At 27.9% G+C, this 57,671-nt stretch carries 50 protein-coding genes, 1 tRNA gene and 1 rRNA gene (1 of these 52 running past the window's edge); 8 read left to right on the top strand and 44 right to left on the bottom strand.

All coding sequences use genetic code 11. From position 1 onward, the window contains the following. The 4 genes from BN2920_RS03725 to BN2920_RS03710 all read right to left on the bottom strand — a co-directional run. Positions 1–42 carry the 5' portion of a sugar ABC transporter ATP-binding protein gene (locus tag BN2920_RS03725; protein WP_058293692.1) on the bottom strand. Its footprint begins 1,476 nt before the window's first position, so the window shows 42 of its 1,518 coding nt (coding positions 1–42); it begins with the start codon at positions 40–42; its stop codon lies off the left edge, out of view. Between the two features lie 82 nt (positions 43–124). Further along, positions 125–1,135 carry an ABC transporter substrate-binding protein gene (locus BN2920_RS03720; RefSeq protein ID WP_058293691.1) on the bottom strand — a complete coding sequence of 337 codons (1,011 nt, stop codon included), beginning with the start codon at positions 1,133–1,135 and terminating at the stop codon, positions 125–127. A gap of 142 nt (positions 1,136–1,277) precedes the next feature. Then, entirely contained in the window at positions 1,278–2,207 is a 930-nt protein-coding gene (locus BN2920_RS03715) for a substrate-binding domain-containing protein (RefSeq protein WP_058294302.1), read from the bottom strand. Between the two features lie 6 nt (positions 2,208–2,213). Beyond that, a complete protein-coding gene (locus tag BN2920_RS03710) occupies positions 2,214–3,413 on the bottom strand; it encodes a response regulator transcription factor (protein ID WP_058293690.1) in 1,200 nt (399 codons plus the stop codon). A 566-nt stretch (positions 3,414–3,979) separates the two neighbouring features. Here BN2920_RS03710 and rpmE point away from each other — a divergent pair. Further along, positions 3,980–4,183, top strand: a complete 204-nt coding sequence (gene rpmE / locus BN2920_RS03705; RefSeq protein WP_058293689.1) for a 50S ribosomal protein L31 — start codon at positions 3,980–3,982, stop codon at positions 4,181–4,183. Positions 4,184–4,241: 58 nt separating this feature from the next. On the opposite strand, the gene BN2920_RS03700 is transcribed toward rpmE, so the two are convergent. The 10 genes from BN2920_RS03700 to BN2920_RS03660 form a co-directional block, all read right to left on the bottom strand. After that, on the bottom strand, positions 4,242–7,013 hold the full coding sequence (locus tag BN2920_RS03700) for a VWA domain-containing protein (protein ID WP_058293688.1): 2,772 nt from the start codon (positions 7,011–7,013) through the stop codon (positions 4,242–4,244). A gap of 9 nt (positions 7,014–7,022) precedes the next feature. Next, a complete protein-coding gene (locus BN2920_RS03695; RefSeq protein ID WP_058293687.1) occupies positions 7,023–8,795 on the bottom strand; it encodes a BatA domain-containing protein in 1,773 nt (590 codons plus the stop codon). Between the two features lie 23 nt (positions 8,796–8,818). Further along, positions 8,819–9,703: a DUF58 domain-containing protein gene (locus tag BN2920_RS03690; protein WP_058293686.1), complete on the bottom strand. Its 885-nt coding sequence runs from the start codon at positions 9,701–9,703 to the stop codon at positions 8,819–8,821. A gap of 72 nt (positions 9,704–9,775) precedes the next feature. Next, a complete protein-coding gene (locus tag BN2920_RS03685) occupies positions 9,776–10,027 on the bottom strand; it encodes a DUF3781 domain-containing protein (protein ID WP_058293685.1) in 252 nt (83 codons plus the stop codon). 42 nt (positions 10,028–10,069) lie between these two features. Beyond that, complete coding sequence (locus BN2920_RS21620) at positions 10,070–10,213, bottom strand: hypothetical protein (RefSeq protein WP_172437912.1); 144 nt, start codon at positions 10,211–10,213, stop codon at positions 10,070–10,072. A gap of 215 nt (positions 10,214–10,428) precedes the next feature. Then, a complete protein-coding gene (locus tag BN2920_RS03680; protein WP_058293684.1) occupies positions 10,429–11,409 on the bottom strand; it encodes an AAA family ATPase in 981 nt (326 codons plus the stop codon). An 18-nt stretch (positions 11,410–11,427) separates the two neighbouring features. After that, positions 11,428–13,020, bottom strand: coding sequence for a hypothetical protein (locus BN2920_RS03675; protein WP_058293683.1), 1,593 nt, complete (start codon positions 13,018–13,020; stop codon positions 11,428–11,430). An 11-nt stretch (positions 13,021–13,031) separates the two neighbouring features. Next, positions 13,032–13,901: an ABC transporter permease gene (locus BN2920_RS03670; RefSeq protein WP_058293682.1), complete on the bottom strand. Its 870-nt coding sequence runs from the start codon at positions 13,899–13,901 to the stop codon at positions 13,032–13,034. Further along, on the bottom strand, positions 13,901–14,839 hold the full coding sequence (locus BN2920_RS03665) for an ABC transporter ATP-binding protein (RefSeq protein WP_058293681.1): 939 nt from the start codon (positions 14,837–14,839) through the stop codon (positions 13,901–13,903). The genes BN2920_RS03670 and BN2920_RS03665 overlap by 1 nt, the downstream gene beginning before the upstream one ends. Beyond that, a complete protein-coding gene (locus tag BN2920_RS03660) occupies positions 14,839–17,193 on the bottom strand; it encodes a hypothetical protein (protein ID WP_058293680.1) in 2,355 nt (784 codons plus the stop codon). Before BN2920_RS03660 ends, BN2920_RS03665 begins: the two co-directional genes overlap by 1 nt. A 281-nt stretch (positions 17,194–17,474) precedes the next feature. Here BN2920_RS03660 and BN2920_RS03655 point away from each other — a divergent pair, with 281 nt between their 5' ends. After that, on the top strand, positions 17,475–18,578 hold the full coding sequence (locus BN2920_RS03655; RefSeq protein ID WP_058293679.1) for an MGDG synthase family glycosyltransferase: 1,104 nt from the start codon (positions 17,475–17,477) through the stop codon (positions 18,576–18,578). Positions 18,579–18,674: 96 nt separating this feature from the next. Here the strand turns inward: BN2920_RS03655 and rho are convergent, their stop codons facing one another. From rho to BN2920_RS03640, 3 genes are all read right to left on the bottom strand, one after another. Beyond that, positions 18,675–20,129 (bottom strand): transcription termination factor Rho, encoded by a 1,455-nt coding sequence (rho, locus tag BN2920_RS03650; protein WP_058293678.1) that lies wholly within the window; start codon positions 20,127–20,129, stop codon positions 18,675–18,677. Between the two features lie 290 nt (positions 20,130–20,419). Continuing rightward, complete coding sequence (locus BN2920_RS03645) at positions 20,420–22,033, bottom strand: CTP synthase (RefSeq protein WP_058293677.1); 1,614 nt, start codon at positions 22,031–22,033, stop codon at positions 20,420–20,422. A gap of 158 nt (positions 22,034–22,191) precedes the next feature. After that, on the bottom strand, positions 22,192–22,494 hold the full coding sequence (locus BN2920_RS03640) for a hypothetical protein (protein ID WP_058293676.1): 303 nt from the start codon (positions 22,492–22,494) through the stop codon (positions 22,192–22,194). Positions 22,495–22,867: 373 nt separating this feature from the next. Here BN2920_RS03640 and BN2920_RS03635 point away from each other — a divergent pair, with 373 nt between their 5' ends. After that, positions 22,868–24,085, top strand: a complete 1,218-nt coding sequence (locus tag BN2920_RS03635) for an IS701 family transposase (protein WP_058293675.1) — start codon at positions 22,868–22,870, stop codon at positions 24,083–24,085. Between the two features lie 100 nt (positions 24,086–24,185). On the opposite strand, the gene BN2920_RS03630 is transcribed toward BN2920_RS03635, so the two are convergent. The 10 genes from BN2920_RS03630 to BN2920_RS03585 form a co-directional block, all read right to left on the bottom strand. Beyond that, positions 24,186–24,608: a YwiB family protein gene (locus tag BN2920_RS03630; RefSeq protein ID WP_058293674.1), complete on the bottom strand. Its 423-nt coding sequence runs from the start codon at positions 24,606–24,608 to the stop codon at positions 24,186–24,188. A gap of 49 nt (positions 24,609–24,657) precedes the next feature. Further along, a complete protein-coding gene (locus BN2920_RS03625) occupies positions 24,658–25,647 on the bottom strand; it encodes a DUF814 domain-containing protein (RefSeq protein ID WP_058293673.1) in 990 nt (329 codons plus the stop codon). A 286-nt stretch (positions 25,648–25,933) separates the two neighbouring features. After that, positions 25,934–26,650: a stage II sporulation protein R gene (gene spoIIR / locus BN2920_RS03620; protein WP_058293672.1), complete on the bottom strand. Its 717-nt coding sequence runs from the start codon at positions 26,648–26,650 to the stop codon at positions 25,934–25,936. 60 nt (positions 26,651–26,710) lie between these two features. Continuing rightward, on the bottom strand, positions 26,711–27,553 hold the full coding sequence (gene ispE / locus BN2920_RS03615) for a 4-(cytidine 5'-diphospho)-2-C-methyl-D-erythritol kinase (protein ID WP_058293671.1): 843 nt from the start codon (positions 27,551–27,553) through the stop codon (positions 26,711–26,713). Between the two features lie 83 nt (positions 27,554–27,636). Beyond that, the gene (gene cphA / locus BN2920_RS03610) at positions 27,637–30,264 is read right to left on the bottom strand and encodes a cyanophycin synthetase (RefSeq protein WP_058293670.1); all 2,628 of its coding nucleotides are present in this window, start codon (positions 30,262–30,264) and stop codon (positions 27,637–27,639) included. After that, a complete protein-coding gene (locus BN2920_RS03605) occupies positions 30,236–31,081 on the bottom strand; it encodes a cyanophycinase (RefSeq protein WP_058293669.1) in 846 nt (281 codons plus the stop codon). The genes cphA and BN2920_RS03605 overlap by 29 nt, the downstream gene beginning before the upstream one ends. 172 nt (positions 31,082–31,253) lie before the next feature. After that, the gene (locus BN2920_RS03600) at positions 31,254–32,816 is read right to left on the bottom strand and encodes a DUF3794 and LysM peptidoglycan-binding domain-containing protein (RefSeq protein ID WP_058293668.1); all 1,563 of its coding nucleotides are present in this window, start codon (positions 32,814–32,816) and stop codon (positions 31,254–31,256) included. Between the two features lie 355 nt (positions 32,817–33,171). Then, complete coding sequence (locus BN2920_RS03595) at positions 33,172–33,414, bottom strand: Veg family protein (RefSeq protein WP_058293667.1); 243 nt, start codon at positions 33,412–33,414, stop codon at positions 33,172–33,174. Positions 33,415–33,743: 329 nt separating this feature from the next. Beyond that, positions 33,744–34,616, bottom strand: a complete 873-nt coding sequence (gene yabG, locus BN2920_RS03590) for a sporulation peptidase YabG (protein WP_058293666.1) — start codon at positions 34,614–34,616, stop codon at positions 33,744–33,746. Between the two features lie 164 nt (positions 34,617–34,780). Then, positions 34,781–35,779 carry a CotS family spore coat protein gene (locus BN2920_RS03585; RefSeq protein WP_058293665.1) on the bottom strand — a complete coding sequence of 333 codons (999 nt, stop codon included), beginning with the start codon at positions 35,777–35,779 and terminating at the stop codon, positions 34,781–34,783. Positions 35,780–35,888: 109 nt separating this feature from the next. Here BN2920_RS03585 and BN2920_RS03580 point away from each other — a divergent pair, with 109 nt between their 5' ends. Continuing rightward, positions 35,889–37,025 (top strand): glycosyltransferase family 4 protein, encoded by a 1,137-nt coding sequence (locus BN2920_RS03580; protein WP_058293664.1) that lies wholly within the window; start codon positions 35,889–35,891, stop codon positions 37,023–37,025. 747 nt (positions 37,026–37,772) lie between these two features. On the opposite strand, the gene BN2920_RS03575 is transcribed toward BN2920_RS03580, so the two are convergent. Genes BN2920_RS03575 through BN2920_RS03565 form a run of 3 tightly spaced genes read right to left on the bottom strand, consistent with a single transcriptional unit; the run spans position 37,773 to position 40,622 of the window. Continuing rightward, complete coding sequence (locus BN2920_RS03575; RefSeq protein ID WP_058293663.1) at positions 37,773–38,828, bottom strand: CotS family spore coat protein; 1,056 nt, start codon at positions 38,826–38,828, stop codon at positions 37,773–37,775. A 26-nt stretch (positions 38,829–38,854) separates the two neighbouring features. Beyond that, entirely contained in the window at positions 38,855–39,592 is a 738-nt protein-coding gene (locus tag BN2920_RS03570) for a spore coat protein (protein WP_172437858.1), read from the bottom strand. Between the two features lie 13 nt (positions 39,593–39,605). Next, complete coding sequence (locus tag BN2920_RS03565) at positions 39,606–40,622, bottom strand: CotS family spore coat protein (RefSeq protein ID WP_058293661.1); 1,017 nt, start codon at positions 40,620–40,622, stop codon at positions 39,606–39,608. Between the two features lie 124 nt (positions 40,623–40,746). Between BN2920_RS03565 and BN2920_RS03560 the strand changes: the two genes are divergently transcribed. Next, entirely contained in the window at positions 40,747–41,877 is a 1,131-nt protein-coding gene (locus BN2920_RS03560) for a glycosyltransferase family 4 protein (RefSeq protein WP_058293660.1), read from the top strand. 19 nt (positions 41,878–41,896) lie between these two features. On the opposite strand, the gene BN2920_RS03555 is transcribed toward BN2920_RS03560, so the two are convergent. From BN2920_RS03555 to tsaD, 7 genes are all read right to left on the bottom strand, one after another. Beyond that, the gene (locus BN2920_RS03555; protein WP_058293659.1) at positions 41,897–43,021 is read right to left on the bottom strand and encodes an ABC transporter substrate-binding protein; all 1,125 of its coding nucleotides are present in this window, start codon (positions 43,019–43,021) and stop codon (positions 41,897–41,899) included. Positions 43,022–43,035: 14 nt separating this feature from the next. Continuing rightward, positions 43,036–44,112 carry an ethanolamine utilization protein EutH gene (eutH, locus tag BN2920_RS03550; protein WP_058293658.1) on the bottom strand — a complete coding sequence of 359 codons (1,077 nt, stop codon included), beginning with the start codon at positions 44,110–44,112 and terminating at the stop codon, positions 43,036–43,038. A gap of 128 nt (positions 44,113–44,240) precedes the next feature. Then, the gene (locus BN2920_RS03545; RefSeq protein ID WP_058293657.1) at positions 44,241–44,627 is read right to left on the bottom strand and encodes a carboxypeptidase-like regulatory domain-containing protein; all 387 of its coding nucleotides are present in this window, start codon (positions 44,625–44,627) and stop codon (positions 44,241–44,243) included. A 183-nt stretch (positions 44,628–44,810) separates the two neighbouring features. Then, entirely contained in the window at positions 44,811–45,116 is a 306-nt protein-coding gene (locus tag BN2920_RS03540) for a PTS sugar transporter subunit IIA (protein WP_058293656.1), read from the bottom strand. A gap of 103 nt (positions 45,117–45,219) precedes the next feature. After that, positions 45,220–46,443 (bottom strand): S1C family serine protease, encoded by a 1,224-nt coding sequence (locus BN2920_RS03535; RefSeq protein ID WP_058293655.1) that lies wholly within the window; start codon positions 46,441–46,443, stop codon positions 45,220–45,222. Between the two features lie 197 nt (positions 46,444–46,640). Then, a complete protein-coding gene (locus tag BN2920_RS03530; RefSeq protein WP_058293654.1) occupies positions 46,641–47,654 on the bottom strand; it encodes an alpha/beta hydrolase in 1,014 nt (337 codons plus the stop codon). Positions 47,655–47,663: 9 nt separating this feature from the next. After that, complete coding sequence (tsaD, locus tag BN2920_RS03525) at positions 47,664–48,683, bottom strand: tRNA (adenosine(37)-N6)-threonylcarbamoyltransferase complex transferase subunit TsaD (protein ID WP_058293653.1); 1,020 nt, start codon at positions 48,681–48,683, stop codon at positions 47,664–47,666. Positions 48,684–48,904: 221 nt separating this feature from the next. Between tsaD and BN2920_RS03520 the strand changes: the two genes are divergently transcribed. Then, positions 48,905–49,528 carry a RusA family crossover junction endodeoxyribonuclease gene (locus BN2920_RS03520; RefSeq protein WP_058293652.1) on the top strand — a complete coding sequence of 208 codons (624 nt, stop codon included), beginning with the start codon at positions 48,905–48,907 and terminating at the stop codon, positions 49,526–49,528. 16 nt (positions 49,529–49,544) lie between these two features. Further along, positions 49,545–50,111: a GDSL-type esterase/lipase family protein gene (locus tag BN2920_RS03515; protein WP_058293651.1), complete on the top strand. Its 567-nt coding sequence runs from the start codon at positions 49,545–49,547 to the stop codon at positions 50,109–50,111. A gap of 15 nt (positions 50,112–50,126) precedes the next feature. Here BN2920_RS03515 and BN2920_RS03510 read toward each other — a convergent pair whose 3' ends face one another. Next, entirely contained in the window at positions 50,127–51,089 is a 963-nt protein-coding gene (locus tag BN2920_RS03510) for an NAD(P)/FAD-dependent oxidoreductase (RefSeq protein ID WP_058293650.1), read from the bottom strand. A 159-nt stretch (positions 51,090–51,248) separates the two neighbouring features. Here BN2920_RS03510 and BN2920_RS03505 point away from each other — a divergent pair, with 159 nt between their 5' ends. Then, the gene (locus BN2920_RS03505) at positions 51,249–52,064 is read left to right on the top strand and encodes a hypothetical protein (protein WP_058293649.1); all 816 of its coding nucleotides are present in this window, start codon (positions 51,249–51,251) and stop codon (positions 52,062–52,064) included. Positions 52,065–52,137: 73 nt separating this feature from the next. Here BN2920_RS03505 and BN2920_RS03500 read toward each other — a convergent pair whose 3' ends face one another. From BN2920_RS03500 to BN2920_RS03475, 6 genes are all read right to left on the bottom strand, one after another. After that, entirely contained in the window at positions 52,138–53,481 is a 1,344-nt protein-coding gene (locus BN2920_RS03500) for a TldD/PmbA family protein (RefSeq protein WP_058293648.1), read from the bottom strand. 2 nt (positions 53,482–53,483) lie between these two features. Next, a complete protein-coding gene (locus BN2920_RS03495; protein ID WP_058293647.1) occupies positions 53,484–54,863 on the bottom strand; it encodes a TldD/PmbA family protein in 1,380 nt (459 codons plus the stop codon). A 343-nt stretch (positions 54,864–55,206) separates the two neighbouring features. Then, the gene (locus tag BN2920_RS03490; protein ID WP_058293646.1) at positions 55,207–56,118 is read right to left on the bottom strand and encodes a polysaccharide deacetylase family protein; all 912 of its coding nucleotides are present in this window, start codon (positions 56,116–56,118) and stop codon (positions 55,207–55,209) included. 299 nt (positions 56,119–56,417) lie between these two features. Further along, on the bottom strand, positions 56,418–57,317 hold the full coding sequence (locus BN2920_RS03485; protein WP_058293645.1) for a polysaccharide deacetylase family protein: 900 nt from the start codon (positions 57,315–57,317) through the stop codon (positions 56,418–56,420). Positions 57,318–57,425: 108 nt separating this feature from the next. After that, positions 57,426–57,500, bottom strand: a tRNA-Asn gene (locus BN2920_RS03480). A 63-nt stretch (positions 57,501–57,563) separates the two neighbouring features. Continuing rightward, positions 57,564–57,671 (bottom strand): 23S ribosomal RNA (locus BN2920_RS03475); the annotation flags it as partial.

Genomic DNA, 57,671 nt, shown 5'->3' with positions numbered 1-57,671 from the left:
AGTAATACCTTTCATTTCTAAAACTACTTTAGAATCATTCATATATATCTCCCTCCTACAACTTGTACGTACTACTATTTTTTATATAGGGGCTGGATGTAAATCCAGCCCCTATGCATTTATATTAATATTTTCTATTAGGTAATTCTTTTTCAGCATCAGCTTGTAAGAATGTACCTTCATTAGATTTTATAACTCTATCAGGTTCTTCACCATTTAATATTTTTTCTGAAACTTCTAATAATTGTGGTCCTAACAACGGATTACATTCTATTATAGCATTTGATTTGCCTTCTGCCATTAATTCGAACATATCTTTAATACCGTCACATGAAATAATGTAAATATCTTTTCCTGGTTCTAATCCATATTCTTCAATAGCTTGAATTGCTCCTATTGCCATGTCATCATTGTGAGACCATAAGACATCTATGTTATCACCATCAGATTTCAAGAAAGCTTCCATAACTTCTTTACCTTTAGCTCTTGTAAAATCACCTGTTTGTGATTTTATTATTTTATAATTAGGAGCTTTTTCTTCAATAACTGCATTAAAGCCTTTTTGTCTTCCAACCATAGCTGTTGAGCCAACTGTTCCTTGAAGTTCTGCAATATTTAATTGTGCATCTGCCCCAAACTGATCAATTACAATTTGAGCTGCTTTCTTTCCTTCCTCTTCCATATCTGAACCTAAGAAACATCTATAAAGTGAATCATCAGAAACTTGTACATTTCTATCGACTATTACTACTGGAATATTAGCATCTTTTGCTTCTTGTAATACTGTGTCCCATCCTGTTTCAACAACTGGATCTAATGCAATTAAATCTACCTTTTGTGCAATAAAGCTTCTAATAGCTTTTATTTGATTTTCTTGTTTTTGTTGACCATCAGAGAATTTTACTTCATAGTTTGAGTTTAATGTAGGTATTGATTTAATAGATTCTGATTCTGCAGTTCTCCATCCACTTTCTGCACCAACCTGTGCAAATCCGATTATTCTTTTTTCAGATCCACCAGAACTTGCTGAACTATCTCCTGATGCACCACTATTTGATGCTCCTCCACAACCTGCAAGCATTCCTACACATAATACTACCCCCGCTATTAATGATATCACCCTTTTTAATTTCATAACTTAACTCCTCCTAGTATTTGTATTTGTTTTCGTTTTCATGAGTTAATTATATAATTTTTTTTAGGTAATGTATTTATACAATTTGGATATTTTGTGCACTTTTGGGGTATTAATTTATTTTTAAATTCTAATTGTAGAATTACTCTTTTGTTATGATCTTCCATTTTAATATAACTTTTTTAGGAACCTCTTCTTTATTCAATATTTTTATAGCGTAGTCTATAGCTTCTTTTCCCCCAGTTGGACATGTAAAAGTTCCATACAAAATCCCTCTATTTACCAATTCAATTCCTCCATTATATCCAGGAAGACCATCAACTCCTATTATCTTCACATTATCTATTCCCAGTTTTTCTAGAGCATTATATGCACCCAATGCCATATAATCACTATGGGCAAAGATTACATCAATATCACGTTCCTCCTTTATGATATTTTCTATCTTATCTTGTGCAACATCTTTTTGCCATTCAGCTACAACAGTTCTTTCAATGTTTATATTTTTCTCATTCTCTATTACTTCCTTAAAGCCCTTACTGCGTTCTTCATCCGGATTAGAGTTTAGAAAGCCTTGTATTTCAACAACATTAGTTTTTTTACCTTTACATGCTTCCACTACTAATTCTCCTGCTTTTCTCCCTATAGCCTCATTATCAGATCCGATATATAATGTATAGTCATACCCTTCAACCGCTCTATCTAGCATGATAACTGGTACAGATTCATATGCTTTTTTAACAACAGATTCTAACTTTTCAGAATCATTTATGGATACAATTAATAAATCAGCACCAAAATCAATAAGATCCTCTATATCTTTTTTTTGCTTGTCCGTATCTCCACCAGCATCTTTGTATATAACTTTTATATTATCATACTTTTTTGCTGCTTCTTTTATCTCATTATACATGGATATTCTCCAAGGCTCATATAAATTTGCTTGAGACATTCCAATTACAAATACCTTATTAGAATCATTATCTTCTATAATATTTATTATGAATTTACTTGAAAAAATTATGATACATATTAAAAGTAAAATTGAAATTATCACTTTTTTTTTATTCATACACATCTAACTCCTCCTATATTCTGTTGGAGATATTCCTTTTATCTTTTTAAACGCTCTACAAAAATAATGTTGATTGCTATATCCAACTAACTCTGCAACATCATAAATTTTTATTGTGGTATCCATCATAAGAATTATAGATTTTTTTATTCTTATATCAGTTAAATATTCAACAAAGGATAATCCCGTTTCTTTTTTTAATAACTTACTTAAATATGATGGGGTAACTTCTAGGTTTTTAGCAATATCATTTATATTGATATCACTAAGATAATAATTCGTCTCTAAGTAATTGATTACATGCAAGACTAATTTGCTATATTTCTTTTTATTCTTTATACACTCTAAAATTTCATTATAGATAACTTTTGTTGACAATATTCCTTCATCTGTATTTTTTTGTTCAAGTATAACATCAAATTTTAAATATAAATTTATCTTCTTTTTTAATTCTCTTTTATAGGCGATCCATTCTGATACATCAGTTATTTCTAATATAATAATTATATTATCATTATCATCAATAGATATTATCTTATTAGAAATGTCTTTAAAATCTTCATTTACAATATTTTCAATTGCAAACTCTATCAATCTATCATTCCATTTTTTATTATATCTAGATTCTGAATTTTTGTTCATTGTACTTATTAAGATCATTCCAATATTATTATCAAATCGTTTTCCTAAAAAATTTAAATCCTCTAGCATTTCTTTGTCCGATAATTTATTTGATAACCATTTACTAAAAATAGTATTTTTAAAGTATTCTAAATTTGTATCTAGTTGCTTATTAGCCCATTCTAAATAATTTTTATCTTTCTGATCTTTTTCAATCTTATCTAACGCTTTTCTTATAACATTCTCAAGTTCATTCTTATTTACTGGCTTTAAGATATACTCCAAAACATTGTATTTTAATGCCTTTTGTGCATAAGAAAATTCATCATACCCACTTATAATTATAATACTTATTCTAGAGTCTATTTGTTGTATCTTCTCTAACAATTGAATTCCATTTAAAAAAGGCATATTAATATCTAATAGCATAATGTTAATATTATTATTTTGTATTATTTCTAATGCTTGTTCACCATCTTCTGCTTCTACTATGTCACATATTCCGTATTGTTCCCAATTAATAATTCTTCTTATTCCTTTTCGTATTTTAGGTTCATCATCAGCAATAAGTAACTTCCACATAAGTTTCCTCCTAAACTGTATCTTAAGTATAATAATATCATTCTTATAGTTTTTATGTAAATATTTTATAAATATTATATTTATTTCTTCAATAGTCAAATATAATATCAGCTCTATATGAAATATACACTTAAACTTACTTATATATAAAAATATTTTATATATAATAAAAAAGAGAACTGGTTATTTCATGAAGTTGCTGATAATCTCTTAAGCCAAGATTTCTCTTTAATTAATATTAATTACAATAATTTAATAAATTAAATTCTTTTTTATGACTTGGCTATATCATTAAATACATTTTTTCATTTAATTTACACATNATAATAAAAAAGAGAACTGGTTATTTCATGAAGTTGCTGATAATCTCTTAAGCCAAGATTTCTCTTTAATTAATATTAATTACAATAATTTAATAAATTAAATTCTTTTTTATGACTTGGCTATATCATTAAATACATTTTTTCATTTAATTTACACATAAATTTAGAATTTGGATTTATTGACGCTACATAATTATCGTGCTATAATCAAATAGTTATGAATTCGTGAAAGAGGTGAAAAATATGAGAGAAGGCATACATCCAGAATACCATCACGATGCAGTGGTTAAGTGCGCATGTGGAAACACTTTTACAACTGGTTCTGTTAAAGAAGAACTTAAAGTTGAAATATGCTCTAAATGCCACCCATTCTTCACTGGTAAGCAAAAAATCGTTGATGTTGGCGGTAGAGTTGACAAATTCAATAAGAGATTTGGTCTTAAATAAGACTTTTTTATTGAAAATAAAAAAGATTAATGATATAAAATCATTAATCTTTTTTGCTTTATCTCTTATTTTTATTTTTTAATAATGCTGATGTATCAAGTATTTCAGTTTTGTCTTTCTTATTTTTTTCAGCTCTCTTCTGATGTTTAACTTGAGTATTTTCTTTATTATCTGTTTTTATAGAATCTTGTTTCTCATTTATCTTAACATCTCTTTCTATTACAGCCCTTTTTACTTTCTTATTTGTATGATTCTTATTAATTTTGAGATTTATCTTATTAATATATGTCCATAAATCTAAATTTAATCTTCTATAAACTATATCCAATAAAAATAAAAATATTGCTAAAATTACTAACGGTATTGTTAAGTTAACTGGCTTAATTGATGATTTCATTTCTCCTAAAAACACTTCTTTAGGCTTATTAATAAATCTTCCATCAAGTTCATTTACCAATGTATTTAGTTTTTCTTTGTTATTATTAAATTTAAATTCATTAGAATATTGAAGTGAGAGAGCGCCATTATAATTATTTATCACTTGTCCATCACTTTCTTCTCTTACATTAAAGTTATAAAATCCAAGGTCTTTTAATTCAACTCTTCCAACATACTTTCCTGGTTCTTTTTGTATTAATTCAAACTTTCCACTTTGATTATTTTCACCATTATAAACCGCATTTACTTTGGATCCATTTTTAGCAGAATCGGTATAGAATTCTACAACTGCCTCATTTCCATCCTGAGTAATTGAAAGCTTTCCTTCATTGCTAAGATCTTCTATTGTCCAGTAAATTATATTCTTTATTAATTGAGCACCCTTATCCCATGTTAAAAAGTTTCCACTCCACTGACCATTAATATCAGAAGTCCAGCTTGCACTCTTGCCTATTCCATATTGCCACACTGCAAGTATAGGCTCATCATGACTTGAACATAGAACTTCTATGGCCTTATCTTTTTTAGATGTTCCTACATATCCAAGTAATGATGGAATATAATTTTCATCTAAAACTCCATTCATCACTTCATTGTTACTAACAAGCTTAGGCGTAAATTCTTCATTAATAATATAAGTTCCTGTAGATAATAGTACCTCTTTTGCAAATATTCTAGGTATATCAGTAAATCTATCTGTATGATAAGTTCTTCCATTTCCTTCAGCTGCTAACTCATCAAGAAGATTTGAATCTGCATCTTCTCCAACAGAAACTGTTGATAGTGTTATTCCAGCATTATTTATGTTATTGAGTAAATCTTCATAATTGCTTAATCCAAATCCATCTTGGCCATCAGTTAAAAGGATGATGTGTTTTATTTTAGCATTACTTTCAGATTGAATTGCATAAGCTTCATTTAAAGCTGGATATATAGATGTTCCCCCACCTTCACCAATTCCTGAGATAAGTTCTTTAATTCCTTCTTTATCATTAACATTTTGTCTATCAACAACTCTTTGATATTTATCATCAAATGCCACAACACTTATTTCATCAGTTGACCTTAAATTATCCAATGATTTCATTGCTGCTTCTTTAGCTAAAGTTAGTTTACTTACACTTCCATCACCAGAACTCATACTTCCTGATTTATCTATTACAAGGCTTATACTTATTTTAGGTATTTCATTTTTTCCCTTCTTATACATGTTTACAGGTAATACTTTTTCCAAATTTGTATCTTTATATCCACCCAATGCATAAGAATTTTCTCCACCAAATGTAACTAATCCTCCGCCATATTCTTTAACGTAATTTTCTATGTTATCTACAAAACCAATTCCTAAATCATCAATATGAACATCACAAAGAACAATGGTTTTATATTGGAGCATTTCATTTAAGGTCTTTGGTGTAGCCTCTCCAGATATTACTGTAAATTCACTATTGGCTGCTTTTAACGCTTCTACTACACCTAAAGCACTATTTTTAGTTCCTTCTATTACTAAAATATTCGGCTTTGAAATTACATTTGTAAAGCAGCTATATTCATTATTTCTGCTATTATTATCTTTTTCAGGTTCTATCAAAACCCTATATGATTTAAATCCACCTGAAGTCTGAACATCTTTAAAGACAAATGTGTTTTCACCTTTTTGTACTTCTACCTCTTGTTCACCTTTTTTATCTCTTCCTGAAAATAGTGTAAGCTTAACTTTTGTCTGAATATTGGATTGTATCTTAGTAATAACTGAAAATTCTTCACCTATTGAAATATTATCAGGTACACTTACGTTATCAATATAAACTTCATCACCTTTAAAATTATCAACATTGTATACCTTCAAATCTACATTTTCTTTCTTAAGTAAATTGACTGTCTTTAGCATATCACCTTTATTTTCTTCACCATCAGTTATAAGAATAAGTCTTTTTGATGATCTTTTATCAAACAAAGAAAAAGATGAGTTTATCGCTTCTTCAATATTAGTTGCTATAGTAATCGGTGATGATTTAAATTCTTCATAATTTTTAGAAGCGTCCATGTATTTATCCACAGATGCATTGTCTCCAAACAAAATTACTCCACATTTATTGTGATTAGGCTGCTCTTTTAGTGAATTATCTATAAATTTCAACCCTTCATCTTTAAATTCACTCATACTTTCTGAGACATCTAATAAAAATATAGTTTCAATATTCTTTCCTTTTAAATTTATGGTTATATCAGAAACTCCTAATATAATAAGAATTAAAATTAATATTCTGCTTATTAATACAAGTTTATCTTTTCTAACTACTCCATTCAATTTCTTCGAAATCAAATAAAAAATTAATAACATCACCGGTATTAATACTAATGCATATGCTCTTGTTATTTCTATTCCCATAAGCGACACCTAATTTCCTTTTAAGTACAATATATATTCAGTGATTAATCCTATTAAAGCGAATAATAAAAGTAGTGGCATCAAATTTAACCCTTTTCGTAAAGTTTTGCTCTCATTTTCTAAATTGCTTGTTTGGCTTACAGCCTCACTACTAACATTACTTTCACTTTCTGATGGAAAATTAATAGAAAATGCTTCTTTTAATTTTTCTTCGCCACTTTGCTTTTCTATTACTCTATATACTCCAATCTCATTTACGTTATTATAATTTGAGCCTGGCATTATTTCTTTTACTTTTTTACTTGGCGATGTTATCTCTAAACTTTCTGCTTGTGAAGTTCCTTTTACTATAATATCTTCTCCACATTTATAGTTGTGTTTATATAAAAGTCCGCCTTCAATCAATTGCTCTCCTAATTCATAAATAAAAATAGGAAATTCCTTTTTAAGTGCAACATCACTATTATGAATATCAAATCCTAATGCTGCTATTTTTCTTCCATTGTTTTCTCCTAAAAATCCAATAACATCATCATTGACATTTAATAAAGCCTTACCATAGTATGGTACTTTGATATTTTTATAACTTGAGACTGTAAATTTCATATTTGAAACATATTTAGATAATGTATCTTTTTGTCCAACTGCTTCTCCCACTTTATTTTTATCTTCAACGCTAAAAAATTCATTAGAATCAGGATTTACAAATAGCACATTTCCACTAGAAGGTATACTTTCTGGAGTAACATTATCAAATATATATAAATCATACTTTTCATCTGTTATATTTGAGATATCGTTTGTTTTATATAATTCAATATTTTCTATGGTATTTAATGCTTTTTCCAAAAATACATTCTTTTCTGTTACTAATAAAACTTTTTTACTTTTTTCATTTTCTATAACATCATAATAAACATTATCATCAATTATTAAGTCCTTTTTAGATAATTCACCCTTAATATAATCTCCATCATAATTATCCAAAGTATAATTTAAAGTTATACTTTCTCCTTTTGGCAGATCTAAAGAAGTTACTTCTAGTAGTTGTGAACCATTATATAGCGAAAAATCTCCATTATAATGCTCTTCACCAGTATTAGTTATAGTAGCTATAACTTGAATTTCTTTATCTACAACTTTATGAGATATATTGCTTATAGCAGCATTTTCTCCACTGTTAGCTAAAGAAATAGTTCTTCCGTTTATATCTCCCAAATTAATATTTTTATCACTTATAATTAAAACTTCGTATCCACCAAGACCTTCCCCCATTGAACGTATGTAAGGCAATATTTCATTAATATCACCAGTACCATATCCTTGTTGTATGTCATTAAGACTACTTACAGATTCATATTTAGAGTTTCCATCATACTTAATTATGAAGTTATTGGTATCATAATTTATTGATTTAATATATTCTCTTGAAAGTTCTTTAGCTTCGTTTAATCTGCTTTTATCATCTTCATATAAAGTACTCATGCTTGCCGTATTATCTATAACAACAATTAAATTTTTATATTCTTTTCCACCAAACTTTAAAAAGGGCTTCATCACTGAGAAAATTAATATTAAAAATATTGCTATTTGAATAATCATCATAATATTCACTTTTAATTTTTCCCAAGGAGTATTAGCTTGTGTATTTTTATATGCTTCCTTCCAAAGCAAAGAAGATGATATTTCCTTTTCCTTATATTTTCTTTTTAATATATAAAGTAAAATTACTACTGGAATTATACTAAGTAATCCTAAGGGCCACAGATTTGTAATCCCCAAACTTCATCCAATCCTTTCGCTCATTAATATATAATTTTTTTCTTTCCAAAATCATTTAATATTATTTCTTCTATACTTTTATTTGTGTTTACAGTAACTAAAATCCCACCATATTTCATTACTAATTTTTCTAATCGCTCATTATATTTTTTTAATTCATCCTTATAAGCTTGTATCATTTTATAATTAAGATTTAATTTAATCTTTTCTTTAGTTTCAGAATCAATTAATGTCACTTCTTCTTCTAATGAAGGATTTTCCTCCTCTTCACATAAAACTTGAATTAAGACTATCTGCTGTTTTTTATAAGCTAAATATTTTATACCTTCCTCTAACGATTCAACGCCTTCATTGTTAAAAAAATCTGAAACTACAATCGATACACCCTTATTGTTAATTTTTCTTTTACAAATCGCCTTTGAAAGTTCTGTTTTTCCGCTAAACTCAATTTTTTCGAGTTCTTTTAAAAGCATCTGAAATCCTTTTTTCCCATTTGAGCTTGGCAGTAATGATAAATTTTCTTCACTGGCTATATTAATATAAACTCTATCTAGATTATTCATTGCTATATAAGATAAAGCACCTAATACTTGAAGCGCAGTTTTCTTCTTACTTTTCTTTCCAAAATCCATAGATTTGCTTTTATCTAAAAATAAATTAAATATTCCTTCTCTTTCTTCCATGAATATTTTTATAAACAGCTTATCAAATCTTCCATAAGCATTCCAATCTATTCGCCTAAAATCATCTCCATATGTATACTCCCTAAAATCTGAGAACTCAACTGATGCTCCCTTTGCTTTAGATTTTCTTCCACCTTGCATTCCATTTGACAATCTTAGATTTATATTTAAATTTATTTTATTTAGCCTTGCAAAAAAATCTTCATCAAAAATTCTTTCTTCCATAATTGTTGAACCTAATTAGTCCTTTCCAATATTAATGTGACTTGCTTATAGAACTACTATCTATTCACATTTTTATTTTTTTACTTTATGAGCAGTAATAATTGTGTAACTATAAGCATTAACTGTTATTATGCAACTATCAATAACAGCATACCAATTCTTTCCCTTTCGCGATACAGAACAATTAGAATCCTTAATTTTAGTTTTACACCATTCAACAACATCATCTATATCTAAATTAAGATTCTCTTTTATTCTATCAATACCCATTTTAGTAGTATGCACTTTATGTAAATTTGAAAGTAATATTTCACTATTCTCCATAATTAAAACTCCTCTGAATATAATGCTTGGTGAGGTATGAGCCTAGCAGTATAGCCCATCTTCATCTACCGATGAAGATGTTTCCTTAAGCAGAGAGCCCAAATCTTGCATTTGGTGCGAATCGCTTACACCTACGAATGTATATGAGTAGGTGTTTCCTTTATAATAATTCCTTCTAATCCCCATAAAATAAGCAAATTCTTAAGAATATAAATTCTTAAATTCTTAAATTCTTAAATTCTTAAATTCTTAAATTCTTAAATTCTTAAATTCTTAAATTCTTAAATTCTTAAATTCTGGACATTTTACTTTATTCCAAAATATTATGCAATATTTTTAAGCATTATTTTTATTTCAATTTGCATCTATTATTTAAACTACAACTTTTTTAAATTTCACTTCTATATTTGTAAATCTTCTAAAATTTTATCAATTATAAATTCTTCATTTATTCCTTCAGTAATAGCTTCAAAATTTAATATTATCCTATGTCTTAATATTGGATAAGCAATTTCCTTAATATCATCAAAAGATACATTAAGTCTTCCCTTCATTATTGCTCTTACTTTTGCACCACTAAATAATCCTTGAGCTGCTCTTGGACTCACACCTGCTTCAACATATTTTTTTACAATTGGATGTCCTTCATCGACTTCTGGATGAGTTGCAAGTATTAATTTCAGAGCATATTCCTTTACTGGTTCTGCCATTGGAACTTGTGATATTATTTCTCTTATTTTTATGATTTCATCATCACTTAAAATTGAATTTATCTCTATAGATTCATTAGATAATGTTAAATCCATTATTTTTTTAAGCTCATCTAATTTAGGAAATTCTACTTTAACTTTAAATTGAAATCTATCAAGTTGTGCTTCTGGAAGTGGATATGTGCCTTCTTGTTCAATTGGATTTTGTGTTGCTAGAACCATAAACGGTTTTGGTAGCTCATATGTTTCTTTTCCAACTGTAACACATTTTTCTCCCATAGCCTCTAATAAAGCTGATTGAGTCTTTGGTGTTGCCCTGTTTATTTCATCTGCTAAGAGTAAATTAGTGAATACAGGACCCTTTTCAAATTTAAACTTAGTCATATCATTTTCTTTAACAATTAGATTTGTTCCAACAACATCCGCTGGCATTAAGTCAGGTGTAAATTGTATTCTTGAAAATTTTAAATTTAATACTTTTCCAATTGTTTTAACAAGCTGAGTTTTTCCAAGTCCAGGCATACCTTCTAATAAAACATTTCCGCCTGAAAAAATAGCAATTAATACTGTATTTACTATCTCTTCTTGTCCAATTATGCCTTTTGCAATTTCATTTCTGCATAGTTCAAGCTTTGAAGCCACTTCCTTAATCATTTCTTCATTTATGCTCATTATTTATTCTCCTTATCCTTACTCTAATTCACTAAAATAGTTCTTAACTACATCCTGTAAACTTGGTGGAATAGTTGATTTATCCATTGATTCTATTTCCTGCTTACTATAGTCTCCGATTATGCTATCATACTGAACCTTTTGCCCATCTAAGTTTAATCCACTTTGGGTTTCGATACTTTGTGTAGATCCGCCTTTATTTTTATCTCCAGTTAAATTTTCATCATTTCCATCTTTTCTTCCTGGAATAAAAACTTCTTCTCCACTATTAGGTACTTCCATATTCTCTACTCCATTTTTGCTTCCAGTATTCCATCCACCTCCATTACCAGATCCTGCACCAATTCCAGTCCCATTGCCATTACCAGATCCGCTACCTGCTCCTGAACCGCTTCCGCTACCTTTTCCATTACCTTGCCCTGATTCAGAGCCACTTCCATTATTGGAATTATTTGATGAACTACCATTAGCACTCACACTAGAAGAAGGATCTACTCCAGTTGCACTTTGTGATAGTTCTGCTAATGCACTAGCTAATTCTTCTGATGAATCTAATTGCCCATCTAAAATATTTTCTGCTGCTTGTTCAAGTAAGTTCTTTAAATCTTCATCTGTTAAATTTGATGCAGCTTCTAAAAGTGCGGTTGAAAGCTTACTTTTTTCAGAATCACTCAAGCTATTTAAAGAATCATTTAATTCCTTCAATTTTGTTTCCAATGCATTTTTATTTCCCGATTCCATTGCTTCTAATATTTCTTTTCCTTTGTCACTATTTTTTAAGCTTTTATTAATTTCATTTAGATTTTTTAGCGCCTCATTAGTTACTTTAGTTTTTTGCTCATTAATGATATTTTTCTTTATATCTTCTATTAATTTTTTCCCTTTTTCCGACTTTGCCGCATCTTTTAATCCCTCAATTTTTTTGTCCAACCTATTCATCAGTTTACTAAGGCTATCGCTCTTATTTAAATCTTTAATTTCTTTTTTGGTATCTTCTAACATCTTCTTTAATTTCTTTTTTTCTTCTTCAGTTAAATCATTAACCTTTAATGCTTTTTCCTCTTCCTTTTCTATTTTCTCTATTGTTTCATTTTTTATTTTTCTAAAGTTTCTTAACTTTGATGCTTCCTTTTTTGCATTTGTAGGAATCGCTATAACTATTAAGCATGCTATAATAAGACCTATAAACCTAAGCATCTCTTGCTTCCTAATTCTTATAGGCAGCTTTTCTTTTATATTAAAGTCTCTAATTTTATCTAAGGTATCTTTTTTCTGTGCTATCGCAATTTCACTCTCATCATTAATAAATTCTAGAGATGTTGTAACTCTTTCATCTAATCCTTTTGAATCAACTATTAATGATATCTGATTTTTATTGGGTCCTTTCATTATTCCGACAACTATGCTTATAGCAATTATTAATATTAGTGCTATAAATGATAACTCATAAGAATATTCAAAAGTTATTATTGATGATGCTATTAAAATGATTAAAATTAAAGCTAATGAGGCATTAAGCCCCATTAGTAATCTATCTAATAAAAAATTTAATTTTATCCTTCTAGAAACCTTATTTACAAAGTTTAAAATTTTATTATCTAAACTCTTCATAAAATACACCCTTATTTCTTTCTTTTATATCTTCCTTTATGAAGTGGATTTAATTTATAAGCTGAAATTAACACTAACAATACACTAATAACTATTTGTATTCCCATTGAGATTAAATACCCATATTCAAAACTTGATAGATTAGCATTATCAAGATAATAAATAGAATTCACTATCCCCTCAAATCCAAGCTGCTTTCCTAACAAACTTATAAATCCAAACGTCGGACTTATGTATGCCCAAATGGGAAAATTTATATTAGCAGAATAATTCGTTTTTTCTGAACTGTATATTATATATATAAATGTTCCTACAGTTATTCCAATAAATATTAATAAAACCGCTCCATATGATATTGCAGTGGCAGCTCTTGAAGTTTTTACAACTGTAGAAATAAATACTCCTACAGCACCAACAAATATTGTAACAACTATAAAAAACAAGCTTAATTCAACTACATTACCCAAGTTTATTCCACCAATTAAAAACGTAATTGAGTAAATTGGAATAGTACAGATTACCAACAATACTACTCTGCTTATTGATGAAAGTAACTTTCCAACTACTATTGATAAAGCACTCATCTTAGTTGACAGTAATACTTCCAAGGTCTGCTTCTCACGTTCTGCACATATTGCTGTTGATGTTAATGAAGGTACTATAAACATTAATAATATAGCTTGTATAATGGCCATTCCGATATAGAAATATACTATAGATTCAAGATACAATCCTTCAAAGTAATTATTTTTAATACAATTATAGAAAATCAATACTCCTGCTGCTGATAAAATTCCAACATAAAATAATATAACCAAAGTGAATTTAAAACTTCTGGCTGATAACTTAATTTCATTTTTTAAAACCGGATTAATCCTCATTACGACTCCTCCTTTAGCTCTTCTTTTTCAGTAATCTTAATAAATATATCTTCAAGACTACTTGCTTCTCTGTTAAAAGATACTATAGGTATGTTTTGAATAACTAACTTCTTTAGAAGCTCCGAACATTCATTATCATCACCATTAAATGCAGCTGTTATTTTATTTTCGTTTATATCTATCTTCCCCACATTAGTATTTTCTTTTAATATTTTTATAGCATCTTCTTGCTTATTTAATACAGTAATTGCAATTGGATGAGTTCCAGATATCCTATCCATTATTTCATCTACCGTACCTTGGCAAATCATTTGTCCATTTTCTATGATTCCTAAATTAGTACATATTTCACCAAGCTCAGATAATATATGAGAACTTACTAATATTGTTTTTCCCATATCCTTAAGATTCTTTAGAATATTTTTCATTTCAAATCTTGCTCTTGGGTCCATTCCAGAAGCTGGCTCATCTAAAATCAAGAGCTTTGGATTATGAATTAAACATCTAGCTAAGCATAATCTTTGTTTCATCCCTCTTGATAATCCATCTACATATGAATCATATTTATTTTCCAAATTAACTAACTCTAATAAATCCATTGATAATTTTTTAATATCTTTTCCGCTTATTCCATATATAGAAGCATAAAATTCTAAATATTCATATGATTTCAAGTTATCATAAACACCAAAAAAATCTGGCATATAGCCTATCTTTTCTTTTAGTTTTTTATTATTTTTTATAGCATCTATTTCATCAACATATACTTCACCACTATCAGGTAATAATAATCCTGATACTATTTTCATTGTAGTACTCTTTCCAGCTCCATTTGGTCCTATAAATCCAAATATCTCACCTTCATTTATTTCTAAATTTAAATTGTTAAGGGCTTTAAACTTTCCATATTTTTTTTCTAGCTCTTTAATTATCAACATTATTTAGCCCTCCCTTTTACAGATATTTGTGGTATTTGAGTATATCCATCTTCTTCAAGGCTTACTTGAACTTTTACAATTCCATCCTTAATGTAAGCTTTTGGATTAGTTAGGTCATTACCTTTAGCCTTAACATCTATAGTCTCATATTTTTCACTTTCATTGTTATAAATGAATATTTTTTGATTTCCACTAGATTGATATTGTTTATTTAAATTGCCAATTGTAATATTTAATATATCTAAATCGCTTCCGACCTCATACTTAAATGTTACATCTCCTTGCCCGTTTATTTCATTGTAATAATCATCTGCATATATATAAGCTGAGGAACTTAATACTACTGGTTTAAAATATCCCATAGGATAATTCAAAATTCCATCTTTATCTGTAAAATCAATATTCACTTTTTGAGTCATTACTGTAGTATCATATTTTGACACAGATCTATTATCAAAATTAAATCCATAATCTACAGGCATATTTGTTATAGCAATTATATATGTTGTCCCAAGACCATTACTCTCTATTTGTGCTAAAGATGATATTGCATTTTGTATTCTTATAATATCCTTATATTTTTCTTTATCACCTTTACTTTTATTATTCCTATATGAGTTATAATAATCATCCATTAATTTATTTGAATACTCACTAAGCCCTAAAGAACTAGTAGGTTTTATATCTATATTTTTTTCTTCACCTGCTTTAATTTTACCAATATCCCATACACTATTAGAAGATACAACTAATAATTTTTCTATATCATTTCCTAAAGTATTTTTTATGTTTCCATTTAATACATTAGACTCATATTTTAAATTAGTATCAAGACTAGGAACTATCTGTTCATGGTTAGATACAGTGAATTTTTTCATTTTTAAAGAAGATAAATTTTCAAATTCATAATATGAATTACTTTCTTTATAAACAGTTTTACTTCCTAATTTTTTGAATTCACTCTGAGAATTATTTCTGTAATAATTCTCTTCATTTAATATTTTTAAAAGCACATTATCAGGTTCTTTAACTATTAAGTTTCCCCTATTTTTTAATGCAACTCCAATATACCCTTTTACAGTACTTTCCTTAGATCCATCATTTAAAATAAAGTTTACTTGATTTAATGCTACATCTTTAATTCTAGTATTTGTTCCAATAGCAAATAACATTATTGAAAATAATATTGATATTATTGGAATTATACCCCATAGCAATTCTCTTTTTCCAAGTTTTTTCATAATAAAGTAAACTAATATTCCTGTAATTAAGCAGTAACAAACAAATATACCAACTATAGATCCTATATTGATTTCTTTATCAATTGGGATATTATTAAGCAGATTTGTAATTTCATATGGAGAATAATTAGAATTTGAATATCCATATAATCTGTCTACTTTGTTAACAAAATTCTTTCCTATATGCTCTTTCCAAAAGTATTCAATATAGTCTTCATTTGATATATTTTGATTAGCTAAATCAAAAGCTGCAACATAAATATGTCCCTTTTCATTGTCTAATTCATAAATCAAATTTTCTCCATCTTTTTCTAGAGCAACAGTTGCATCCTTTATTTCCAAATTTGCTAATGTATATCCATTTAAATCTTTTGTGCCATTATATGATATACCAAGGTTATTCTCTTTTATTGTCTTTGCTGAATTTTCTCCAGTTCCGATAACTAGTATTCCTCCATTACTTACCCATTCCATTAAATTCTTATAATGTTTATCAGTAAATTTTGAAAGATCATAATTATTAATAATAATCATATCCAGGGCAGAAATAGATTTATAGCTTTCTGAGATCATGTCAATATTTAAACCTACATTTACACTTTTGACATCTCCTCCAAATCTTCTTCCATCTACATTAAAACTCAAAGTTCTTAAATTGATACCATTTATATCGTCTGTTAGTATTCCACTAAATAAACTATATTCATCTATTCTTCCACTACCTACAATGATGGTCTTTTCTTTAATAATATTATTCCCACTTTTTAATACAACTGATATCTTTGAGCTGTTTTCATACAAATTTATAGGTATAGTTACCGTTTTCTTCTCATTAGAGTCAATATTAACATCACATACAAATGCATCATATGTATCATAAACATTAGTCTGAACACGCACTTCTACTTGTCCATTTATATTTTCACCTTTATTCTCTATCTCTACATTAACTGGTAATTCATAATTATTTTTATATTTTCCTTCAATTCCATATTTGACATTAATCGTTATACTATCCTTTTCATCTGCATAAACTAAAATTGAAGATAAGTTCATTATAACTACCATACAAATTATTATTACTTTTAATATTTTTAGTCTACTTTTTTTCACCCTACATCCCCCTTCTCAACGTTAAAACATGCTAAAATAAATTTATGTAAAATAGTTTTACTACATAAAATATAATAAAGGTGTACTACAGATAATAGTACACCTCCATTATATTTTATATAGCATTTTTTGTAAACATATCTTTCCTTTTAAAAATATTAAATTTATCTTAATTCTATGTAATAATATTATTTTATCTATTGAATATAAGTAAAGATTTAATTAATATAGTAAAAGTGATAAACTATATAGTATATTGTATTGGAGATGAATATATTTAGATGAAAAAAGTACTGATATTAACAACATCAACCGGGCAAGGCCATAACCAGGCGGCTTCTTCTGTTGAAGAATCTTTTAAAGCTTGTGGCTATGAAACTATAAAATATGATTTTTTAGCCAAAAATAGCACTTTACTTAATGATATTATTGTTCTAGGCTATGAGTTTTTGGCTGCCAAATTTCCAAAGCTATATGGTTTTTTTTATAAAATATCTAATCAAAAATTTACTAATAAGTTATTAAAAATTCCTTTCTACTTAAATAGTAAAAAAGTTGTTAAGGTTTTAAATGATATTCAGCCTGATTTAATAGTTGCAAGTCATGCTTTTAGTATAAACGTACTTGAAAACTGTAAAAAAAAGGGGCTGAAAGCACCTTATATTCTAATAGTTACAGATTTTAATGCTCATTATACATATGTAAGCAATTATGTAGATGCATATATTACAGGAAGTGAATTTACGAAGAAAACTTTAATTAATAAAGGAATATCTCCTGAAAGGATCTATCCTATAGGTATTCCTATAAGTCAAAAATTTTATACTGAAATAACTGAAGCTAATGAGCTTAAGGATGAATATTTTAATTTATTACTTATGAGCGGTAGCCTTGGGCTTAATTCTATTTCTATAGTTTTAAAAGAGCTTCTAAAGAATAAGAATAGACTTAGAATAACTGTAGTTTGTGGAAAAAACACAAAGCTTCGAGATAAATTACTTAATTATTGTAATGATAATAATTTTGAAAATAAAAAATTACACATTTTGGGATTTACTAAAGATGTTTCATACCTTATGGATTATTGCGATATTATAATTTCTAAGCCAGGTGGATTAACTGTAACTGAATCTATAGTTAAAAACACTCCATTAGTTATCCCTTTTGCAATACCTGGTCAAGAACAAGAAAATATAGATTTTCTTGTTAATGAAGGTTATTCAATTTTATTATCAGATATTAATGATATTAATGAAGTAGTTAATCGTCTAATAGACAATAAAGCTATTTTATTAGACATAAAATCAAAGCTCCAATCTCTGTCCTCAACATATTCTACAAAAAAGATAGTTGAAATAGGTGAAAACCTTATTAATGAATTATGATATCTTATTTATTTCAGTACATTTCATTAATAAAAATGCAGTATACTAATTTTAGAAATTCTAGTATACTGCATTTTATTAATATTTTACTTAATATTATTTTTTTGAAAAAGTATTTATAAATTCACTATTATTCTTTGTTTTAGAAAGCATGTTTATAAGATTTTCTGTTATATCATCTACGTTTCCATCATTATACATGTTTCTTCTTATAGCAAATGACACTTCTTGTTCTTCTTTAGATAATATTAAATCTTCTTTTCTTGTACCAGATTTATAAATATCAATTGCTGGGAATATTCTTCTTTCTTGAAGTCTTCTATCTAAATGAACTTCCATATTACCAGTTCCTTTAAACTCTTCAAAAATCATATCATCCATTCTTGAACCTGTTTCCACAAGTGCAGTTGCAAGAATTGTTAAGCTTCCGCCTTCTTCAATGTTTCTTGCTGCACCGAAGAATTTCTTTGGCATTATTAATGCACCAGGATCTAAACCACCAGATAATGTTCTACCAGTTGGAGTTATTGTTAAATTGTAAGCTCTAGATAATCTAGTTATACTATCCATAAGTATAACTACATCTTTTCCTTGCTCAACCATTCTTTTAGCTCTTTCTAATACCATTCTAGATACTTTAGCATGATTTTGAGGTTCTTCATCAAAAGTTGAATATACCACATCTCCATTTATAGATCTCATCATATCAGTTACTTCTTCAGGCCTTTCATCAATAAGTAACACTATTAATTTTATATCTGGATAATTCTTAGATATGTTTTGAGCAATCTTTTTTAACAATGTAGTCTTTCCTGCTTTAGGTGGAGCCACTATTAAGCCTCTTTGCCCCTTACCTATTGGGCATATTATATCCATTAATCTTGAAGATAAATCATTACTATTTGAAGTTTCTAATCTTAATCTTTCTTTAGGATATATAGGTATTAAAGTTTCAAAATTCTTTCTTCCTATGGCTTTTTCTGGATTTTCTCCATTTACACTTTCTACATATAAAAGTGCCTTAAATTTTTCACCTTCCTTAGCTTCTCTAACTTTTCCTTGAACTTCATCACCAGTTCTTAAGTTAAATCTTCTTATTTGAGATGGTGAAACGTAAACATCTTCACTGCTTGTTAAATAATTCTTGCAGCGTAAAAATCCGAAATTATTATTTTCTTGTATTTCTAATATGCCGGATACAACACTAGCTTCATTAATTCTTTCCTTTACTCTCTCTTTCTTCTCTTCTTGGTCAGAATCTCTCTTTATATCTTCTCTGCTATTTTTTATATTTTCTACTATTCTTTTTTCCTTGTTGTATGAATTAGAACTATTTTTAATCTCTACATTTTCCGTACTTATCGTAGTAGGTTTAGGTGATATACTCTCTCTCAAGACAACACCTTCTTTTTCAATAGAATTAGGTGAAACTTTTAATATTTCTTCTATTAAATCGTCTTTTTTAAATTTTGATATATTTTTTATACCAATTTCCTTTGCTACTTCTTTTAACTTTGTTAAAGTCATCTTTTCATAATCTTGTTTGGTCAAAATTGCACCTCCAAATTTATAGAATTTTCTACAAAATCTATTTAGATAATATATTTATAAAAATTATAACTATATTATCTTTAATTATTATTTATTAAGTTTTTAAACTAAATCACATATTGATACTTGGAAACTAAGAGAATTAAAGAAATAATATTAGATATTAAAATGATATTTAAGATAATTATATATTTTAACCAGTAAAACATAAATGTCTTACCAGTTAAAATATAATTTTTTGTCTAATATCGATAGAATTTATTATATATTAAACTTTAAAAGAATACAATTTATTTTGACTTGTTTTCATTAACAGCTGCATTAATGAATCCAATAAATAATGGATGTGGTTTATTTGGTCTTGATTTTAATTCTGGATGGAATTGAGCAGCTACATACCATGGATGTTCTGGTACTTCAACAATTTCTACTAATCTGTTATCTGGACTAGTTCCAACGATTCTCATTCCTGCTTCTTCAATTTGTTTTCTATATTCATTATTAAATTCGTATCTATGTCTATGTCTTTCATTTATTTCGTCTTTTTTATAAACTTCATAAGAGTTACTATTTTCTACTAATTTACATGGATATTGACCTAATCTCATTGTTCCACCTAAATTTTCGATGTCTTTTTGGTCGTTCATAATATCAATTACAGGATATTTTGTATTTGGATTTATTTCTGAACTATTTGCATCTTCAAATCTTAATACATTTCTAGAATATTCTATGACTGCACACTGCATTCCTAAACATATTCCTAGAAATGGAATTTTATTTTCTCTTGCATATTTTATAGCTGAAATTTTTCCTTCTATTCCTCTGTCTCCGAATCCACCTGGAACTAAAATTCCGTCTACACCTTTAAGTAGTTCATTAACATCACCAGTTTCTACTTCTTCAGCATTAACCCATCTAATTTTAACTTTTGCATTATTAGCATATCCACCATGACTTAACGCTTCCACTACAGATAAATATGCATCATGTAACTCAACATATTTTCCTACTAAAGCTATTTCAACTTCATCTTTTAGATTCTTTATTTTATGTACCATTTTAACCCATTCTGAATTATCTATATCCTTACATCCTAAATGTAATTTTTCACATACTAGATTATCTAAGCCTTCATCATGTAACATTAATGGTACTTCATAAAGATGATCTGCATCAAGATTTTGAATTACTGATCTTCCTTCTATGTTACAGAATAAACCGATCTTGGCTTTAATATCATCGGATAATTCCTTTTCTGTTCTACATACAATTATATCTGGTTGAATACCGATTGTTCTTAATTCTTTTACTGAGTGTTGAGTTGGTTTAGTTTTTATTTCTCCACCTTTTCTAAGATAAGGAACTAAAGTAACATGAATATAACAAACATTTTCAGCTCCAACTTCACTCTTAATTTGTCTTATAGCTTCTAAGAATGGCTGTGATTCGATATCACCAACTGTTCCTCCTATTTCAGTGATAACTACATCAACGTCTATTTCTTTTGCTACTTGATATACTTTATCTTTTATTTCATTAGTTATATGAGGGATTACTTGTACTGTCCCTCCAAGGTATTCTCCTCTTCTTTCTTTTTCTATAACTGAACTATATATTCTACCTGTTGTAACATTTGAATTTCTGCTTAAGTTCTCATCAACAAATCTTTCATAATGTCCTAAGTCCAAATCAGTTTCTGCTCCATCATCAGTTACAAAAACTTCTCCATGTTGGTATGGACTCATTGTGCCTGGATCTACATTTAAATATGGATCAAATTTTTGAATTGAAATTTTCAAGCCTCTATTTTTCAATAATCTTCCAAGAGATGCTGCTGTTATTCCTTTACCTAGCCCCGATACAACGCCACCTGTAACAAAAACGTACTTCGTATTACTCATTTTGTCCTCCCATATTATATATTTTTTTATTTTAATCTTTACTTTCATAACTTTTAATGGTATAATACAAATTACCCCATAATATCTATGGGTTATTTGTGCTGTTTTATAACATAGGTAATATCTTATCACATTCTTGTCTTAATATCTAGTCTTTTTTATAAATTAATCATTTCATCATTATTTATATGATTTTCAAGAGCAAAATACTTTTCTCTAAAATTTCTATTAATTAATAATTTTTCCTCAGCTTGTTTTAAATTATTATTTACTGTTCGCGATGTTTTTAAATTAAAAAGTTCCTTTATTGTATTAATATCAAAACAATTATTATTTTTTAGCAGCAATAGTAAAAGATATTTATTTTCTTTACCCTTTAATAGATCTAGAAATTCTTTCTCTTCAATATCATAATACTTACATATCATTTGCAAAATTCTTAAATATCTCATATCTCTCATTATCCGATCAACTCCTACTTGGAATTGTGTCCATTAATCTCATTTTTAATCATATGATTATTATATAAAAATTCGTTAATGCTACTTTATTACTACATATTCATAAAACATATATTCATCTACAATAAAATAAATTTTATAAAAAGTTTCCACATAGCCGTCTATTTTTCTCATCTGCCTTTTAGAGATTACATGAAAAAAACTTTGGCAGGCAAATAATTTTCTAAATAACTTGACTTGTGCATTAATTTAAGAAAATTTACCATCGGATTTTTATTGATATTTTACCAGTATAATTTTAAATAAAAAAGTAGCATGTAAACCTCAAACATGCTAGATTTATTGTTGCGAAACCAAATCTAAGGAGATTTATATGCTGACAACAATATTAAACCAAAATGAAACAATTATCAACTATATTTCAGAGTTAAATCTGCCATATTCTTCTGCGATAAAGAATCATATGGTAAATATAGTATCTGGAATTATTGTAACAGAAGGAAGCAAAACTATTTCATCTGTTCATAATAAAATTACATGCAATAGAGATCGAAGTACTGGTTCAAGGTTCCTAAGTTCATATTCATGGAATCATGAATATGTTACGCAAGAACGCATATTTCATGCAATATCTGAAATTTCCAACACTTGTGAAGATAGTGATGTTGGATTCCTAATCATTGATGATACCTTAACTAAGAAAAATACTTCAACTAAAAAAATTGAAGGCTTAGATTTTCACAATTCACATGCTGATGGCAATAAACCTAAATGGTCACACTGCTTAGTTACATCGCATTATAAGATTAATGATTATTCTATACCTTTAGATTTTAGACAATATCACCGAAAGGAATCGAGTAAAAAACTATCTAAAAAATTTCTAGATAAAAATGAACTTGCGATGGAACTGATTAATGAATTCACTCCTGTAACTAAAAACAATTATTTACTAGTTGATTCATGGTATACTTCAGCAAAAATTTTGCTTCACGGTTTAATAAATGGTTGTCACACTATAGGGAGAATAAAATCTAACAGAGTAATATATCCGGCTGGCATTAAAACAAATGTCAAAAAGTTTTCTTCATACATTAGGACTAATGAGACTAGCTTAGTTACCGCTAGTAATAACAAGTACTATGTTTATAGATATGAAGGAAAACTTAATGATATTGAGAATGTAGTTGTACTTATAAGCTGGACTAAAAACGATTTATCTGATAAGCCAGCATTCATTATAAGTACGGATGTTTCACTCGATAATAAAACCATAATTTCATATTACGAAAAGCGTTGGGATATTGAAGTAAGTTATAGATATCATAAAACAGCTCTTGGTTTTGATGAATTTCAAATTCAATCTTTAAAATCAATACATAGATATTGGAGCATGATATTTTTAACGTATACTTTTCTTGAGATTTTCAGAGTCAAATGTGAAAAATTATATAAATTTAAAAATATTGGAGATGTAATATTACACTTCCGAAACAACTATTTGGTAAAAATAGTTTCTTTTGCACATGAATGTGCAGATAACGGGATTGATTTACAGTCTACTATTGCCAAATTAGGACTAGTAGCTTAAATTTTTCCTATTTACTGCACAAGTCTAGTAATAAAAAATAAAACTATAGAATATTATTAAAGTAACATCCTAATAGTTTTATTCCTAAAGTATGTATATTTTAATTGTTCTCAGCAACAATATTAACAAATAAATTTGTTTTTACGACTTGTTCTTCTTCTAGTATTAGTGTATAAGCAAGCTCTACAGTCCCACCGCATTCATTTACATCTATATATAATCCCTTAGTATATGTCTTAATATTCATAATACCATATGGAGTCTTATATAATACTATATTTTCTTTATTTTTCTTAAATTCCATTTTTGTTTCTGTAGTTCCTTCTCTTATCAAATCAAAGGAATCTTCCTTTATGATCATAGTTGTTTCTGTGCCATCCATTCCAGAAATTTCCGTTTCATCATATTTAACAACAAATCCATCATCAATTTTTTCAAACTCTCCAACACTTACAACTTCTACCAAATCATCATCATTTTCTAAAGTATTACTTTTTATCGTAATAACCGCCTTTTTCTTCATTTATTTCCTCCGTTTTATTATATCAATGTATACTACAAATTATTTGTATCTAGTTAATATTATATTTATCAAGTTCTTCTTGAGTTATGCAGTCTACTAATCTTTTATCAGAAAAGTTAGTAGATACTCGTCCAAATTTTACCTCTACGCTTTCCTCATCTTTTCCTTTACTATATCTAACTGCCATTCTACAAGCTATTATAATATCATTTTCTGTAGGATTATTCCCTTCTGGAATTATTACCATTGCTCCATTATATTTGCTAGTTAAAAACATAAGATCATTCTTATTTAATAAAACTTTTATGCTTTCACCTTCTTCAGCAGTTCTAGTAACTATTATTTTGGTTTTATCATCTGTTATGAAATGTCTTCCGTATTTCAATAAATGTATATCTTTTTCTGTAACATTTTCTTTTCTTTCCACTAATTCCTTTAATCGTATAGAGTAATTTGGATCCGTAAGTTTGCATCCACCAGCTGGTGAAGGATAATCTTTTATTCCCCACTTATCTGCTAGTTCCATTTGTACTTTTCTGCTTCTCCCTGAAATATCTAATAACATTTCTCTATCTACAAGTCCATTCACTTCCATAGGTGTTGGATCTAAATTCTTAGCACAAAGTGGTCTTAAAATCTTTTCACTAAATCCTGATTGTTTCTTTACAATATTTAATGCTGATTTATTTTGTGACATTGGTCTTTGATTCAATACTTCACCAGTAATTATAAAATCTGCATTAAATTTTTCTAATAATTCACCTGAATATCTCATCATCATAGAATGGCAATCTATGCATGGGTTCATATTTTTTCCCCATCCATGACTAGGATTCTTAACCATTTCAAAGTGTTCTTTTGAAAAGTCAACTACTTCCAACCTTATTCCAATTTGTTTTGTCATTCTTTTTGCATTTTCTTCATTAAAAAAGTATGATCTAAAACAAATACCTATTACTTCAATTCCTTGCTCTTTTATTAACCTTGCTGCTAATATACTATCCAGACCTCCAGATATCATAGCTAGTGCTCTTACCATACTAATCCCCCTATTATATTTTTATTATAAATATTCAAATATTATTTTGTTAAGCAGAGAGCCCAAATTTTATATTTGGTGCGAATCGCTTACACCTACGAATAAATATGAGTAGGTGTTTCCTTGGCATATAATGCTTCGTGAGGTACGAGCCTAGCATTATAGCCCATCTTAATCTACTGATAAAGATGTTTCCTTAAATAATTCCATCTAGCTCCTATAAAACAAGTAAATTTGTAAGAATTTACATTCTAATATTTATAAATTTATGCTTTATTTTTAATTGTCAAAATATACTTTTCAATATTTCAACAATCTTAAACTTATATTTTATTTCTTGTTTGTCAGTCTCTATTTTATTATTCTCACTATCGCTCTTATCCTTTTTTTCAACTTTAGCTAAACTTTCTTCTGTTTTATCATACTGTACCTCCGCCTTAGATTCATCTACAAAGCATAATGGCGGAAACATAACACACCACCAATTTCTTCCTTGTCCACTTCCAATGATTATTCTAAAAGCCTCATAGTTTCCTTGCGGTAGTACTATATTACCATATGATTTTTCAGGAAAGTTTTCATGTGACAATTCTAATTTTACACCATAACTATAGTTGTTGTCTTTAATAACTTTTTGAGCAATTTGTTTAACCTTATCTTCATTATCTATAATTATTTTTCTTGATTCTTCTATAGACGAAGAGTTACTAAGATATGGATATAAATATTCTATCACTTTATTTTTTACCTTTATCTTTAATGCTTGATCTTCATCAGTATCACTATTTGCAATAACATGAAATCTAATTAACGAATCCTTTACGTCATTATAATTTAATACTCTTAGTTTTGTGCTGCTTTCTTGAACCGTTAAATTATTTTTATTACTTATAAAATTTACAGTACTAGCTTTATCTAAATTTATATCACAACTCATAAGTATATTTGTAATATAGCTCAAAATTAATATTAATAATAAATATTTACATTTCAATTTTTTCATAACTAAACCCCCTTGTAGTTGAAATTATTACCACTAGGAGGTGTTTTATACATCTAAGTATTAAATTGTTCTTGTTATAAATACATCTTTATATTTATCTTTCATATAATCATAGCATAACTGAGCCTTATACATATCATCAAAGAAAGCAAAAACAGTTGGCCCACTGCCGCTCATCATTGTGCCTAAACATTCTTTCATTCTAGCGCCTTCTTTTATATTAGCTATAGTTTTATGTCTTCTTAAAGTAACATTCTCTAATAAATTTTTCATATTATTTGCAACAAATTCTAAATTATCTTCTTCCATATTTTTTATTAGCTCTTTAGTCTTAGGGTGAAGTATTACCTTAGATAAGTCAAATTCTTTATAAACATTTTTAGTAGATACTCCAAAAGGAGGTTTAATTAAAACTAAAATCTTATCTTTAAAAGGTTTTAATTGTGTAATTTGTTCACCAATTCCTTCACATAATGCTGTACCTCCATTAATGCAATACGGAACATCAGCTCCTAACTTAACAGCCATTTTTCTTAGTTCTTCATCTGACGCATTGATGTTAAATATCTTATTCATAAGTTTTAAAACTGCAGCCCCATCTGTGCTTCCACCTGCCAACCCGGCAGAGACTGGAATATTCTTCTTTATATTAATATAAACACCTTCATCTATTCCAAAATGCTCTTTAAAAATCATTGCTGCCTTATAAGCTATATTTCTTTCATCTGTAGGAACATAATATTTATCACATTCTAACTGTATGCCATTTTTCACCTTTTTTACTTCTACTATGTCATATAAATCTATTGTTTGCATTATCATTTCTAATAAATGATATCCATCTTCTCTTTTTCCAACAACATCTAAAGAAATATTTATCTTGGCATAAGCCTTAATTTTCATGTTAATACCCTTTCTTTACATTTTTTATATTATTGTATCATAGGTAAAAAATCCTGTCTAATTTAGTTGTTGGAATATTATTTTTATATATCACCATATTTTAAATCTGATTCATTATTTATTTCTTTATTATTGTTTATAAAATCTAAAAGTGGCCTAAGCTTTTCGTAGAATACAATAATTATATCCCCTCTTTTACTTATGTTTAATGCTTCTTCTAATGCTTTCACTTCATCTAAACAAATTCTTGGCTTAATTTCTTTATTTCTCTTTAATATAGATTGACTTAATAAGCCGGCTATTTCTCCTTCTTTTCTTCCACGCTTATCAATATCCTCTTTTATTACTATCTTATCTAAATTTTCTGAGCATAATGCTCCTATTTGGTCTATCATTTCATCCTGTCTATCTCCTGGAACTCCAATAACTCCTATTATATTATTTTTATTTTTGATTTTATTTAAAGAATTCAATACTGCATTATATCCTTCAAAGTTATGACCGTAATCTAAGATTATCTTTCTTTCATTATAATCATATACATTAAATCTTCCAGAATTCTCAGATCCATTTAGTTCAAAATTCATAAATGCCTTACTTATAACACAATAATCTATTTTTAATCCAACTAATGCTGCACATGCAGCCATAGCATTTTCAATATTATATTCAAGCATTCCATTGTATGATATCGGTAATTTATCATTTTCTATGATCTCATATTTCTTATTTTTATTTATAACAACTATTTTATTATCTTCTACAAATATAGCTATTTTTCCATTAACTATATTTTCTTTAACAAGCTCATTATTTTTATTTTTAGAAAAATATATTTTTTCACTTTTTATTCTCGGAATTATTTTCCTGCTGTATTCATCATCTGCATTTATAACTACATACCCATCTTCTTTAACAGCTTCTCCAACTAATGATTTTACAAAGCTTAAATCTTCAATTGAATTAATTCCATTGAGTCCAAGATGATCATTTGTTATATTAGTTATAATCGCTACATCTGCTAGATTATAAGCCAATCCCTTTTTTATTATACCACCTCTTGCTGTCTCTAACACTGCAAAATCAACATCCTTGTTTAATAGCACAGCTTTAGCACTATCAAATCCTGAATCGTCGCCATGATGTATGCATTTTTTATTAATATATATTCCCTCTGTACAAGTCATTCCAACATTATATCCTATCATACTTAATGTATGATTTATCAATCTAGATGTTGTAGTCTTTCCATTAGTACCAGTTATAGATATAACAGGTATATTTTTAGGATGTCCATTATACAACATTTCAACTATTGACTTTCCAACATCACGTTTTTTTCCTTCACATGGATATTCATGCATCCTTATTCCTGGAGCAGCATTAATCTCCATTATTATCCCATCATTAAAATCTATAGGTATACCTATATCTTTTGCACATATATCTATACCACAAATATCTAACCCTAATACTTTAGCTGCACGTATACAATAATCTATATTTTCCTCACATATATCATCAGTACAATCTATTGCAATGCCTCCAGTAGATATATTAGCATTTTCTCTTAAAATTATATTTTCATCCATCCTTGGTATGTAATCTAATGATAAATTTCTTTTTTTCAACGATAATAGTAATTCAGTATCAATCTTTATTTTGGTTAATTGTTTTTCATGATCTTCTCCTCTTCGGGGATCTTCATTTAACCTTTCTATTAAAGTCTTTATATTATCTTTTCCATTACCAATAACAGATGGGGACATTCTTAAAGAAACAGCTACTACTTTATAATTTACTAAACAAATTCTATAATCCTTCCCTACAAAAAATTTTTCTATTATTATATCTTTAATTTCTTTTTTTAATACTTCATATGATTTTAATAATTGCTTTTCATTTTGTATATTAAGTAATACATTTTTCCCCTTACTTCCAAATTGTGGTTTTAACACAACTGGATATCCTATTTCATCTGCCTTTTTTAATAAATCTACAATATTAAAAATCTTATAGCCTTGTGCCACTGGTATATTTTGAATTTCTAACAATTGTTTTGTTAATAATTTATCGCATGATATATCTGCTGATAAACAACTAGTCTTTTCTCCTATTGTAGCTTCAATAAGCCTTCCCATTTTTCCATATCCGATTTGATAAATACCACTATTAGCCAATTGAATCACTGGTAAATTATATTCTTTTGCAGCATTACATATAGCTTTTGTACTAGGACCTATTTCTTCTTTCAATAAAATACTTCTTACAAAAGAGAGTCTTTCTTCAAAATTTATTGCTTCTTGTTTTATTAACGAATTCATTAAATCAATAGCTAAATTGATAATTTCTAAAGTTGTTTTTTTATATTCATATTGTACAATAATATAATAGAAATCTCCCTCTATCTCACGTGCCTTTCCATATGCAACATCAATGCCTAATCTATTTTGCAATGCAATAATAGTATGTTCACATACATGTGCTAAATAAGTTCCTTCTTCAAGTCTTTTAACGAATCCACGATCTTCATCAATACCACATCTATGTTCATTTAATTCTGGAATAATTTTTAGCAGATTAAAATTAAAATTTGGTATCTTATTACTTGGAGTTTCACAATAACCTTCTAAATCTACATCTATCCTTATACATTTTTTATGAGAATATATATTTTTCCCTTCATATATTCTCTTTTGTATTATTTTCATAGCTAGTTTTTTCCTCCTCAAAAGGCATCTTTTTTATAAGATCAAATTTATTATTTTCTGTGAGTACATGTAATATAACATTATGCATGCTTAAAATTTCATCACTTTTTAGTTCTGAAACATTTGTATATGTAATCTTACTACCATCTACAAAATAGACAGCCCCTTCCCCAATAACCTCTATCATTCCATTCTTTTCAACTATTATTGCAGTATTTTCATCAATTCCTATTCCTAATACTTCTGGATTTTGTGCAATACCTGTTAATAACCTTCCTATTCTTCCCCTTTGGGCAAAATGCTGATCTATTATAACATCTTTAATTAACCCTAGCCCTGGTGCCATTTTTAAAGTGCATTTTCTTGGAGAGTCTTCATCATCACCTTGAACAATCATAGTATCACTCATAACAGATGCTCCAGCTGATGTCCCCACTATATATGCACCTAGCTCACATGCATCTTTCAACGCATCATAAACAGAAGTTCCTCCAATTAAACTAGTTATTCTTAATTGGTCTCCTCCTGTAAAGAAAATTAGTGATGCTTCTTTTATCAAATTTTTATTTTCTTCTTCAAAAGCATCTCTTCTTTCACTAATATCTAATATTTTTATATTTTTTACTTCTAATTCTTCAAAAACTTTTCTATACTTATTGGCTGCTTCTTTGGGATATTCTGTCGCTATTGTTGCTACTAATAAAATATCTTTATCCTTATCAATGCAACTACAAACTTTTTTTAGTATCTCTTTTCTTCCTTCTTTATCTTCAGCTCCACCAATAATTATTAAATTTCCACTTAATAGTTCTTTCAATATTACTCACCTCATATCATGATGCATTTCATATTGTTTCCACTAACAAGATAATTATTCAAAAAAATAGATGTATACTAAAAGTAAACTGGTAGTCCAGTTATAAATTTTATAAAAGAAGAGTTATTAAATAATCTCCAAATTATTTAATAACTCTTCTTAAAATATTTTTCTAAAATTTTGCTCTTCCTGGTATTATTAATTTACTTCCTACCTCAATATAATCGATATTTTCTATTGAATTAATCTTAACTAGCTCATCAATTGTTGTATTATACTTCTTTGCTAATTTCCAAAGAGTATCTCCTTCTCCAACAACATAAATTGTTATACTAGCTTTCTTTTCTGGTTGTTCCCCCTCTTCTTCAGTTACATCAGAAATAAACTCCTTTTGAACTTCATAAAGCACTTTTGCTGATAATGCAACTGTTGCTTTTACTGATATGCTATTACTTTCCAAAAATGATTCAATATTTTCTAAGCTGCTTCTTACTATTGACTTCATTCCAGTATCTGACCCCAATATATCTATCATGGTTGTGAATGGAATTTCAGCCTTTATATCTGATAGATACTTATCTTCTTCTGTCGTTTTATATAATATATCTACTTTAATTATACCTTCAACTTCAACTCTGTCTTTCTTAACTTCTTTATCTGTTAAAATAACAGTAGCATTTGTGGATATAATTTGTTCTGGTCTCAAATCATTTTCTTTTAATTGAATACCATCTTTTACAATTGCTTCTGTAGTATTTGCACCTTGAAGCATTCCAACTTCATATTGATCTTTTCTAAGCCCCATTAAAAATTTTGGTGAATATGCATCTTTGATAGTATCAATGCTTTCCTTAGAAAATATCTTTACATTTGCTTTAACTAGAAAATCACAATTTATTATTCTAACTTCGCCTAAATCATCTTCTTCTAGTAAAATCTCATCATCGACTATATCAAAAAATATTGATGGTATCATGTCTGATGTTATGCCATCTATACTTTCTTCTTTGGATAAATAAACATCATCTTCTAAACAAATTATGTCTTTATATTCGTCTCCCTTATACAATATGTTTATTTTACAATAACATCCAATGTATATTTTATCCTCTACGATTTTAATTTCCTTTTTATGCAATAATAATGAACATTTTAAAATTTTATTTATTTGTGGTTTATCCATTCCCACTCTAATCATTGACTTTCCATCAAGCTCTATTTCTTCACTAGCACGTATTCTATTTATTGTCTCTGTTTTTTTAAGTACTTGAACCTCATCATTCCCCTCAATATCCTTTACAAATTCAAACCCTTTGCTCTTATAAAGCTCCCATTCAATTCCTAAGATTCCTTGAATAGATATCTTTCTCTCATTCATTATCATTGCTTCAATATGTTCTACCTTAGCCTCAACCTCACAAATAACTGTATGTTCACCTTGATTCAAATCAATATTATTTGTAAATTTTTGAGTATAGCTAACAGAATTAGCAACTAACCCATCTTCTCTAGCTAAATATATAGCGGTATATTCAACCTTTCCTTCTAGTACTATTTTATCTCCTACTACTTCTTTGCTTATAATAACTGGGCGTGACTCAATGCATAATATTTCTTGAACATCAGGATGAGTATCTGGAATTAAGTATTCATCCTTTAAGACTATGTTTGAACTATTTTCTCTAATCAATTGCTCGAATTGTACATTTTCCTTTATAACATCTATATCTGACATCTTTAAATACCTCCCATAAAACTACTACTATTCATTTATACATAAACTTTAATTGTTTTATGACAAGCACTATAATAAATTTAAAAATTTTTTTTTACAAAATACTCATCTTTTGAATATAATATGATACTTTATGTCCAATATATCTAAGTTTTGATGTTCTTCTATTTTTTTTCAAAAAATATTGACATTTTTTTTATAATAATATATCATTATAAGTGGTTATTGACCATATAACCTCTCATAAATTCTCAATACCCTTTTATACCATAGTTGAAAGATGGAAACCCACCATCTTTCTTTTTTTATGTTTTATTTTCTATAAAAAATAAAACTCCGATATATATATCGAAGTTTATACACTACTTGGAAATACTAACTGCACCGTTTTTGTTAGTACATCTGAATAGCTGTAAGTCACTTTCCTTTGGGTGTCATCTTTTAATCTAATAACAAAAATGTTGTGATATACACTATCAATTACTCCATCATTAACTAATATCTTTTTTCTTCCTCCATTAGCTTTAAGAGTAACCTTTTGCCCTAAGTGTTTACTTATATCACTTTTTATGGTGGCAATGGTATTAGTGTTTTCCATATTAAACACCCTCTTTCCAATTTATATTATATCATAATATAAATATTTGTCAAATAAAATTTTAATTTTATCACCTATTATGGCACTTGTCAATAAATATTATAAATAAAATATTAAGATATTTTTAGTATCTGTTTATTTTATTATTTTTATTCGTATATTTTCTAGAATTTATCAATAAATTCTTTATATTTAACTATTCAGTTATACTTTTCTTTTTATTCTTTTTTTATATTTGATTTAAATATAAATAACACTTATAAAAAAAAGAATCTATATGAAATTTAATTAGTAATTTTGATATAGATTCTTTTTTGTTAAAAAATAAATTAGATATATGGCGATTTAGGATATCCTTCTCTATATTTGCCACGTGTTTGTAATCCACCTACACCTTTAATTCCTGTTATTGTATTTTCAATAACATCTGTTATAGATATTACCTTATCAATTCGTGTATATGCGATTTTTTCGCACACAAATACTGGATCTAAACAGTGTATAAGTACTCTGCTAGGAGATGAAGCGAAATTTGCTCCAACATCCAATATTCTTTCATAGCAACTTTGGCAGGCTCCTGCAAAAATCACCAATTCATCATAGCTTGAATTATAATTTCTTAGATTCTCAACAGATTTCAAAAAATATTTTGAATTCCTATAATTATTTAAATCCAAATAATCTTTCGGTTCTTTAATTACACTGTCATGGCCAGTAAGAACTACTATATCCGGCTTTACTTCCTTAACTAAATCTACTATAACATCAGGTTGCTCATTCTCTGGTATAGCTTTTCCTATGGCATCTAATGATAGTTGCTTATATACCTTTAAGCATGTCTCCATATATTCACTGTCTCCATCAACATGTAGGATTTTCCCTGGCCTTCCAAACATCAATTCATCTTTATTTTTTATTTTGGGGGCTTTTTCAACTTTGTCTCTAAGTTCTCCTCTAAAAACCATCGCTTTATTTATCGCTTCGCTTACTCTTGTATTTAAGATTTTATCCTTAGATCCAATATCATTCTTATTACCTTCTTTAATTTCTTCTAAATCCTCAATTGCAGAATCAGCTATTATTCTTATATTAATTCCCTTTAAGATAAAATTTTTCTCTCCATTTTTATATTTAATATCTATAATTTTAAACGTTACATCCTTACCATAAGAGCGTCTTACAACAATATCTCCTATATCCATTATATTACTCCTAAATATATTATTCATTTTATAATATGGAAATTATCATCAAAGGTTTCACAGTATATGCTTATAAATAACTTTCTCTGTAAAATATTATTTAAATAAATAATAATCCTTATAACTTACAATACAGTAAGTTAATAAGGATTATATCTTTATTACTATATGTTATACTCACTTTTAAACTTTTCTAGGAATTTTAAGAATAATTCCTGTTCTTCAACTATTCCATTTAGTTTACCTGCAAAAGTATTTTGTGCCCAATTAACCTCATTATAATAGTATCTATTAGCAAGCCTCCAATATCTTTGCGGAAATTGAAGATACGCAAATAAAACTTTATATTCATCTTTTGATAGTTTTGAGACAGAATTATATTCTTCAAGAATAGCGGCTGCGAAATCAAAATTCCAGTCAACTCTTTTTAAAACCTTTATCATGAAGTTGCTGATATCAAACATTCTAACTTCTCTTTTACAATAGTCGAAATCTATAACATATACATCCTTATTAGGACTCAAAATTATATTATGATAGGTATAATCATGGTGACAAAAGCTCTTATCTACTTCTGCTATTGCACATAATTCATAATATGCTGAACTTTTTAATGTATCTAACGCCTTTTTACCAATTTCCTTATAAAAGTCCATCGATTGTATATACGCTATATCAAAATCATTCTTTATATTCTTCTTTCTAACCATATCCCTCATCTTATCAAATGATTTTATTCTTTTTTCCATTAAGTGAGGCCATCTTCCAAGATCACTTTTAAGCTTAGAATTTTCAGGTGGGTCATACCCCTTTGAAGCCTCATGGAGCTCTGCTAATGTTTTAGCAGCCATCTTTACTTCCTCTATGTTGTGAAAGTCACACTCTTTCCCATCTAGCCATTCTGATAAAGTATATAAATCCTCGTTTACTAATGCATAAGGTTCATCATCTATATTCAAATAATATTTGTCCAAATTAGTAAAACCGTTTTTAGCAAGATGTTCTTTTGCCCCATAAACAAACAATAATTTTTGTGGTCCATAATTTATTTTCTTTAAACATCTCTCACCCTTATCAGTTTTGAGATAATAAACACCTTTATTGGCCTTAAGTTTTTCTATCTTTATATCAAACTGCCTCTCAATTTCAAATTCTCTCATCATACTCTCTCACCTCCTGTATATTTATATGTGAATTATTTTTCTTTTATTAACAATTTTTCTATTCTTTTAATATAATACATTAAGATAAATACTTTGAAAGGGTTTAGTGATGAAAATAGGAATAGATGGTAGGGCTGCTAAATGGTACAGAGGTACGGGCATTGGCACATACACTCATGAATTAATAAGAAGCCTTAATAACACTGACTCCATCAACGATTATTTAGTTTTTATGCCAGAATGTGATTCATTAAATAATCTAAATGAAAATTTTAGAATCCAGTCTGTTGAATCAGTATGTTCTGAAAACTTTTGGGAAAATGTAAAAGTCCCTAACATCTTAAATAGCATTGATATAGAGCTTTATCATATCCCTCAAAACGGAGTTGGACTTTCAGAAAACATTGAATGCAAAAAAGTTATTACATTACATGATATTATTCCACTCAGAATGCCTGAAACGGTTAGTGATAGATATCTTAAAATTTTTAACGAAGAACTTCCAAAAATAATTGACCTTTGTGATGGAATAATTACAGTATCAGAGTTTTCAAAAACTGACATTGCAAAAGAATTTAACTTTCCTTTAGAAAAAATATTCGTAACACCTTTGGCTGCTGAAAAAATTTATAAACCTTTGAGTAAATGTAGGAGCAAAACCTTTATAACAAATAAATATGGAATTGAAGAAGATTTTATACTTTATGTTGGAGGATTTAGTCCTAGAAAAAATATTCTTGGATTAATAGAAGCATACTCTAGGCTCCCCTCAAAGTTAACGGATAATTTCAAATTAGTTATAACAGGTAGAAAAGGTCCTGCATATGAAATGTATAAATCTAGAACTGAAGAACTTAAAATTGCTGATAAAGTTATATTTACAGACTTCATTCCATTGCAAGATATGCCTCTATTTTATAATGCAGCAGAAGTTTTAGTATATCCTTCTTTTTATGAAGGATTTGGACTACCTCCAATAGAAGCAATGGCCTGTGGAACACCAGTTATAGCTTCTAATGTTACATCCCTTCCTGAGGTATGTTATGAGTCTGCTTTATTAATCGATCCAAATGATATAGATCTATTGTCATACGATATAGAAAGAGTTCTAAGCAACAGCTTGCTAAAACTCACAATGGTTAAAAAAAGTTTGACTCGTAGTAATGATTTTTCCTGGGATAAAACAGCTACTAAAACAATAAACGCTTATAAATCAATAATAGAAGATGCTTCACCTAATAAATAAGTGACGTAGAATCAGAGTTTAGTGGATAACAACCGAAATTCAATATATGATAGGCTCGATTGTAGGGAAATTTCAGCTAAAAATTCTAATGGCAGAGGCTGCACCCAAAAATGTTTGCTCCAAAAAGCAAGTTTTTGGACAAACAATTTTGGAACAGCCTCTGCCAAAGAATTTAAAAGCCAAAATTTCCAATACAATACTACGCCTATTCATATATTGAATTTCTTTGTTTTTTTCTAAAATAATAGAAATCTAATTTATGTTTTGAGTATTATTCAATGCCTACAAATATATATGACTAGGTATTTCATTTATTTATGATATGCCATTTTTTAAGGATAAGATATTAACTTTTTAAATCTTTAACATCTATAAATAATTATTTTTGAATCTTAAATATGATTATATTTATAGCAGCATAACACCGGTACTATAATTTAGATGAAACAAAGAAAAGAAACTCTCTTGTTGTGCGGAGAATTGCATTCAAAAAATGAGCTTTAGAATTCTTGCATGTAGACTTGTTCCACAATTGTTTGTCCAAGGTATATTAAAGGAAACATCTTCATAAGTAGATGAAGATGGGCTATAATGCTAAGTTCATACCTCACTAAGCATTATATGCCTTGGAGCAAACAGTTGTGGATGCAAGTCTGCATGTTTGAATTCTTAGCTTATTTTTTGTAGCAATCGAGCATAACATGAGAGCTTCTTTTCGGGTATTATCATATAAACTTACTACGTCCCTTATTTATTTTGTGAGACATCTTTATTTAGCATTTTATTATAAGTTTCTAAAAATTCATATCTAAAGCTTTCATTATCTAGTTTTCCTAATAATCTATTTAAAAACACATCATAATCCCAAGACTTTCTTTTATTATAATAATCATCTACTATTGAATAAAAATCTCTTGGAAATTCTATTAGAATCCCCAAAACTTCTTTTTCTTCTAATGATAATTTATTAATCTTTTCATATGAATTTATTTCAAGAATCATCTTATTTATATCAAAGGCCACATTTTTTATTGATTTTAATATAAAATCTGCTATATCTATAACCCTCAGATCTATAGTCATAAAGTCAAAGTCTAATATATTGACATCTCTATCATTAATAAGAAAATTATGATATGCCAAATCATTATGACATATTGAAATCTTGTCTTCCATATTTCTCAAACTGATATAGGAGCTTTTCTCTAGCTTATTATTTACATTAACTATCTCATCCAAATATTTGTCCACATTTTCCATAAATAATGTGTCAAACTGATTTTTATATTTGTATTTACTAACCATTTCCTTCAAATTGCATAAATTATCGTATGACATTGTGAATTTATCTTTTAAAGAAATATCCATCATGTTTTTAGAGTATTTTTTTTCTAAATATTCCTTAAGGCCATTTGATGCATTATGGAGCATTGCAAGATTTTCTGCACAAAGTTCAATTTCGATAGGGTTAGAAAAAGTCGCTTCTCTTCCTTGTAATAAATCCATTACAACGTATAAATTACCTTTCCATTGTATATAATTTAAACTATTTTTTAATTTATCAAAAGCAATAACATTATTATATTTCTTTTTTATATAATCTAAAGAGTCACTTATTATATTAATCCTATCTATATCATAATTTACTTTTTTTAATATTTTATTTCCTTCATCTGTATATAATAAGAAAACTTTTCTAAGTGGAACAACATCATTTATCTTAATTCCTAATTCTTTAAAAAAGTCTAAACTCAAATCATATTCACATAAAGTATTTTTATGTGCATATTTTATTTTTTTCATTTACTCACTCCTAACAAACTAAATCTCTATTTTCGAATATCCCTAAATTCATATTTCATTATTTTTTCAAATTCAATAGAATATTCTTCATATGTTTTATTGCTTTTAGCTTGCCTGTAGCGTTCCCAATTTTTTAAGAAATCTCTAGGATATATACATAATCCTTTTAAATAATTAATACTGCCATATGCTAAATGTGATGCTCTCACAAACAAATCTATTACTTCATTTTCATCTATATATAAATTTTTCTTCTGTATCTTCTTTATATACTTATACAAATCTTCTTCAATTAAGTTATATGAAATCCCCTTTAATGAACCTATTTCTAATTGTTCATTTTCTTTTCTTAGATTTCCATCATCAACTCTTCCTAAGCATATTTCTTTTCTATTCATACTTCTATTTATGATGCTTAGATAATTATCATCATAAATCTTATCTAAAGCTACACTAGCTTGATTTATCATATTCTTTCCTTCAAATATTAAAAATTTATCTATATCATTTTTATTTGTTTTCATAATCAGTTCGTTATAATCACGCTTTATTCTTTTTAATTGAACCTTATATCCTTCAACTTCTCTTCCTATCTTGCTTTCTATCCTGCTTAATCCGTCAAATTCACATTTCATCAATATTTTATGAATATCTATAATTAAATTAATTTGTCCCTTAATATCTTTTATATTAAAATCCTTTTTATGAGAAAAATATTTATTCGTAACATTTACATTTTCTTTATTTAGATTTTCAGTTATCATTATTACATCTATTTTAATCTCCTCCTTTAAAGTAAGTATCAATAAACTCTTCCCTGTCTTTAATATCATCTAAATATTTCTCAAGCTTATTAATAAAAAACTCCTCACCCCAAGGTTGCTGTTCCCAATATACTTGTATACCTAACTGCCAGAAACATTGTGGGAATCTAATAAATTCTCTAATTAAAGGCAATTCATAATTCTGTATATCATTTGCTTCTCTATATGATTCTAGTATTAAATCTGCTTTTTCTTTTTCCCACTTTCCATCTTTCATACTTCTGATCAATAGTGAAGATAAATCATGTAAATGTGAATCCAATATACAATAATCGAAATCTATAACATTAAAATTCCCATCATCATCAACAAGTATATTGTGATGTGCATAATCATGATGGCAAAAACCACCTTTAAATACTTCTTTCTGCATAGATTCAAAATAATTATTTCTACTAAGTCCTAATATACTTTCTTCCGCTCTCTTTATTTCTAAGTTAATATTTTCTAAGTATAATAAATCAAAATCAGATTTATATGCCTTTTGATTTATTCTTTTCTTAAAATCAAGTATCTCATCTCTTCTTGTACTAAAAACCTTTTCCCATGAAAACCACCCTATTCTTGGCTTCATCTTACGGTCTAATCTAAAATTTTTACTACATTCATGAAATTCTCCTAATTTAGTAGATATCCTACTTAATTCTATAGGATTATCATAATTACTTACTCTTGATGGTATCCATTTTGTCAAATAAACATACTTTCCATCCAAGCTACCGTATTCTTTATTGTCCTTATTTAAAATAAACTGAGGTATATTTTTGAATTGATTTTTCTGTAGATGCTTCATTGCAGATAAAATAAAATAGAAGTGAGAAAATTCATAGTTAATTACTTTAAGACAATACCCCCTATCCTCAGTGATTACCCTATAGCTGTTTTTCACTTTTTCTACATCTTTTACATTTAAACTATAATTTTTTTCAATATAATCCTTAATTCTAATTGTATCTATACATTCTTTCATAAATATTCCCACTAAAAATTATTCTTTTTATTATATGTCTATAAATATTTTATTGTGATTTATAATCACCAAAATAAAACCAGATTAATATTCTATACTAATGATATTATTTATGAGGTGTTTTATGAAGATTGCTATAGATGCACGTGGTGCTACCTTATATGAGGGTACAGGAATTGGTACTTATACAAATAATCTTCTCTCTGAGCTTCTATCATTATCTTCATCTAATGAATATACTTTATTTTGCTGTGGAAAATTTAATAATAAATTTGACTCTCAAAATTCTAATATAATATATTCATCTGGTAGACATGGTGGATTTTATGAGAACTGTTATATACCTAAAAAATTGAAAGATTTGGACGTCAAATTATATCATATTCCTCAAAACGGAATTGGTTTCGACTTTGATTCTGATATACCAACCATAGTTACTATCCACGATTTGATTCCATATCTTATGCCTGAAACAGTAGGAAAAGGATATTTAGAACGTTTCCTTCGAGACATGCCTAGAATAATACGAAATGCTTCTGGTATTTTAACTGTATCAGAATATTCAAAAAAAGACATATTAAAATATTTTAGTTTTTATCCTGAAGAGAAAATATTTGTAACTCCACTTGCAGCTAATTCAAACTATAAACCATTAGATAAATTAAAATGCAAAGCATTTATCAATAAAAAATATAATTTTGATAGTTCTTATATACTATATTTAGGAGGATTTAGTGCACGAAAAAATGTCTTTGGGTTAATAAACTCATTTGGAAATATATATAAATATTTAAATAATGAATATAAATTATTAATTGGTGGCTCATTAAAGGATGAAGGTGAAAAATTATTTAAATTTGTAAAAGATAAAGGCTTGCAAGATAAAATAATATTTTGTGGATTTGTTGAAGATAATATTTTACCTATTATTTATAATGGATGTGATACTTTTGTATACCCTTCATATTATGAAGGATTTGGTCTTCCACCACTAGAAGCAATGAGTTGTGGCGTACCAGTTATAACATCTAATATATCATCTATTCCAGAGGTCACTTCTGATAATGCACTTCTTATAGATCCTTATGATGATGATGACTTATCAGATAAGCTAGCATGCCTTCTTAATGATGATAATTTAAGACTTTCTCTTTCTAAAAAAGGATATGAGAGAAGTTTAAATTTTAGTTGGAACAAAACTGCACTTAATACACTAAATGCTTATGAGAAAATTTATGATCTTCTCGGAAAGTAAAAGAAGACTTTGGATAGTATCAAAATCCAAAGTCTTCTTTTATCTCTAAATATTTATTATAATCATTAATGGTATATGCCTTTTCTTCAATATTGCTTAATACGATTAATGGATTCTGACCATTAAAGTTATCAATAGGATTTTGTATATCCTTATCTTTATAAGTATATAGATAGCTTGAGAAAAAGTCTCCTGAACTTATATAATTTACAGTTTCTTTATTATTACTTAATACAAATATAATAAATTTATCAATTAATTTACTATTATCATTTTTTGTGTTCAATACATATAATTCTGTTCCTTTAGATGAGAAAAATTTATTTTTTCCTAGTCCATTGCTTGGAGGCGTAACTATTCTCCATTTCTCATCTGAATCAAGAGTTTCCTTTAGTCCATTAATTGATGATATCTTTCCTAGATATTCTTTATTGTTACTTCTATTTAAAATATTATTGTTATCTAATGCCTCTAACTGTGAATTTACATCTTCTTTTACTTTGTCTTTTTCCTTATCTAAATTTTGCATTATCAATAGATCTAATAAATCATAATAATCCTGATTAGTTGCATTTAATATTTTTACACTTTTATTACTTTTATTGTATATATCATTTCCAATTCTAATTACATCATCCCATGTGTTAAAATCATCACTTTTATACCCATATTCCTCTAACAAATCCTCTCTTAAATATAATCCCAGAGGTCTAGATGTTAACGGTACTCCTATTATTTTATTATTATCTTTAACTTGTTTAAGCCTATATGATGAAAAATTATTTGAATACACAGATAAAATTGTTTCGTCAGGATTATAATAATTAAATTTATCTAATCCTAATTTACTAAGCTCATATTCACTTGCTTCAAATATTTTTACATCATTTGATTTATCATTTTCCAAACTACTTTTTAATGAATTATAATCATCAATCTTATTAACACTAATACTAACTTTTTCATTAGACTCCATAAAGTTATTAGCACATTCCATTAAATAATTGTATGTATTCTCACTTGCCCAGATCTGTATAGTTCCCCTTACCTTATCATTTTTATTTGGTTCATTTAAATTTATGCTTATAATTACTATTAGAAATGCAATAAAAAAAATAATTCCATACCTAATTTTATTTTTCATAATTTATTTATACCTCAACCTTTATTTTCATATTTAAGAAATATAATCGCAATAATAACGCCAATTATTCCGCATAATAGCTTAGTTATCACATATACATTAAGCATACTTGGTTCAACTCCCGCAACATAACCAAGCTGCCCTCCAAATACATATGCTCCTCCTACTGAAAAAGCTGAACATATCACCTTTCCTTTGTAGTCTAATTTTTCAAAACTATCGAAAATAATTATTGCAGATGCCAAACTTCCTATTAATGCTAATATTGAGTCTTGATTTATTTTGACTCTACTTTCTATAAATTTTAGATACTTATTTAGAGCCTTTTTTATAAACTCAATCATTACATATGCTCCGCTCAAGAAGATAGCTATCTTTCCAACTGTTAATAGTACTTCCTGAATAGGCATTATATTCTTTAAAAGCTCTACCCCACATATAGATTTAACACCTTGAACTATTATTCCTATCATTCCTATGAATCTTATTATTTTTCCCAATAAATTGAATATAAAAACTGTCTGGCTTGTTTTAAATAGTATTCCCATTCCAATAAAGATTGATAATAAAATTATAGGAAGCAGATTATATATTATTTTTATAATTGATATTTTTAGCATCAAACCACCAACAAACAATCCTATTGGCATAGCAATAATACCACATAATATTCCCTTAAATAAACTATCAAGTTCTTCTTTCTTTACTAAGCCAATAGAAAGCGGAAGTGTAAAACTTATGGTACATCCTAATATGGATGATATTAATATACCTGAAAATATTCTCATGCTACTATCATTCGCTAAATTTGAACATAAATTATATCCTCCCATATCTACTGCTATTATGCTACCTAAAAAAATCGATGGATCTATCAATATTTTATTAGATATGGTTATTAGTACATTACTAATCTGATCTAATAAAAATGGAGTTAGCGACAGTATACCTATCATTGATAAAGCTAATGACCCCATGGATTTTATTCCAGCTTCAAATGATGAACCTAATTTAAATCTATTATCTTCTATATAATCAATAGCACCTATTACGAAAAATATAGACACTATGTATAACAATATACTTTCCATATATCCCCCTGTTTTATTAGCAGACTATTATTTTCAATAAATTAAGTATAACATAAAAAGTTCTCTTTAAAAGAGAACTTTTTATATTATATCAACTATACTGTTCTATTTTCACCTGCAGTTATTAATTAATCGTCACAGTCCTCATTACGAGAATTACGTCTTGAATTTCTTCCTTGAACACCTATGCATTTTCCTTCATAGCAAGATGCATTAATAGGTTCATATCTGATTGTTATATTATCTTTATAAATCTTCAACATATATTTTTGATTTGGACATAAAGGTCCTAACAAAAATTGTCCAAATTGATCTGTAAAAGTGTGAGTTAAAGGAACTAATCCTTTGTTACATACTTGTAATAATTTAACTACTGCATCAGCTACTGGATCTCCATTTTCATCAAGGATAGTTCCATAGATAACGCTTCTTCTTTCTTTATTTATTCTAATAACTGCATCAATTTGCTCATTTTCCTTTGGACATATAGAACATACGCTTACTCTTCCGCTCATTATTTTTACCTCCAAGTGTTTATTTATATTCATAAAATATGAATATATAATGGATTTTGTGAATAAGATTATTATTCTTCCATTTGATATTAATATATTCACTTTAACACTTATTGTGTAAAAAAATATAAAATTTATATTTGAAGAGATTTATAAATTTTATATGACATCTTTAACTATTAGCTATATGTTTGAAAATTTCTCATAAACTTCTACTATTTCTCTTGCTATATCAATAAATAGCATGACTGTCATTAGATGATCTTCGCCATGCATTAATAATAATGATATTTCATTATTCTCTTTCTCTTTTTCCCCTTGAATGATTGAACTTTGAGAATTATGTGCGTACCCTAGTTCTTCATTAGCTTTTTGTATCAATTTTTTAGCTTTTATATAATCATTGCTCTTTGCTGATGAAATTGCTTCCGCAGCATACATTCTAGCCTCTCCCGTATGCATTATCAAATTTAAAACCGTTTCTTCCATAATCTTCTCCCCTTTATTCCATAATACTAATTTTTTCCATAAAATGCAATAGAGTATATATTTTATACTCTAAAATATATACTCTATAATTTAATATAAGATTTTATTTACCTTCTTCTAATGTAACATTCAATTTGACATTCTTTCCATTTCTAACAACTTCAAGTCCTAAAGTATCTCCAGCATTTTTTGTTTGTTTAATTTCTTTTAATTTGTCAAGTGTAGTAGCAGATTTTCCATCGCATTTTACGATTATGTCTCCAACTTTTAATCCACCTTTTTCAGCTGGTGAAAATTCATCTACTGAGACTACATAAATACCTTCTTCTAAATCATATTGTTTTGCTGTATTAGCATCAATATCTCTTACTTTAATACCCAAATTTAATATAGGTTTTGATAAATCATCTATCTTATTTTTAACTTCATTTATTGGAATTGCAAAACCAATTCCTTCCACACTTGTACTTCCTGCTTGAGTTCCTATTTTCATTGAATTAATTCCTATAACTTCACCATTTGTATTTACTAATGGGCCACCGCTATTTCCTGGATTAATAGCAGCATCAGTTTGAATTAAATTAACACTCTCACCATTTTCAGTAGTTACTGTTCTATTACTTCCACTAATAACTCCTTTTGTAAGAGTCTGTGCGAAGTTTTTAGAAAGTGGAGTTCCTATTGCTATAACCTCAGCACCTGGATAAATTGCATCTGAATCACCTAGCTCTGCTACTGCAGGTACTTTAGTTCCTTCTTTAAGTTTTAACATTGCGATATCCTTTGTTTCTTCATAATTAACAACTGTTGCTGGGACTTCATCTCCTGTACTAAGTGTTACAGTAACTTCTGTTGCACCCTTTATTACATGATAATTGGTCAATATATATCCTTCTTCGTTGATTATAAATCCTGATCCTATTCCCTCTACTTCTTGTTCTTGACTAAAGAAGCCATAATTTACATCTTGAAGTCCTTTAGTAGAAACAATAACTACTGCTGGTGCAACTTTATTAAAAGCATCTGCTGCTGACATAGCATTATTGGTACTTGATACAAATGATTGAGGTACATAATTTGTTGTTTTTGAATTAAAACTTGATCTATTACTTCCAATCATAGAATAAGTTATTGCACTTCCAATAATTCCACCTATAAGAGATATTAAAATGCCTCCTGCAATGGTTCCAAATATTCTAGCACCTCTTCTTTTTTTCTTCTTCTTAGGCTCTTTTTCATCAAAGCAACTTCTCCACGCTACTTGCTCTCCGTCTAATACTGGAGAAGATTCAACATCTATAAAATTATTATCCTCTCTATTATTCATGCTAAAATCCTCCTATCTCAATAAATTCATCTTTTATTAAATTACAAGTTTTTTATAAAAATATAAATTTGAAAAACTTATGTTTATAATTACTTTATAATGTAAGTATAGAGTTATTATGTGTCAAACCAATGACAATATTTCATTGAAATAAAATAATTTTTAAATAATAAACTCCCTCTAATTGAGGGAGCCTATCATTCTTTATGGTTCATCTTTTGAATTTTCTTAGTATCTTTCAATACACTGCTTATACCATTTACTACTGTTTCAGGATCGGCCATAGAAAATGGAGTTTGTGTATCTTTATGTTTATATACGGTCGTAAACTTTTCATCACCCATCTTTTCAAGAATATTTTCTTTATCTTGACTTATTATATATAAAGGTTTATTAGACAAAAGTCCATCAGACTGACTATTTGAATTTATATTGTATAAATTCCCCAACTCATTTGAAACAGCCTGCCTATAATTTTTCTTATTTTTAAGTGCTGAAAATTCTTCTAATTTACTTTCTAATATATTTTCTTCAAAATATTTATTTTCTAATGTTAAACCAACCTTATCTAATATTGATGTTAATAAAAAATTCGAACCAACACTCTCTATCTTACTTCTATAATATTTAAATCTAATACTCTTTTTAAATTCATCACTAGCTGCTTTTTCTTCACTAATTGGATCTATTAAAACAACTGCTGCAACTGAGTCTGGATACTCAGCAGCAAAATTAGTCATAACTAAACTTCCATACTCTTCTCCAACAAGTATATAAGGGGCAGATGCACCTGATTTCTTTAAAAGGTTTTTCAAATCTTCTGCTTGCTCCTTAGGAGTTCTGGCATTGCCGCCATCATTGAAACCATATCCTCTACGATTATATACAAATGTTTGAACATCCTCTTTTTCTTCTAGTACATCACAAACCTTATCCCATTCAAACATAGTATTTCCTATGCCACCATCAAAGACAACAGTATATTCTCCACCGCCTTTTAATTTATATTCCATTCTCTTTCCATCTACACGAACATACTTAAATTTTGATTTTAATCTAGTATTATCAATTAGATTTATACATTGTTGAATTACTAATCCTGCAAGCAATAAAGATAATATACCAATAACAATTCTTTTTACTATTATGACCAAACCAACTTTTTCCTTTTTCATTTTATATAATCCATTAGAATGTGGTAGTAAATTCATATGCCTCACCTAGCCTTCAACTAATTTTAAATTTGGTTTAGCGTTGATATCTAAATTACCTTCTAATTTTTTATCATAATTAAAATATGCTGCACTCGCTATCATAGCAGCATTATCAGTACATAATATAGGTGATGGAAATAGTATCTTTATTCCCCTTTTCTCACCTTCTGTTATTAATCTTTCTCTTAAACAACTATTTGATGCAACTCCTCCTGCTATAGCAATTTTATTAACCTTTTCCATTTTACAAGTTAAAAAAACATTATCAGATAATACATCTACTATTGCTTTTTGAAAAGATGCCGCAACATCAGCTTTATTTACTTCTATATTCTGCATCTTAGCTTTATTTAAATAATTAAGAACAGCTGATTTAACTCCACTAAAAGAAAAATCTAATGTTTGTTCGTGGAACTTTGCCTTAGGAAATTCTATTGCATTCTCATTTCCTTCTTTAGCTAGTTTATCAATTTTAGGTCCTCCTGGATATCCAAGACCTAATGCTCTTGCCACTTTATCATATGCTTCCCCTGCTGCATCATCTCTTGTCTGACCTATAACTTCAAATTTATCATAATCTTTAACATATACTATAAAAGTATGCCCTCCAGAAACCACTAAAGAAACAAATGGTGGTTCTAAATCTTTATGTTCAATAAAGTTAGCGCATATGTGCCCTTGTATATGATTAACAGGTATAAGTGGTTTTTTAGATCCTAGTGAAAGACCTTTAGCATACTGCAATCCTACTAAAAGCGCACCTACAAGGCCTGGTCCATATGTAACTCCTATTGCATCTACATCTTCTAATGTCAAATCCGCTTCTTTTAATGCTGCTTTTACTACACCATCAACAGCCTCAATATGCATTCTTGATGCAACTTCTGGTACTACACCGCCAAATTTTTTATGAGTATCAATTTGAGATGCTATGACATTAGAAAGAACATTTCTTCCATCAACAACTATTGCTGCTGCTGTCTCATCACAGCTAGATTCAATTCCTAAAATTATTTTTTTCTCCATTAATTTATACCTCTTTTATTAATCTATATTAATAACTATAAAATTTCATTTTTAAATTATCTAAATAAAATATACTCTATTACGAAATAATATTAAATATTTTATTTTCTAACACTAAAATATTATACTTTATATATATATCATTATCAAATTCTTATTATTGTATAAATTAAATATATATTGTATATTTTACTTAGAAAATGAACTTAAGGAGTATTTTAATGACTAATTACGCTAAAGTTATTGTTAAAGGGTCACCAATAACTAAATCAAATTTTAAATTACATAACACCAACGGACGTGCTATACTGCCTGATAATTCTGGTAGTTATCATGATAGATATGCAATATATGAACAAGAAATAGCACTGATTGCAAGGAGTCAAAATCCTGATATTGTTTTTACAGAAAGTTTAATTGCCGTTTTAAAAGTTTATTATAAAAGTGAAAAACGTCATCCTGATACTATAAATATTACTAAGAGTATATTTGATGGAATAGAAAAAAGCGGACTTATAGTTAATGATGCTCAAATTACAAAAATTATTACTGAAGAGTATTATGATAAAGAAAATCCTAGATTTGAATTGGAGCTATTTTCCGAAAGCCAATATGATTTAAATTTTCATATCAATAAAAAAATTAATCCTAGTAAACCAAAACTTTATACTTCACTAAAGAAAACTATTAATAAATTAAAAAAGAAAAATGATAATATTGAAGAAAATTTATCTTCTGAAAATAAATGTAGCATTTGTAATAAAATCATTATCACAAATGACTATATTACAGCAGATAATAAAAAGACTATAATATGTAAAAATTGTTTTAAAAAATTATTTTAAAAAGGATATGATTACTATGAATACTTCAACTGATATTGTCTTCTTTGGTGATAGCTTAACTTTTGGATATGGTGTTAAAAAACAAGATTGCTGGGTCAATAAAATTATTATGACATGTAATCTCAAAGGAATCAACAGTGGGTGTAATGGAGATACTACGGCATCAATGCTTTCAAGATATGATAAAGATGTCTTGTCGTATAATCCATCTAAAATTTTTATAATGGCTGGAACAAATGATCTTATGATGGGGAGAAGTGTAAAATCAATTATAGCAAATATTGAATTGATGATTAAAGATGCCCTCTCATTAAATCATAAAGTAGTAGTTGGTATTCCCCCAGTGATCTTAGGAGACATGGCATATTTATTGTTTTCTCAGTGCTCAATTTATGATTATGTTGAAAAGGAACTCCCTAATTTAAGAAGTTCCCTAATTGAATTATGTTCTAAACATAATATTTCATATATAGACTTTTACAATCTTACTTTAAATAAGCCAGATTTATATCTAGATGGTATTCATTTAAATTCTAAAGGTAATCTTTCTATGTATGAAGCTTCCATTGACTACTTTATTTAATATCAAAAGGTGCAGCTAATTAGTGTAATTTGATTTTATATAGTTAGCTGCCTGTTCACCACATTCTATACCATTATTATCTTTAAGGGCAAATGCCTTTTCTCCATACACTACATTTCCACATGCAAATACCCCATTTTGAGATGTACTATAATCTTTACTTATAGTAATTAAATTCTCATCTGGCATTAATATTTTTGCTTTTTTTGCTAAAGCATCGTCTGGTTCAAAGTTAACTGTTAATAATAATGCATCGCATTCAATCTCAGATACTGAATTATCTTTCAAATTCTTAATCTTCACTTTTTGTATTCTATCTTTTCCACTTACTTCAATAATTTTTGAAGAATCGACTATAGGTATATTAAAACCTTCAATAATATCTTTTATTTCTTCATTTATTATTTCATCACAACTTTTTTCAAGGACAACACATTTAACATTTCCACCTTCTATTAATAATCTTCTAGCTAAAATAAATCCCCATTTATTCTTGGCTAATATAATGCTATTTCTTCCTGGAAGATATCCTTCAAAATTTATAATTCTATGAGCTTCTCCAACTGTTTGTATTCCTACAAGCTTCTTAGTCACAAGCATTATATCTCCAAAATATCTTTCTTTAGCACCCATTGCAAATATTACTGCTGTTCCCTTCACATCAGTTACTCCGTCTTCCGAATTTACATATGTGATTATGTTATCCTCTGTTATATTTAATGCTGTTGTATTTAAAAGAACATCTATACTACTTTTATCTATACTTTCATCTATATATTCTATATATTCAGGACCAGTAACTTCTTTTCCTAATATCTTCTTTCCAAATCCATTATGTATAAATTGGTTTATAAGTCCACCTACAAACTCCTCTCTTTCAATTAATAATATATTTTTTATTCCTTTATTAGCTGCTCCAATAGCCGCTGTCATTCCTGCTATACCGGCTCCAATTACTATAAGATCATAGCTCTTCATTTCCTATCCTCCAAAACTTTTTCTAATTTTCTCTATATTTCTTTATATTTATATAAGATTTTATTAATAAACAATTAATTTACTTTGAAGTATTTATAAATTACATATATAATTATATTATAACTATTTTTTTAATAAATTTATTGAATGGTGGTAAATATGGGTATTAATTTTAACATGCATTTATTTTCATTAATTCTTTATGGTTCTGGTATTCTAGGAATTCTTATATCATTTTTATTTATAATTCTAGCAATAAAAAAGAACACAAAAACATCTTCAGTATTAGTAGTAATAATGTTTGTTCTTTCAATAACATTATTGACAAGTGGGACATGCTTTAAATTAGTCGATAGAAAAAAATCATCTTCTAATGATATTGTTATAGAAAATTTAAATTCAGAAAATAATCTCGAAAGTATTGAATCTAAAAAACCTTCATATGATGATTTAAAACTTAATTATAAATTGGGTTCATCATATAATGATTCACAAAAGTCCGCTAATATTACTATTAAGAATTCATCTGATTCTACATTTTCTGGTGAAATAAATCTTGATTTTATAAGTCTAAATGACCAGAACCTAGATTCATTAACTCTAAAAGTTAAAAATCTTTTACCTAAGAAATCATATACTTCAGATGCAATTGTTAATAATCAAGTTTCAAAAATAAAATATTCATTCTCCGGTGAATTTAATAATAGCGAAAATATACAATCACCTTATTCTATAAGTAAAATTTCTACTGGCAATAATTTCGTAAGAATTAATGTTTTAGTTAATGATACTTCTAAAGATCATTTAGAACAAATTTGTAATGTTATTGCCTCAGAATATATGAATACAAATTTTAAAGGCATCTTAATTTATTTCTATTCTGAAAATGCCTCTAAAGATCTTAATTTTGAAAACGTAGTTGCTGATTACTATTTAAATATCAGTACTAAAACTTCAAAGTTTACTTATTATTAAAATTAAATTTTCCACTTTAGATTATTTCAAAACAATCTAAAGTGGATTTTTTTCTATCTATATAATTAACTTTTTATTTTCCAGCAATTGATAATTCTTTTACTATAATTGAAGGAGAGCCTATGCTGCTCATAGGGAATTTCAAATCGCATCCTACTTCTTCTATATCTTTTAATAATGTAAAGAAATTTCCCGCTATTGTTATTTGCTCAACTGGGAATGTCTTTTTACCATTCTCTATCATAAACCCCTTAGCTGCTAGTGAAAAATCTCCTGTTACAGAACTTGCTCCTGAATGGAGTCCAGCAAATTCTGTTATAATAACTCCATCTTTCACAATTTCACATAATTCATCAAATGTTTTTTCACCTGGCTTAATATAAAAGTTTGTTTCACTTACACCAACTGTAGATGCATATGAACTCTTAAATCCATTTCCTGTAGACTTAACTCCTGCCTTATTAGCAGTTTTTAAATTATATAGTAATGTATTTAACTTACCATTTGTAACAATTTCTTTAGTATATGTTGCAACTCCCTCATCATCAAATGAACAAGTTCCAAGACCATCCTTTAAATGTGGATCATCAATTAAAGTTACAATATCAGATGCTATTATTTCGCCTTCTTTACCTTGTAATAAAGATAATCCCTTTTGTGCCTGTTCTGAATTAAATATTGAAGAAAATGTTCCAAGTAATGAAACCATAGCTTCATTATTTATTATTATTTTATAATTTCCTGAAGGTATACTCTTACCTCCAATTCTTGAAGTAGCTTCTTCAATTGCCTGCTTAGCTAATTCATCTGGTTTTATATCATCTAATTTTTGTGCCAATACATATCCCATACCATCATATTTTTCTCCATCTGCCTCAATGATAGGAATTACATATGCACTTAAACTATTTCTTTCATTTTTCAAATTAAGTCCTTTAGAATTTATTATTCCATATGTTGATTTTCCATAACCTATTGCACAACTACTAAAATTTATTACTTTATCACATTGTTTTTTACATTCTTTTTCCATTTGAAGAGCTAATTCTATATATTTATCTGGATTAATACCTTCGAGTTCTTTCTTAAAACAATCAATTTCTTTATATTCCTTATCTCCCTCATATATAAATTTAACATCATCATTCTCTATAGTAAGCGCAGCACTTTTTGCATTTTCTATAAGTGTCTTTATAGCTTCTTCATCTAAAATTTCACTATAAGAATATCCCATTTTACCATTTATTTTTCCTCTAAATGAAAGGCCAAAAGCAGTATTTAATTTATATTTTTCAACTTCGCCTTCATAAATATTTATGCTTAAGCTTTCTCCATCAGCATAATATATTTCATATTCTTCAAATCCAGCCTTATTAGCTTCTTCAAATAGTTTCTCTTTAAATAAATTAAACTCCATTTTTATCTACCTCCCACTGTCATTTTTTTAACTCTAATCATAGGCTGACCTACATTAGTTGGGATACTTCCTGATGAGGAACCACACATACCTTGAGCTAATTCTAAATTATTTCCAACCATATCTATATCCATAAGGACTTCACTGCCTTTTCCAATTAGGCTGGCTCCTCTAACTGGCTCTTGTATAACTCCATTTTTAACTAAGTATCCTTCTTGAACAGCAAAGTTAAATTCACCAGTAACAGGGTTTACAGAGCCTCCCCCTAGTTTCTTAGCATATAAACCATCATCTATAGACTTGATTATATCATCTGGATTATCAGTTCCAGCTGCAATATAGGTATTAGTCATTCTTGATGTAGGCTGATATTTATAACTTTGTCTTCTTGAGCTGCCTGTTGCTTCCATCTTCATACGTCTAGCATTCAATTTGTCTATCATATATCCTTTTAATATTCCATTTTCAATTAGCACATTCTTTTGAGTTTTATTTCCTTCATCATCTATATTTAATGATCCCCATGCATTTGGAATAGTTCCATCATCAATTGCAGTTACTTTGGTTGATGCAATCTGCTCACCTAATTTATTTGCAAAAACTGAATTTCCTTTAGCTACTGCTGTAGCTTCTAAAGCATGACCACATGCTTCATGGAATATAACTCCTCCAAAGCCATTATCAATTGCAACAGTCATATTTCCAGCAGGACAATTCTTTGCATGAAGCATAGTATGAGCAATTCGTGCAGCTTCTTTTCCATGATATGCTGGATCTATTTTATCGAACATTTCTATTCCCATACATCTTCCTGGACCTTCAAATCCTGTTTGGTTTTCATCTCCTTTTGAAGCTATAGCACTAACACCTAATCTAGTTCTAACCCTTTTATCTTCTATATATAATCCTTCACTATTTGCTATTAATATATTTTGTTCTTTATCTGCATAGCTTGCAACTACTTGGGATATTTCATTACTGAAACTTTTTGCCGCATTATATGCTTCTCTAGCTATCTTTATTTTTCTTTCGTAAGATGTATCTTTAGGATAATATATTATTGGATGTATACTATTTATTTTTCTTTCATTTAATACTATACTTATGTCTTCTTTTACTTCTCCTAAAGCTAATGCAGCCTTATAAGCTGTTTCTAATAGACTTTCTAAACTATTATTATTTGTATAAGCATAAACACTCTTAAACCCTTTGAATATTCTTATTCCTATACCATAAGTTCTACCACCTATAGCATCATCAACCTTTCCATCAACTAATGATATGGAATTGCTGATTGAATCATCTTCAAATATTTCTGCAAAGTCTCCATCTGTTACTAAACACTTGGCGAGAACTTTTGATGCAACATCTTTTGATAACATAAACTCCCATTATAAGCATAATCGTATATATTGCTTATAATGGTCTTCACCTCCTCATTTTTAATTAATATATTGGGATATCGCACAAACTAGAATTTGTAATGTAAATATAAAGCATTACGAATTATTAAGTGCAACAGCCCCATTACTTATATTTCTTTATTATTAATAATATATAAATAGATTTATAAAATATCTATACTAATGTATATTTTACCTTATCAATTTTATATACTAATATTTTATCATTTGTTAATGCTATATTCTATTATTTAATATATTTTAGTTTCGTATAAATATGTGGCTCTATCTAGCACACATTTATATTATTAGTATATCTTACTTATCGTATAGTTCTAAATTCATATCCATTATCTTTCAAATATTTTATTACCATTGGAAGTGCTTTTACAGTTTCTTCTTTACTATATGTATCATGCATTAAAATAATTGCTTTTTCTTTATCTCCTAATGTTTTAATAACATTATCTAAAAGCTCATCAGCATTTTTCTTTTTTCCCTCCGCATCTTTTGAAAGTGAATTCCAATCAACCTGATAATATTGATTACTCTTTAAAACTTTATCTAAGCATTTCATATTTTTCCACGACATATGTCCGCCAGGACATCTTATTACTCTTGTTGAAAACTTATCGCCTAAGACTCCCTTTAATATAGAATTTGTTTTTTCAATATCACTAATAAAATTATATACATTTACGCTGCTATTAGGATATAAATAATCATAATTATGTGAATATGTATGATTTCCTATAGAATGTCCTTCTCGAGCCATACGCTTTATTATTTGCTGATTTTTTTCACTTCCTTCAACAGATCTTCCTATAACAAAAAATGTGGCCTTTATATTTTCTTCTTTCAATATATCTAATATTCTACATGTAATTGTTTCTGATGGTCCATCATCAAAAGTTAGATATGCCACTTTTCTTCCATCTGCGCCTTTAGGCATTTCTCCTATACTCTGTTCATATAGATATTGTGATAACAATGATATATCATCTGCAAACGGATCTCCTTCATACGAAAAATAGTTTTTAATATTTTCAGACTTATCTTGCTTTACTTTAGAGTTGTTTTCACTTAATGAATTATTTTCTGTCATTTCAGTTGTAACTTCATTCCCTGCATATACTTTTATAATGAAATAATTATTATAACAAAGAAAACTTATTAAATTTATGCAGATAATTATTGTGATTTTCATTTGATTTAAACTTATTTTTCTTTTCATTTCACTTACCCCATATAAAATAGATTTTTTATAATATATTTTAATAATAGTTTCTACATATTCTTAATAGATATGTGGATAAGTTTAATTTTCTTAAATATTTTTTCAGCGCATTCTGGATTTTCTGAGCAAGCCTTTGAAAAGTACAGACGCATATAATTTATTTTTTATTCTTTAGGCATTATGATTACTCTATTACAATATTCTCAAAAATAACTTACTCATAGATTCTCCATCAATATAATTTTCTAAAGAATAAAAAATACAAGTCATTAATTTAATAACTTGTACATCTAATATCACTTTATAGTTCTAAATTCATATCCTTGCTCTTTTAAATAATCTATTATTTCTGGTAAAGCCTTTGCCGTTTCTTCCTTTCCATAATTATCATGCATTAATATAACTGCCTTTTCTCTTCCAGATACACTTGATTTTACTTCTTCTAATAATTGCTCTGATGATTTATATCCACCTTCGGCATCTTTAGACAGTGAATTCCAATCAATATGATAATATCCTTTTTCTTTTAATATATCATTTATTCCATCTTTATCTTTCCAAGACATATATCCGCCTGGAAACCTAATAGCTCTAACAACAAAGTCTTCACCCAATACAGCTTTTATTGATTTATTTGCTTTTTCTATATCGTCCATAAAATTTTCTACATTTATTATTCTATTTGGATATAGATAACTATAATTATGTGAATATGTATGATTTCCTATAGAATGTCCTTCTGAAACTTCTCTTTTTAATATGTTTTTTGATTCTTCGCTAGAATCTATTGAATTACCTAAGACAAAAAAAGTAGCTTTTACATTTTCTGCTTTTAATATATCTAATATTTTAGGAGTCACAGTTTCTGATGGTCCATCATCAAAGGTTAAATACACAACCTTCTTTCCATCTGCTCCATCTGGCATTAATCCCATTTGTTGTTGATAAAGATACTTTTCTAAAAATGCAACATCATCTGCATGTGAATCTTTACTTATATCTTCATCTGATGATTTACTCTCTCCACCAAAACTTGTTTCTGCATTTGCAGTGGCTAAATTCCTGAATAATTTTAATGCTATATTAGCACTAACTCCCATCACAATAATTCCCAAAAGCATGAACAATATAATAAAATTAAACATATATCTATTCTTTTTCCGAATCATTTTATTTCTATTAGATCTTGTTCCCATTTTTAGAAACCCCCATAATGTTATGAAATAAATAATTCATAAATTTTTGTATATAAATATCTATAAAACAAAAAAAGCCGATACAATCGACTATGAATATAAAAAAAATGGCTCCGCGAAGAGGACTCGAACCTCCAACCTATCGGTTAACAGCCGAGTGCTCCACCATTGAGCTATCGCGGAACATTGTTTTGAAAGAATTTTATTCCTTCAAAATTGCATATAATCATGTATTACAACTTAATATTGGTCAAGCCCTCGACCTATTAGTATCAGTCAGCTAAATACGTTACCGCACTTACACCTCTGACCTATCAACCTTGTAGTCTTCAAGGGGTCTTACTAGCTTATGCT

The organism is Clostridium neonatale, from assembly GCF_001458595.1.
Taxonomy (GTDB): Bacteria; Bacillota; Clostridia; order Clostridiales; family Clostridiaceae; genus Clostridium; species Clostridium neonatale.
Note: the sequence above shows the minus strand (reverse complement) of the source record. Positions and strands in the feature narration are given on the sequence as shown.

Coding starts and splice junctions, on each gene's coding strand:
- BN2920_RS03710 (WP_058293690.1), bottom strand. CDS start 3,413: ATGTGGAAGTTACTTATTGCTGATGATGAACCTAAAATACGAAAAGGA.
- BN2920_RS03510 (WP_058293650.1), bottom strand. CDS start 51,089: ATGAAGAGCTATGATCTTATAGTAATTGGAGCCGGTATAGCAGGAATG.
- BN2920_RS03495 (WP_058293647.1), bottom strand. CDS start 54,863: ATGTTATCAAAAGATGTTGCATCAAAAGTTCTCGCCAAGTGTTTAGTA.
- BN2920_RS03555 (WP_058293659.1), bottom strand. CDS start 43,021: ATGAAAAATAAAATTAGGTATGGAATTATTTTTTTTATTGCATTTCTA.
- eutH (WP_058293658.1), bottom strand. CDS start 44,112: ATGGAAAGTATATTGTTATACATAGTGTCTATATTTTTCGTAATAGGT.
- ispE (WP_058293671.1), bottom strand. CDS start 27,553: ATGAAAATTAAGGCTTATGCCAAGATAAATATTTCTTTAGATGTTGTT.
- BN2920_RS03640 (WP_058293676.1), bottom strand. CDS start 22,494: ATGAGAGATATGAGATATTTAAGAATTTTGCAAATGATATGTAAGTAT.
- BN2920_RS03575 (WP_058293663.1), bottom strand. CDS start 38,828: ATGAAAAAAATAAAATATGCACATAAAAATACTTTATGTGAATATGAT.
- BN2920_RS03540 (WP_058293656.1), bottom strand. CDS start 45,116: ATGGAAGAAACGGTTTTAAATTTGATAATGCATACGGGAGAGGCTAGA.
- BN2920_RS03585 (WP_058293665.1), bottom strand. CDS start 35,779: ATGATGAGAGAATTTGAAATTGAGAGGCAGTTTGATATAAAGATAGAA.
- BN2920_RS03645 (WP_058293677.1), bottom strand. CDS start 22,033: ATGAGTAATACGAAGTACGTTTTTGTTACAGGTGGCGTTGTATCGGGG.
- BN2920_RS03490 (WP_058293646.1), bottom strand. CDS start 56,118: ATGAAAAGAAAAATAAGTTTAAATCAAATGAAAATCACAATAATTATC.
- BN2920_RS03625 (WP_058293673.1), bottom strand. CDS start 25,647: ATGGTAAGAGCACTAGCTATGATATCTGGAGGTCTGGATAGTATATTA.
- cphA (WP_058293670.1), bottom strand. CDS start 30,264: ATGAAAATAATACAAAAGAGAATATATGAAGGGAAAAATATATATTCT.
- BN2920_RS03670 (WP_058293682.1), bottom strand. CDS start 13,901: ATGAGGATTAATCCGGTTTTAAAAAATGAAATTAAGTTATCAGCCAGA.
- BN2920_RS03545 (WP_058293657.1), bottom strand. CDS start 44,627: ATGAGCGGAAGAGTAAGCGTATGTTCTATATGTCCAAAGGAAAATGAG.
- BN2920_RS03715 (WP_058294302.1), bottom strand. CDS start 2,207: ATGAATAAAAAAAAAGTGATAATTTCAATTTTACTTTTAATATGTATC.
- BN2920_RS03580 (WP_058293664.1), top strand. CDS start 35,889: ATGAAAATAGGAATAGATGGTAGGGCTGCTAAATGGTACAGAGGTACG.
- BN2920_RS03635 (WP_058293675.1), top strand. CDS start 22,868: ATGCTGACAACAATATTAAACCAAAATGAAACAATTATCAACTATATT.
- BN2920_RS03520 (WP_058293652.1), top strand. CDS start 48,905: ATGACTAATTACGCTAAAGTTATTGTTAAAGGGTCACCAATAACTAAA.
- BN2920_RS03530 (WP_058293654.1), bottom strand. CDS start 47,654: ATGAATTTACTACCACATTCTAATGGATTATATAAAATGAAAAAGGAA.
- BN2920_RS03560 (WP_058293660.1), top strand. CDS start 40,747: ATGAAGATTGCTATAGATGCACGTGGTGCTACCTTATATGAGGGTACA.
- rpmE (WP_058293689.1), top strand. CDS start 3,980: ATGAGAGAAGGCATACATCCAGAATACCATCACGATGCAGTGGTTAAG.
- BN2920_RS03680 (WP_058293684.1), bottom strand. CDS start 11,409: ATGAGCATAAATGAAGAAATGATTAAGGAAGTGGCTTCAAAGCTTGAA.
- BN2920_RS03665 (WP_058293681.1), bottom strand. CDS start 14,839: ATGTTGATAATTAAAGAGCTAGAAAAAAAATATGGAAAGTTTAAAGCC.
- BN2920_RS03685 (WP_058293685.1), bottom strand. CDS start 10,027: ATGGAGAATAGTGAAATATTACTTTCAAATTTACATAAAGTGCATACT.
- BN2920_RS21620 (WP_172437912.1), bottom strand. CDS start 10,213: ATGGGGATTAGAAGGAATTATTATAAAGGAAACACCTACTCATATACA.
- BN2920_RS03515 (WP_058293651.1), top strand. CDS start 49,545: ATGAATACTTCAACTGATATTGTCTTCTTTGGTGATAGCTTAACTTTT.
- yabG (WP_058293666.1), bottom strand. CDS start 34,616: ATGGATATAGGAGATATTGTTGTAAGACGCTCTTATGGTAAGGATGTA.
- BN2920_RS03600 (WP_058293668.1), bottom strand. CDS start 32,816: ATGTCAGATATAGATGTTATAAAGGAAAATGTACAATTCGAGCAATTG.
- BN2920_RS03655 (WP_058293679.1), top strand. CDS start 17,475: ATGAAAAAAGTACTGATATTAACAACATCAACCGGGCAAGGCCATAAC.
- BN2920_RS03690 (WP_058293686.1), bottom strand. CDS start 9,703: ATGGAAGAAAGAATTTTTGATGAAGATTTTTTTGCAAGGCTAAATAAA.
- BN2920_RS03535 (WP_058293655.1), bottom strand. CDS start 46,443: ATGAATAATAGAGAGGATAATAATTTTATAGATGTTGAATCTTCTCCA.
- BN2920_RS03570 (WP_172437858.1), bottom strand. CDS start 39,592: ATGATAACTGAAAATCTAAATAAAGAAAATGTAAATGTTACGAATAAA.
- BN2920_RS03630 (WP_058293674.1), bottom strand. CDS start 24,608: ATGAAGAAAAAGGCGGTTATTACGATAAAAAGTAATACTTTAGAAAAT.
- BN2920_RS03675 (WP_058293683.1), bottom strand. CDS start 13,020: ATGAAGAGTTTAGATAATAAAATTTTAAACTTTGTAAATAAGGTTTCT.
- BN2920_RS03565 (WP_058293661.1), bottom strand. CDS start 40,622: ATGAAAGAATGTATAGATACAATTAGAATTAAGGATTATATTGAAAAA.
- BN2920_RS03505 (WP_058293649.1), top strand. CDS start 51,249: ATGGGTATTAATTTTAACATGCATTTATTTTCATTAATTCTTTATGGT.
- BN2920_RS03720 (WP_058293691.1), bottom strand. CDS start 1,135: ATGAAATTAAAAAGGGTGATATCATTAATAGCGGGGGTAGTATTATGT.
- tsaD (WP_058293653.1), bottom strand. CDS start 48,683: ATGGAGAAAAAAATAATTTTAGGAATTGAATCTAGCTGTGATGAGACA.
- BN2920_RS03485 (WP_058293645.1), bottom strand. CDS start 57,317: ATGGGAACAAGATCTAATAGAAATAAAATGATTCGGAAAAAGAATAGA.
- BN2920_RS03700 (WP_058293688.1), bottom strand. CDS start 7,013: ATGGGAATAGAAATAACAAGAGCATATGCATTAGTATTAATACCGGTG.
- BN2920_RS03595 (WP_058293667.1), bottom strand. CDS start 33,414: ATGGAAAACACTAATACCATTGCCACCATAAAAAGTGATATAAGTAAA.
- spoIIR (WP_058293672.1), bottom strand. CDS start 26,650: ATGAAAAAATTGAAATGTAAATATTTATTATTAATATTAATTTTGAGC.
- BN2920_RS03500 (WP_058293648.1), bottom strand. CDS start 53,481: ATGGAGTTTAATTTATTTAAAGAGAAACTATTTGAAGAAGCTAATAAG.